53 protein-coding genes (2 of these 53 cut by a window edge) are annotated in these 55,991 nt (G+C 68.2%); 16 read left to right on the top strand and 37 right to left on the bottom strand.

The window, feature by feature from the left end:
* Positions 1 to 1,092, top strand: the 3' portion of a protein-coding gene (locus KQ307_RS04125) for a phosphoglycerate kinase (RefSeq protein ID WP_259727046.1). It extends 114 nt beyond the left edge of the window; the window shows 1,092 of its 1,206 coding nt (coding positions 115-1,206); its start codon lies off the left edge, out of view; it ends in the stop codon at positions 1,090 to 1,092.
* Between the two features lie 14 nt (positions 1,093 to 1,106).
* On the opposite strand, the gene KQ307_RS04120 is transcribed toward KQ307_RS04125, so the two are convergent.
* Complete coding sequence (locus KQ307_RS04120; protein WP_259727045.1) at positions 1,107 to 1,517, bottom strand: hypothetical protein; 411 nt, start codon at positions 1,515 to 1,517, stop codon at positions 1,107 to 1,109.
* Positions 1,518 to 1,599: 82 nt separating this feature from the next.
* Between KQ307_RS04120 and KQ307_RS04115 the strand changes: the two genes are divergently transcribed.
* A complete protein-coding gene (locus tag KQ307_RS04115) occupies positions 1,600 to 2,484 on the top strand; it encodes an NAD(P)-dependent oxidoreductase (RefSeq protein WP_259727044.1) in 885 nt (294 codons plus the stop codon).
* Here KQ307_RS04115 and KQ307_RS04110 read toward each other — a convergent pair.
* Entirely contained in the window at positions 2,474 to 3,247 is a 774-nt protein-coding gene (locus tag KQ307_RS04110) for a hypothetical protein (protein ID WP_259727043.1), read from the bottom strand. The two genes, KQ307_RS04115 and KQ307_RS04110, sit on opposite strands and share 11 nt — an antisense overlap.
* A 47-nt stretch (positions 3,248 to 3,294) precedes the next feature.
* Here KQ307_RS04110 and KQ307_RS04105 point away from each other — a divergent pair, with 47 nt between their 5' ends.
* The gene (locus KQ307_RS04105) at positions 3,295 to 4,368 is read left to right on the top strand and encodes a UDP-N-acetylglucosamine--N-acetylmuramyl-(pentapeptide) pyrophosphoryl-undecaprenol N-acetylglucosamine transferase (protein ID WP_259727042.1); all 1,074 of its coding nucleotides are present in this window, start codon (positions 3,295 to 3,297) and stop codon (positions 4,366 to 4,368) included.
* An 8-nt stretch (positions 4,369 to 4,376) separates the two neighbouring features.
* Here KQ307_RS04105 and KQ307_RS04100 read toward each other — a convergent pair whose 3' ends face one another.
* Complete coding sequence (locus KQ307_RS04100; protein ID WP_259727041.1) at positions 4,377 to 5,462, bottom strand: histidinol-phosphate transaminase; 1,086 nt, start codon at positions 5,460 to 5,462, stop codon at positions 4,377 to 4,379.
* A 43-nt stretch (positions 5,463 to 5,505) separates the two neighbouring features.
* Here KQ307_RS04100 and KQ307_RS04095 point away from each other — a divergent pair, with 43 nt between their 5' ends.
* From KQ307_RS04095 to KQ307_RS04080, 4 genes are read left to right on the top strand one after another with little or no spacing between them, the layout of a single operon-like run.
* Complete coding sequence (locus KQ307_RS04095; RefSeq protein WP_259727040.1) at positions 5,506 to 6,411, top strand: MoxR family ATPase; 906 nt, start codon at positions 5,506 to 5,508, stop codon at positions 6,409 to 6,411.
* Between the two features lie 19 nt (positions 6,412 to 6,430).
* Positions 6,431 to 7,390: a hypothetical protein gene (locus KQ307_RS04090; protein ID WP_259727039.1), complete on the top strand. Its 960-nt coding sequence runs from the start codon at positions 6,431 to 6,433 to the stop codon at positions 7,388 to 7,390.
* Positions 7,387 to 9,201, top strand: a complete 1,815-nt coding sequence (locus KQ307_RS04085; protein WP_259727038.1) for a transglutaminase domain-containing protein — start codon at positions 7,387 to 7,389, stop codon at positions 9,199 to 9,201. Before KQ307_RS04090 ends, KQ307_RS04085 begins: the two co-directional genes overlap by 4 nt.
* A gap of 27 nt (positions 9,202 to 9,228) precedes the next feature.
* On the top strand, positions 9,229 to 10,053 hold the full coding sequence (locus KQ307_RS04080) for a pentapeptide repeat-containing protein (protein WP_259727037.1): 825 nt from the start codon (positions 9,229 to 9,231) through the stop codon (positions 10,051 to 10,053).
* Between the two features lies 1 nt (position 10,054).
* On the opposite strand, the gene KQ307_RS04075 is transcribed toward KQ307_RS04080, so the two are convergent.
* The 7 genes from KQ307_RS04075 to KQ307_RS04045 all read right to left on the bottom strand — a co-directional run bounded on the left by KQ307_RS04075 (position 10,055) and on the right by KQ307_RS04045 (position 16,883).
* A complete protein-coding gene (locus tag KQ307_RS04075) occupies positions 10,055 to 12,346 on the bottom strand; it encodes a type II secretion system protein GspD (protein ID WP_259727036.1) in 2,292 nt (763 codons plus the stop codon).
* Between the two features lie 148 nt (positions 12,347 to 12,494).
* The gene (locus tag KQ307_RS04070; protein ID WP_259727035.1) at positions 12,495 to 13,217 is read right to left on the bottom strand and encodes a hypothetical protein; all 723 of its coding nucleotides are present in this window, start codon (positions 13,215 to 13,217) and stop codon (positions 12,495 to 12,497) included.
* Complete coding sequence (locus KQ307_RS04065) at positions 13,214 to 13,921, bottom strand: PilN domain-containing protein (protein ID WP_259701777.1); 708 nt, start codon at positions 13,919 to 13,921, stop codon at positions 13,214 to 13,216. Before KQ307_RS04065 ends, KQ307_RS04070 begins: the two co-directional genes overlap by 4 nt.
* On the bottom strand, positions 13,918 to 14,163 hold the full coding sequence (locus KQ307_RS04060; RefSeq protein WP_259727034.1) for a hypothetical protein: 246 nt from the start codon (positions 14,161 to 14,163) through the stop codon (positions 13,918 to 13,920). The genes KQ307_RS04065 and KQ307_RS04060 overlap by 4 nt, the downstream gene beginning before the upstream one ends.
* Positions 14,148 to 14,924, bottom strand: coding sequence for a hypothetical protein (locus KQ307_RS04055; RefSeq protein WP_259727033.1), 777 nt, complete (start codon positions 14,922 to 14,924; stop codon positions 14,148 to 14,150). Before KQ307_RS04055 ends, KQ307_RS04060 begins: the two co-directional genes overlap by 16 nt.
* Before the next feature lie 64 nt (positions 14,925 to 14,988).
* Positions 14,989 to 16,152 carry a quinone-dependent dihydroorotate dehydrogenase gene (locus KQ307_RS04050; protein WP_259701779.1) on the bottom strand — a complete coding sequence of 388 codons (1,164 nt, stop codon included), beginning with the start codon at positions 16,150 to 16,152 and terminating at the stop codon, positions 14,989 to 14,991.
* Positions 16,152 to 16,883: a ribonuclease H gene (locus KQ307_RS04045; RefSeq protein ID WP_259701780.1), complete on the bottom strand. Its 732-nt coding sequence runs from the start codon at positions 16,881 to 16,883 to the stop codon at positions 16,152 to 16,154. Before KQ307_RS04045 ends, KQ307_RS04050 begins: the two co-directional genes overlap by 1 nt.
* Positions 16,884 to 16,945: 62 nt before the next feature.
* Here KQ307_RS04045 and KQ307_RS04040 point away from each other — a divergent pair, with 62 nt between their 5' ends.
* On the top strand, positions 16,946 to 17,668 hold the full coding sequence (locus KQ307_RS04040; RefSeq protein WP_259701781.1) for a DUF3747 domain-containing protein: 723 nt from the start codon (positions 16,946 to 16,948) through the stop codon (positions 17,666 to 17,668).
* Positions 17,669 to 17,917: 249 nt separating this feature from the next.
* Here KQ307_RS04040 and rplL read toward each other — a convergent pair whose 3' ends face one another.
* From rplL to gloA, 8 genes are all read right to left on the bottom strand, one after another.
* Positions 17,918 to 18,301, bottom strand: coding sequence for a 50S ribosomal protein L7/L12 (gene rplL / locus KQ307_RS04035; RefSeq protein ID WP_259701782.1), 384 nt, complete (start codon positions 18,299 to 18,301; stop codon positions 17,918 to 17,920).
* A gap of 62 nt (positions 18,302 to 18,363) precedes the next feature.
* Positions 18,364 to 18,891, bottom strand: coding sequence for a 50S ribosomal protein L10 (gene rplJ, locus KQ307_RS04030; protein ID WP_259701783.1), 528 nt, complete (start codon positions 18,889 to 18,891; stop codon positions 18,364 to 18,366).
* A 277-nt stretch (positions 18,892 to 19,168) separates the two neighbouring features.
* Positions 19,169 to 19,876 (bottom strand): 50S ribosomal protein L1, encoded by a 708-nt coding sequence (gene rplA / locus KQ307_RS04025; protein ID WP_259701784.1) that lies wholly within the window; start codon positions 19,874 to 19,876, stop codon positions 19,169 to 19,171.
* 117 nt (positions 19,877 to 19,993) lie between these two features.
* Complete coding sequence (rplK, locus tag KQ307_RS04020) at positions 19,994 to 20,419, bottom strand: 50S ribosomal protein L11 (RefSeq protein ID WP_259701785.1); 426 nt, start codon at positions 20,417 to 20,419, stop codon at positions 19,994 to 19,996.
* A 164-nt stretch (positions 20,420 to 20,583) separates the two neighbouring features.
* Positions 20,584 to 21,243: a transcription termination/antitermination protein NusG gene (gene nusG, locus KQ307_RS04015; protein WP_259701898.1), complete on the bottom strand. Its 660-nt coding sequence runs from the start codon at positions 21,241 to 21,243 to the stop codon at positions 20,584 to 20,586.
* 44 nt (positions 21,244 to 21,287) lie between these two features.
* Positions 21,288 to 21,539: a preprotein translocase subunit SecE gene (secE, locus tag KQ307_RS04010; protein ID WP_259701786.1), complete on the bottom strand. Its 252-nt coding sequence runs from the start codon at positions 21,537 to 21,539 to the stop codon at positions 21,288 to 21,290.
* 45 nt (positions 21,540 to 21,584) lie between these two features.
* On the bottom strand, positions 21,585 to 24,446 hold the full coding sequence (locus KQ307_RS04005; RefSeq protein ID WP_259727032.1) for an ATP-dependent Clp protease ATP-binding subunit: 2,862 nt from the start codon (positions 24,444 to 24,446) through the stop codon (positions 21,585 to 21,587).
* Positions 24,433 to 24,837 (bottom strand): lactoylglutathione lyase, encoded by a 405-nt coding sequence (gene gloA / locus KQ307_RS04000; protein WP_259701788.1) that lies wholly within the window; start codon positions 24,835 to 24,837, stop codon positions 24,433 to 24,435. Before gloA ends, KQ307_RS04005 begins: the two co-directional genes overlap by 14 nt.
* A gap of 137 nt (positions 24,838 to 24,974) precedes the next feature.
* Here gloA and eno point away from each other — a divergent pair, with 137 nt between their 5' ends.
* Positions 24,975 to 26,270, top strand: coding sequence for a phosphopyruvate hydratase (gene eno / locus KQ307_RS03995; RefSeq protein ID WP_259701789.1), 1,296 nt, complete (start codon positions 24,975 to 24,977; stop codon positions 26,268 to 26,270).
* Positions 26,271 to 26,322: 52 nt separating this feature from the next.
* Here the strand turns inward: eno and KQ307_RS03990 are convergent, their stop codons facing one another.
* From KQ307_RS03990 to KQ307_RS03980, 3 genes are all read right to left on the bottom strand, one after another.
* Positions 26,323 to 26,778 (bottom strand): cupin domain-containing protein, encoded by a 456-nt coding sequence (locus KQ307_RS03990; RefSeq protein ID WP_259727031.1) that lies wholly within the window; start codon positions 26,776 to 26,778, stop codon positions 26,323 to 26,325.
* A gap of 91 nt (positions 26,779 to 26,869) precedes the next feature.
* Positions 26,870 to 29,413: an arylsulfatase gene (locus tag KQ307_RS03985; protein WP_259727030.1), complete on the bottom strand. Its 2,544-nt coding sequence runs from the start codon at positions 29,411 to 29,413 to the stop codon at positions 26,870 to 26,872.
* Positions 29,406 to 30,419 (bottom strand): formylglycine-generating enzyme family protein, encoded by a 1,014-nt coding sequence (locus KQ307_RS03980; RefSeq protein WP_311133760.1) that lies wholly within the window; start codon positions 30,417 to 30,419, stop codon positions 29,406 to 29,408. The genes KQ307_RS03985 and KQ307_RS03980 overlap by 8 nt, the downstream gene beginning before the upstream one ends.
* Positions 30,420 to 30,780: 361 nt before the next feature.
* Here KQ307_RS03980 and KQ307_RS03975 point away from each other — a divergent pair, with 361 nt between their 5' ends.
* From KQ307_RS03975 to KQ307_RS03965, 3 genes are all read left to right on the top strand, one after another.
* Complete coding sequence (locus KQ307_RS03975) at positions 30,781 to 31,299, top strand: type IV pilin-like G/H family protein (protein WP_259727029.1); 519 nt, start codon at positions 30,781 to 30,783, stop codon at positions 31,297 to 31,299.
* Positions 31,296 to 32,306 carry a helix-turn-helix domain-containing protein gene (locus tag KQ307_RS03970; protein ID WP_259727028.1) on the top strand — a complete coding sequence of 337 codons (1,011 nt, stop codon included), beginning with the start codon at positions 31,296 to 31,298 and terminating at the stop codon, positions 32,304 to 32,306. The genes KQ307_RS03975 and KQ307_RS03970 overlap by 4 nt, the downstream gene beginning before the upstream one ends.
* A 277-nt stretch (positions 32,307 to 32,583) precedes the next feature.
* Positions 32,584 to 33,597 (top strand): hypothetical protein, encoded by a 1,014-nt coding sequence (locus KQ307_RS03965; RefSeq protein WP_259727027.1) that lies wholly within the window; start codon positions 32,584 to 32,586, stop codon positions 33,595 to 33,597.
* Between the two features lie 38 nt (positions 33,598 to 33,635).
* Here the strand turns inward: KQ307_RS03965 and KQ307_RS03960 are convergent, their stop codons facing one another.
* The 5 genes from KQ307_RS03960 to argJ all read right to left on the bottom strand — a co-directional run bounded on the left by KQ307_RS03960 (position 33,636) and on the right by argJ (position 39,655).
* Positions 33,636 to 35,309: an AarF/ABC1/UbiB kinase family protein gene (locus KQ307_RS03960; protein ID WP_259727026.1), complete on the bottom strand. Its 1,674-nt coding sequence runs from the start codon at positions 35,307 to 35,309 to the stop codon at positions 33,636 to 33,638.
* A complete protein-coding gene (locus tag KQ307_RS03955) occupies positions 35,309 to 35,641 on the bottom strand; it encodes a hypothetical protein (protein ID WP_259727025.1) in 333 nt (110 codons plus the stop codon). The genes KQ307_RS03960 and KQ307_RS03955 overlap by 1 nt, the downstream gene beginning before the upstream one ends.
* Positions 35,642 to 35,675: 34 nt before the next feature.
* Entirely contained in the window at positions 35,676 to 36,185 is a 510-nt protein-coding gene (locus tag KQ307_RS03950) for a hypothetical protein (protein WP_259727024.1), read from the bottom strand.
* Positions 36,186 to 36,540: 355 nt separating this feature from the next.
* On the bottom strand, positions 36,541 to 38,295 hold the full coding sequence (locus tag KQ307_RS03945) for a SulP family inorganic anion transporter (protein WP_259727023.1): 1,755 nt from the start codon (positions 38,293 to 38,295) through the stop codon (positions 36,541 to 36,543).
* A gap of 91 nt (positions 38,296 to 38,386) precedes the next feature.
* Entirely contained in the window at positions 38,387 to 39,655 is a 1,269-nt protein-coding gene (gene argJ, locus KQ307_RS03940; RefSeq protein ID WP_259727022.1) for a bifunctional glutamate N-acetyltransferase/amino-acid acetyltransferase ArgJ, read from the bottom strand.
* Between argJ and coaE the strand changes: the two genes are divergently transcribed.
* The gene (coaE, locus tag KQ307_RS14770; RefSeq protein WP_311133759.1) at positions 39,654 to 41,117 is read left to right on the top strand and encodes a dephospho-CoA kinase; all 1,464 of its coding nucleotides are present in this window, start codon (positions 39,654 to 39,656) and stop codon (positions 41,115 to 41,117) included. The two genes, argJ and coaE, sit on opposite strands and share 2 nt — an antisense overlap.
* Here coaE and KQ307_RS03925 read toward each other — a convergent pair.
* From KQ307_RS03925 to KQ307_RS03910, 4 genes are read right to left on the bottom strand one after another with little or no spacing between them, the layout of a single operon-like run.
* A complete protein-coding gene (locus KQ307_RS03925; protein ID WP_259727021.1) occupies positions 41,106 to 41,618 on the bottom strand; it encodes a hypothetical protein in 513 nt (170 codons plus the stop codon). The two genes, coaE and KQ307_RS03925, sit on opposite strands and share 12 nt — an antisense overlap.
* Positions 41,584 to 41,994: a nucleotidyltransferase family protein gene (locus KQ307_RS03920; RefSeq protein WP_259727020.1), complete on the bottom strand. Its 411-nt coding sequence runs from the start codon at positions 41,992 to 41,994 to the stop codon at positions 41,584 to 41,586. Before KQ307_RS03920 ends, KQ307_RS03925 begins: the two co-directional genes overlap by 35 nt.
* Before the next feature lie 15 nt (positions 41,995 to 42,009).
* A complete protein-coding gene (gene gatB, locus KQ307_RS03915) occupies positions 42,010 to 43,491 on the bottom strand; it encodes an Asp-tRNA(Asn)/Glu-tRNA(Gln) amidotransferase subunit GatB (protein ID WP_259727019.1) in 1,482 nt (493 codons plus the stop codon).
* Between the two features lie 52 nt (positions 43,492 to 43,543).
* Positions 43,544 to 43,981 (bottom strand): PPC domain-containing DNA-binding protein, encoded by a 438-nt coding sequence (locus tag KQ307_RS03910; RefSeq protein WP_259727018.1) that lies wholly within the window; start codon positions 43,979 to 43,981, stop codon positions 43,544 to 43,546.
* On the opposite strand from KQ307_RS03910, the gene thiO reads away from it, so the two are divergent.
* Complete coding sequence (gene thiO, locus KQ307_RS03905) at positions 43,980 to 45,191, top strand: glycine oxidase ThiO (RefSeq protein WP_259727017.1); 1,212 nt, start codon at positions 43,980 to 43,982, stop codon at positions 45,189 to 45,191. The genes KQ307_RS03910 and thiO overlap by 2 nt on opposite strands.
* Here the strand turns inward: thiO and KQ307_RS03900 are convergent.
* The 7 genes from KQ307_RS03900 to ndk all read right to left on the bottom strand — a co-directional run bounded on the left by KQ307_RS03900 (position 45,143) and on the right by ndk (position 53,319).
* A complete protein-coding gene (locus KQ307_RS03900; RefSeq protein WP_259727016.1) occupies positions 45,143 to 47,041 on the bottom strand; it encodes an adenylate/guanylate cyclase domain-containing protein in 1,899 nt (632 codons plus the stop codon). The two genes, thiO and KQ307_RS03900, sit on opposite strands and share 49 nt — an antisense overlap.
* A gap of 13 nt (positions 47,042 to 47,054) precedes the next feature.
* Positions 47,055 to 47,720 carry a FecR family protein gene (locus KQ307_RS03895; protein WP_259727015.1) on the bottom strand — a complete coding sequence of 222 codons (666 nt, stop codon included), beginning with the start codon at positions 47,718 to 47,720 and terminating at the stop codon, positions 47,055 to 47,057.
* Between the two features lie 43 nt (positions 47,721 to 47,763).
* Positions 47,764 to 48,897 (bottom strand): FecR family protein, encoded by a 1,134-nt coding sequence (locus KQ307_RS03890; RefSeq protein WP_259727014.1) that lies wholly within the window; start codon positions 48,895 to 48,897, stop codon positions 47,764 to 47,766.
* A gap of 189 nt (positions 48,898 to 49,086) precedes the next feature.
* Positions 49,087 to 50,064 (bottom strand): FecR family protein, encoded by a 978-nt coding sequence (locus KQ307_RS03885; RefSeq protein WP_259727013.1) that lies wholly within the window; start codon positions 50,062 to 50,064, stop codon positions 49,087 to 49,089.
* Between the two features lie 198 nt (positions 50,065 to 50,262).
* A complete protein-coding gene (locus KQ307_RS03880; protein ID WP_259727012.1) occupies positions 50,263 to 52,119 on the bottom strand; it encodes an adenylate/guanylate cyclase domain-containing protein in 1,857 nt (618 codons plus the stop codon).
* Positions 52,116 to 52,823, bottom strand: a complete 708-nt coding sequence (locus KQ307_RS03875; protein ID WP_259727011.1) for a FecR family protein — start codon at positions 52,821 to 52,823, stop codon at positions 52,116 to 52,118. Before KQ307_RS03875 ends, KQ307_RS03880 begins: the two co-directional genes overlap by 4 nt.
* A 37-nt stretch (positions 52,824 to 52,860) precedes the next feature.
* Positions 52,861 to 53,319: a nucleoside-diphosphate kinase gene (ndk, locus tag KQ307_RS03870; RefSeq protein WP_259727010.1), complete on the bottom strand. Its 459-nt coding sequence runs from the start codon at positions 53,317 to 53,319 to the stop codon at positions 52,861 to 52,863.
* A gap of 112 nt (positions 53,320 to 53,431) precedes the next feature.
* Between ndk and KQ307_RS03865 the strand changes: the two genes are divergently transcribed.
* Both KQ307_RS03865 and speA read left to right on the top strand, forming a co-directional pair.
* Positions 53,432 to 55,558: an FUSC family protein gene (locus KQ307_RS03865; protein ID WP_259727009.1), complete on the top strand. Its 2,127-nt coding sequence runs from the start codon at positions 53,432 to 53,434 to the stop codon at positions 55,556 to 55,558.
* 85 nt (positions 55,559 to 55,643) lie between these two features.
* Positions 55,644 to 55,991 carry the 5' end (the start) of a biosynthetic arginine decarboxylase gene (speA, locus tag KQ307_RS03860; RefSeq protein ID WP_259727008.1) on the top strand. It continues 1,605 nt past the right edge of the window, so only the first 348 of its 1,953 coding nucleotides appear in the window; the start codon lies at positions 55,644 to 55,646; the stop codon falls past the right edge of the window.

Genomic DNA, 55,991 nt, shown 5'->3' with positions numbered 1-55,991 from the left:
ACCCGCATCCGTGCCGCCCTGCCCACCATCACCTATCTGACCGGCCATGGCGCCAGGGTGATCCTGGCGGCCCATTACGGCAGGCCCAAGGGCCAGGTGAACGAGGGCATGCGGCTCACCCAGGTGGCGGCTCGGCTGAGCGAACTGCTCGGGGTGCCGGTGGAGAAATCCGACAGCTGCATCGGCCCCGATGCCGAGGCGAAGGTGGCCGCCCTGGCCGATGGCGGTGTGGTGCTGCTGGAGAACGTGCGCTTCTTCGCGGAGGAGGAGCAGAACGATCCCGGCTTCGCCCAGAAGCTGGCGGCCCTGGCCGAGGTGTACGTGAATGACGCCTTCGGTGCCGCCCACCGCGCCCACGCTTCCACCGAAGGGGTGACGAAATTTCTCAGCCCGAGCGTGGCCGGCCACCTGATGGAGAAGGAACTGCAGTACCTGCAGGGCGCCATCGATGAGCCGAAGCGTCCCCTGGCGGCGATCGTGGGCGGCTCCAAGGTGAGCAGCAAGATCGGCGTGCTCGAAGCCCTGATCGACAAGTGCGACAAGGTGCTGATCGGCGGCGGCATGATTTTCACCTTCTACAAGGCCCGCGGCCTCGCGGTGGGCAAGAGCCTGGTGGAAGAAGACAAGCTCCCGCTGGCCAGGGAGCTGGAAGCCAAGGCGGCCGCCAAGGGGGTGCAGCTGCTGCTGCCCACCGATGTGGTGCTGGCCGACAACTTCTCCCCCGACGCCAACAGCCAGATCACCGCGATCGATGCCATCCCCGACGGCTGGATGGGCCTCGATATCGGCCCCGACTCGATCAAGGCGTTCGAAGCGGCCCTGGCCGACTGCAAGACCGTGATCTGGAACGGCCCGATGGGCGTGTTCGAGTTTGACAAGTTCGCCGCCGGCACCGATGCGATCGCCCATACCCTCGCCGGCCTGACCGCCACCGGCACCTGCACGATCATCGGCGGCGGAGACTCCGTCGCCGCGGTGGAGAAGGTGGGTGTGGCCGAGCAGATGAGCCACATCTCCACCGGCGGTGGCGCCAGCCTGGAGTTGCTGGAAGGCAAGGTGCTGCCTGGCGTCGCCGCCCTCAACGACGCCTGAGCCGCTGCAGCGGCTCAGAGGCTCTTGTTGCGAGCTCCCCAGCGACCGCCCGGCATCGACAGCCCGAGACGCTGATAGGCGGTTCGCAGCTCCTCCCGGTTGCGTTCCATCAGCTCACGGCGGGTGTTCGACTCCTCCTGCCGGCAGGCACTGAGTTCCTGAAGATCCCTGGCGCCGCTGAGGCAGCGCTCGCCCTTCTGGAGGATGGCGATCTGGGCGGGATAGCTCTTCAGTCCGATGCTGCGACGGGCACTGAACAGTTCCTGCTTCTGGCTGTCGGTGAGTTTCTGGAGCTGCTCCATGCGCCGACCAGCTTCCGGTGATTTCTGGGGGATGGGTGCCGTCTGGGCCTGGCCGGCTCCCACCTGCAGGGCGAAGGCCAGGGCGGCAGTGGCGGGCGGCAGCAACCAACGCTGCAGTGTCATCGATCGTGTCATCGGATTCCCTGTGAACACTCCCATGCTGGCCTTAACACCCGTCTGAGTCCTGACTGGCTCCGCCCCACCCATGACCAGATCCTCACGGCCCGCTGTGTCCTTCATCGGCCTTGGGGCGCTCGGCGCTCCGATCGCCATGAATCTGCTGGCGGCCGGCTTCCCGCTCACCGTTCACAACCGGAGTCGGCAGCGGGAGCAACCTCTGGTGGCGGCTGGTGCGACAGCGGTGGCCAGTCCGGCGGAGGCGGGGGCAGCCGCCGAGTGGCTTTGCCTCTGTGTCAGCGACGGACCGGACGTGGAGGCCGTGCTGTTCGGCGCGGGGACGGCATCCGCCTCGGCGGGACTGCGGCCCGGGTCGGTGGTGATCGACTTCTCGACGATCGATCCCGGCATCAGCCGCTCCCTGGCGCGGCGCCTGGAGCACCAGGGTGTTGCTTACCTCGATGCCCCGGTCACCGGTGGCACCGAGGGCGCCAGGGCCGGCACCCTCTCGGTGCTGGTGGGCGGCGGCGCGACCGACCTGGAGCGGGTTCGCCCCCTGCTGGAGGTGGTGGGCGGTTGCATCACCCACCTGGGGCCGGTTGGGGCAGGACAGCAGGCCAAAGCCGTCAACCAGGTGCTGGTGGCCGGCAGCTATGCCGCCGTGGCCGAGGCGATGGCACTGGGGCAAAGGCTGGGGCTGCCGATGGCGGCGGTGCGCCGGGCCCTCGCCAGCGGAGCTGCCGGCTCCTGGGCCCTGGAGCACCGCGCCGAGGCCATGCTTGCGGGATCCTTTCCGCTCGGCTTCAAGCTCGCCCTGCACCGCAAGGATCTGGCCATCGCCCTGGCGGCCGCTGCCGCTGAGGGGCTGGCACTGCCGATCACGGCCCAGGTGGCGGCGATCGAGGACAGCCTGATCGCCGCGGGGCACGGCGGCGAGGATGTGGCCGCCCTGGCTCGCTGGTTCAGGGGATGAGGGCCGCTTTGTCGGCCACCACCCGCACCCGTTTGGTGGTGCTCACGATGCCTTGCGGGTGCACCAGCAGCACCGCCCAGGTCTGGCTGCCGGGTTGAAAGGGGGCCTGAACGGTTTTGAACACCCCGCCGCCGCCCAGGGCCGCCAGTTCCAGGTCAGGGCTCTGGGATTGGTTGATCTGGGCGGTGGTGATCGCGGCGATTCCTCCCGCCGCCACCGCACCGTCGAGGGGATCATCCAGCACCACGTCCACGTCGTAGCGCTGGCCGGTGAGCACGGCGTCCGGGATCAGCACGCTGATCGGCAGATCGGTGGAACCGCTGCGCAGGGTGCTCGTTTCCTGGATCACTTCCTCGCCGGTCAGGCGGCCCTCGCCGCTGGTCAGGGCCAGCAGCTGTTCGGCCTCGAGCCGGTAGCGATAGGGCCCCTCCTGGCGGCTGCCGCTGACCTTGATCTGAACCGTGCTGCGGCCATCCTTGAGCGGGCTTCCCGGACTCACCTGCCAGCGGGCATCTGGAAAGCGGGAGCGCAGGGCGCCGTAGCGGGCCTCCAGCTGGACCGGGTCGAGCCCGGGGCCGGCCTTCAGCAGGCCTGACAAACTGCTCGACGACCCACTGTTGAGGGCGGTTTCGAGGCTCAGGAGCAGCGCCGCGCTCGGGGCTGCGGCCCAGCTCGCCGGAGTGAAGCTCAGCGCTGTTGCCGCCAGCACGGCAGGCAGGCTGGAGCGGAGCAGCGACATCAAAGCGGCCGGACGGGCTCTCATAAGTTAGGCGCTCTCTGGTTGGGCGCCCGGCGCGTCAGAAACGGCCCATGACCCGGCTCCTGATCGCCGCCAGCGGCACCGGCGGACATCTCTTTCCGGCCCTGGCGGTGGCTGAGGCCCTGCCGCCCGACTGGTCGGTGCAATGGCTGGGGGTGCCCGACCGGCTGGAGCGCGAGCTGGTGCCGGCCCGATACCCCCTGCACACGATTCGCGCCGGTGGGTTGCAGGGCCGGGGTGTGCGCAAGCTGCTGCAGCTGATCCAGCTGGTGGCCGCCACCGGCAAGGTGCGCCGGCTGATCCAGCGCGAGGCCATCGAAGTGGTGTTCAGCACCGGCGGTTACATCGCCGGCCCCACCATCCTGGCGGCCCGCTGGTGCGATGTTCCAGTCGTGCTGCATGAGTCCAATGCCATCCCCGGGCGCGTCACCCGGCTGCTCGGGCGCCTCTGCAGCCGGGTGGCGGTGGGCCTGCCTGCCGCGGCGGTGCTGCTGCCCCGTTGTCGCCCACTGCTTTGCGGCACCCCGGTGCGCCGTGCCTTTCTGGAGGCGGCGCCTTTGCCTGACTGGGTGCCCAGGGGGGAGGGCCCGCTGCTGCTGGTGATGGGCGGCAGCCAGGGTGCCGTCGGCCTGAACCGGATGGTGCGTCCCCTGGTGCCCAGGCTGCTGGCGGCGGGCTGCCGGGTGGTGCATCTCACCGGATCGAACGATCCCGAGGCTGGGGCGGTTTCGTCTCCCGGCTATGTCGAGCGACCGTTCAGTGATGAACTGGCGGGCCTGCTGCAGCACACCGACCTGGCGATCAGCCGTGCCGGGGCCGGCAGCCTCAGTGAACTGGCCGTGAGCGGCACACCGGCGGTGCTGGTGCCTTTCCCGCAGGCGGCCGACCGGCACCAGGACGCCAACGCCGCCGCTGCGGCCGAACTCGGCGCGGCGGTGGTGGTGACCCAGCAGGGCCCTGCTGATCCAACCCTGGCGGACACCCTCTGGCAGTTGCTCGGTGTTCGGCTGGGGGGGGGCGTCGCGGCGGTCAATCCCCTGCTGGCCCTGCAGGCGGGGATGGGACGACTGGCGGTCCGGGACGCGGACCAGCGGCTGGTCCAGCTCCTGCAGCAGCTGGCCTGAGCGGCCACCTACCGGACCGCCTCGGTGCGCAGGGCCCGCAGAATGCGCTGATTGCCCCGCCGGTCCTGGAGGCCGATCCGCAGCCACTGCTCACCGAGCCCCTCAAAGGAGCGGCAATCGCGCAGCAGAACCCGCTGGTGGCGCTCCAGCCGTTCGCGCAGGGCAACCAGGGAGCCTTCGCCGCGCACCAGCAGGAAGTTGGCCGCCGAAGGCAACGGCGTCAGGCCGGGCAGCCCCTCCAGCTGGCGATGGAACCAGGGCCCCTCGCTCGCCACCCAGCGCTGCACCCGCTTCTGCCAGCGTCGATCCACCACCACCACCTCACCCACGGCGGCGGCCAGGCCGTTCACCGGCCAGGGATCGCGCCAGGCCGCCCAGCGGCTCAGCCGCTCCGGCGCCGCCAGGGCATAGCCCAGGCGCAGGCCGGCGATCGCGAACAACTTGGTGAGGCTGCGGATCACCACCAGCTGGGGATGTCCAGCCAGCAGCGGAATCAGCGACTGGTCCTCACCGCCGGGCACGAGAGGCAGGAAGGCCTCATCGACGATCACCAGCGCGAAGCGCTCCAGCAGCGGCTCGAGCTGGGCGCGGCTCCAGAGCTGGCCGGTGGGGTTGTGGGGATTGGTGATCCAGAGCACGCCGCCGGCAGTGGTGGCGGCAGCGGTGTCGGGGAATTCCCCGCCCAACGGCAGCGGCAGGGGTTGCCAGTCGCCGCTCCAGCAGGCCAGGGCGCGGCGATAGTCGGCGAAGCCGGGGGTCGGCAGCAGGCTCAGGCCGGCCGCAGCCGCATCCCGCGCCGCCCAGGTGAACAGCTCGGCGGCCCCATTGCCCGGCAGCACAGCGGCCGGATCCAGGCCATGACAGGCCGCGATCGTCGTTCGCAGCCCGGTGTAGTCGCGATCGGGGTAGTCCCGCAGGGGGGAGGGACAGCCGGCCCGGGCGCCAAGGACACTGCCCAGCCGCCGCCGCACCGAGGCCGGCGGGCCGAACGGCACCAGGGAAGCGCTGGCGTCGAGCAGCTGGTCGGGGCGGCAACCCAGCCGCCGGGCGGTGGCCACCAGGTTGCCGCCATGCCGGTGGTCGCCCCCTGTCATGGTCTGAATTCCTCCCTTAGGGTCGGCTGAAGTGTTTCCAACAGTGGACCAGCGAGCCTTGCCGCAGCGGGTGGTGGAGCATATCGGCCGGGTTCTGCTGGGCAAGGACCGTCAGATCCGCCTGGCGGTGGCCTGCCTGCTGGCCCGGGGCCATCTGCTGATCGAGGATCTGCCCGGCATGGGCAAGACCACCCTGGCCGAGGCGCTGGCCCGCAGTTTCGGGCTCGGCTTCAAGCGGGTGCACTTCACCAGTGACCTGCTGCCGGCCGACCTCACCGGCATCGGCGTGCTGCAGCCGGCCAGCGGCAGCTTCCGGTTCCAGCCCGGCCCGCTGTTCAGCCAGGTGCTGCTGGCTGATGAGATCAACCGGGCCAGCCCCCGCACCCAGAGCGCCCTGCTCGAAGCGATGGCCAGTGGCCGGGTCAGTGTCGATGGCGTCAGCCACGAGCTGCCCCGGCCGTTCTGCGTGATCGCCACCCAGAATGGCCAGGATCAGTCGGGCACCGCCCCCCTGCCGGAATCCCAGCTGGATCGCTTCCTGATGCGGATCAGCCTCGGCTTTCCGGCCCGTGCCGCCGAGCTGGCCCTGCTGGCCGGCCAGGGGCTGGGCAGCGAGGCGCTGGAACCCCTGCTCAACCCCGCCGATCTTGAGGAGCTGCAACGGCGCTCAGCGGCGCAACGGGCCGAACCGGCGCTGATCGCCTACGTGCTCGACCTGGTGCAGCTGAGCCGCCAGGCTGGATTCAATGGTGCACCGCTTTCGCCGCGGGCTGCCCAGGCCCTGCTGGCCGCTGCCCGGGCCTGGTCGCTGCTGGAGGGCCGGGAGTATGTGATCCCCGCCGATGTGCAGGCCGTGCTGGCCGCGGTCTGCGATCACCGCCTCGATGGCGGTGAACCGGGCTCATCCAGCAGCCGCCAGCTTCAGGCCGGAGTGGATGGTCTTCGCTGAACGGTCAGGGAGGCGGTGGTTGCCAGGGGGTGGCGGCCGCCGTCTGTTCCGCCCCCAGCAGGGGACGCGGCTCCGCCTGAATGGCTGGAACCTCTACATCCTCCCCACCGGCTTCGGTTTCCTGTGGCTCACCGGGGCGGGGGTGCTGCAGCTGGTGGGCATTCAGCAGCAGAGCAACGGGCCGCTGTTCATGTCCTTCCTGCTGCTGGGACTGTTCGTGCTGGCCCTTCACCTCACCGCCGGCAACCTGCAGGGACTGGAGCTGGCCTGTGGCGAGCCGGCGGCTGGCTTCGCCGGTGATCCCCTGCCCTACCCCCTCCAGATCCGCAGTCGCTTCCGCCGGTACCAGGTGGAGCTGAGTTTTGAACCCGCGTCCCGCTCCTGGGGAGCGCTGCAGGGGCGGGGTGAGGCCAGGGGGCTGGTGATCGAGCCAGGGGATCAGTGGCTGGCGATCGCCTGGCCCGCCAGCCGCCGTGGACTGCAGCGCCCCGGCACCCTGCGGGTCCGTTCCACGGCGCCGCTGGGGTTGTTCCGTTGCTGGTCACTCTGGCAACCGGAGGTGGCGCAGCTGGTCTACCCGGCCCAGCGCCCCGGGCCGGTGCTGGAGCGCAGTTCCGCTCCGCTCGGCCCCGAGGCGGAGGCGGCCGGTCCCGGCCTGACCAGCGGTGCGGGCGACTGGTGCGACCTGCGGCCCCACCGGGCCGAAGAGGGAGTGGCGCGCCTGGCCTGGAAGACCTTGGCGCGGGGGCGTGGGGCCCACAACAAGGTGTTCGACGCGCCGGCGCCCCAGGCCTGCTGGCTCAGCCCGCAGCCCGGGCTGGCCAGGGAGCAGGCCCTCGAGCACCTCTGCGAGCGTCTCTGCCGGTTCAGTGCCGCCGGGCTGCCCTTCGGACTGGCCGTGGGGGAGCAGACGATCGCGCCGGGGCTGGGACCGCGCCACCGCGACCGCTGCCTGGCCGTGCTGGCCCTGCTGCCATGAGGCGGGTGCGGCGGCTGCACTGGCTTGGACTGGGGCTGCTGGGGCTGCAGCTGCCGGGCCTTGACACGGCCCTGCCGCTCAGCTGGGGGGCGATCGCCCTGGTGGTGCTGGGCGCCCTGAAGCTGCGGGAAGCTCGCCGCGCCGCCGAGCTGCGCCGGATGAGTCTGCTGCTGCTGGTGGCCACGGGGGTGATGGCGGCCCTGTTGCCCGGCCTGGGTCCAAGCCTGCTGCAAGTGCTCACCACCCTGGTGGCCCTCGCCGCGCTGCTGGCCCAGGAGCTCGGCGATGGCCTGCTGCCACGGCAGTTGCTCGGCAGGAGTTTCCGGTTGCTGGCCGCGGCGCTGCCCCTGGTGCTGGTGCTGTTCCTGTTGCTGCCGCGGCTGGGTCCGGTGTTCAGCGTGCCGCTCAACCAGGCGGCCCGCACGGGGCTCAGTGACCGGATCGAGCCCGGCTCGATCGCCAGCCTGGTGGCGATCGACGCGCCGGCCGTGCGGATCGGCTTCGAGGCGGGCCAGCCACCGGCCGAGCCGGAGCGTTACTGGCGGGTGCTGGTGCTGAACCGCTTCGATGGCCGTCGCTGGGAGCGGGACGCCCCCGACCCCCCGTTCCGCGGTACCCGCCCGCCGCTGGCCGCCAGCCGCGACGAGCTGTGGCTGGCGGAACCCTCCAGGTTGCCGCTGCTGCCCTGGAGTGGCCGGGGGCAGCCGCTCCAGTCGGAGCTCTCCGTCGGCAGCGCCGGTGAACTGATCAATGACCGGCCGCCAGGCGAGCGGCGGGGCTATGCCCTGGGCGCCACCGACCGAACCAGCGACTGGCAGACGGCGCCGCTCTCGGCGGGGGCGGTGGCGGCGGCGACGGCTTTCCCCACGGGAGCCAATCCGCGCCTGGAGGGCCTCGGCGCTGGCTGGGCCTCCGGCCAGTCGCCGGAGCGGCGGCTGGAGACGGCGCGGCAGTGGTTCCTGAGTCAGGCGTTTCGCTACACCCTCCAGCCCGGCTCCCTGTCCAGCCAGGCCCCGCTCGATGCCTTCCTGTTCGACACCCAGGAAGGCTTCTGTGAGCACTACGCAGCCGCCTTCACCGCCCTGATGCGGGCGGCGGGGGTGCCGGCCCGGGTGGTGGCCGGCTACCAGGGGGGGCGCTGGGTGCCGCAACTGGGCGGCGGTGGCTACCTCGATGTGCGGCAGAGCGATGCCCATGCCTGGAGCGAGGTGTGGCTGGCGGGGGTCGGCTGGCAGCGGGTGGACCCGACCGGCTGGGTGGCACCGGCCCGGATCAATCCGGGCCTGCCAGGCAGCACGGAGCGTCGCGCGGCCGAGACCGGTCCGCTCGTCTGGCTGCAGCAGCAGTGGCGCGGCCTCGACCTGCGCTGGACCGGCTGGGTTCTCGGCTTCAACCGTCAGGCCCAGGCGGCCCTGCTGGAGCGGTTGCTCGGTGCCCGCCGCGACTGGCTGGGGCTGCTGCTGCTGGCGGCGGTGGCGTTCTGCCTGGCGGTCACGTTGCCCCTGCTGCGCTGGGGCCAGAACCGTGGTGGCGTCGACCCTTTGCGCCGCGAGCTGGAGCGTGGCCTGGTGCGGCTGCGGCGGCTGGGCTTCGAACCGACAGCCGGCGAGGATCTGGGCGGGTTCTGTGCGCGGGTGGCGGCTGATCGGCCTGAGCTGCGCACCCCGTTGCGTCGCTTCGCCAACCTCTACCTGGCCCAGCGCTTCGGCCCGCCGGGCTCAGCCGCTGAGCAACGGGCTGCCCGGCGCCTCCTGGGGCGATTGCTGCCCCGGGGGCTGGCGGCGCGCCCCGATCAGCCGGAAACTGGTTAGACAACCTTCCTGCCGCCGCCTTCGGCCGTGATCCCAGCCACCGCTCCCCCTGCCCGACTCCCGTTGCCGGGCCTGATCGGGCTGGCCTCGCTGGTGTTGCTGCTGCCGGCGGCGGCGCTGGCGGCCGACAGCCAGGCCCTGATCCGTCTGTTGAGCACGAAGCGCTGCGAGCAGTGCCGCCTGGCCGATGCCGATCTGGTGCAGGCCGATCTGCGGGATGCCGAGCTGAATGGCGCCCAGCTCCAGCGCGCCAACCTCAGCGGCGCCCGCCTCGATGGCGCCCGGCTGGCCGGCGCCGATCTGAGCTTCACCAGCCTGCAGGGGGCCTCCCTGCGAGGGGCCGATCTGCGGGGTGCCCGCATGCTGGGCACCGATCTGCGCGACGCCGACCTGGGCGGGGCCCTGCTCGATGCCAGCGCGCTCGCCAGCAGCCACTGGCAGGGCGCCCGGGGCATCGACCCGGCCCAGCAGAGCTATGCCACCCTCCACAACGCCGGTGTGGACGCCGCCACGCGGGGCCGCTTCCCGGAAGCGGAGCAGTTCTTCAGTGCGGCGATCGGCCGGCAACCGGAGGCGGCGATCAGCTGGGTGGCGCGGGGCATCAGCCGCAGTGAGCAGGGCAACACGGCGGCGGCGGCCCAGGACTTCACCTATGCCGCTGGCCTCTACGCCCAGGAGGGTCAGATCGACACGAGCAAGCAGCTGAAGGAGGCGGCCCTCCAGCTCGATGCCACCCCCGACAAGGGGAAAGGCGGCAACGGGCTGGGTCCCCAGATCCTCAGCGGCACGATGGGAGTGCTGCAGTTCCTGGCACCTCTGGCGATCAAGGCCTTCGTGCCGCTGGCGTTCTGAGCTACCGGGGGTTGCTCACGAACTGACGCATCTCGCGGCTGGAGGGCTGGAACCCGTAGCCGAAGGTTCCGCCGTCGTCGTCGCGGATGATCCGCGGGGTGACCATGATCACCAGCTCCCGTTTCTGGCGCTGGTTGCTCGAGGCCCGGAAGAACTGGCCCACCAGGGGCAGATCGCCAAGGATCGGCCACTTCGAAACCTCCGCCACGTCGAAGTCGGAGATCACGCCGGTGAGGATCAGGGTCTGGCCCTCCCGCACCCGCAGGGCGCCGGTGTCAAGGCGCCGCACGCTGAGGATGCTGATTTCCGAGGTGCAGGAGGGAGGGCCCGGCACCGTGTCGGTGACGGCGGACACCGACGGGGAGAGCGAGAAGGTGACGAAGCCGTTGTCATCGATTTTCTCCACCCGCGCGCCGAGCGTCAGCCCGGCTGTGGAGAGCTCAAGTTCACACTGGGTGCTGCCGCTTACCGAATCGGTGGTTACCGTTACATTTGTGATCACGTTAGTGCCGACACGGACGGCCGCTTCGTTGGCTTGGCTGCGGCCGATCGGAGAGTCGATCGTGTACTCATCCAGGCCGCCGGTTCTGCCTGAAGCGGAGGCACCACCTCCGGAGGCTCTCAGGCGGGAAGGGTTCTCCTGAAGGATCAGGGTGGGGCTGGCCAGCAACTTGGTGTTGCGGGAAATGATCTGGGCCTGGACGAAGTCAAAGAAGGCATCCTTGGGGTAGTTAAGACCAGGATTGCGGCGGAAACCATCCACCAGGGAGTTGCCCAGCGTGGTTCCCCCATTCACAGCGGCGGCTCCGGAAGCGACGAGTCCAGGAAGATTCGTCCCTTCGGTTGTGATCGTGCCGCCTGTTGTGCCTGATGGGGGAGTGAGGTTGACATTGAGGTCGCTGGGAACCCCCCGCCGAAAGTCATTCGCAGTAGGCGGCAGCTGAGAACCGAACGCACCCAGCAGTTGGCCATTGTCGTTGACGATGAAGTTGTTGCCCCAGCGGAAGGCGAAGCTGTTGGCAATGTCCTGGCTGTTCTCCAGGTTCACATCCAGCAATCGCACCGAAAGTGCCACCTGGCGCTGGCGCAGATCCAGTTGTTTGAGATAGTTTTCGGCGATCAGTACGATCGAGGAGTCGCCCACCAGGGTGATCGTGCCCAGGCGGGAGTCGGTGGTGCCGATCAGACCAAGCAGTGGCCCCTGGCCGGCTCCAAAGGAGTTGATCTCCGTGGTTGTGGCGGTTGTGGCGGTGGAATTGGCCGTGTTGTTGGCGGGTGTGCCGGTGGACGACACCTCACTTGAGGTGGAGGTGGTGGTGTAGGTCTTGTTGATCGTGGCGCCAAGGCTGGCGAGATAATCGGCAGCGGAATTGGCCGAAACCTGATTGAGCCGATACACCTTCGAGAGCTGGGTGCCGAAGGTTTTGCTCAGCACTTTCGGACCGGCAATGATCAGATTCCCCTCCAACTTGCCCTGCAGGCCGGCGGCCAGCAGGATCGAGTTCACGGCCCTGGCATAGCCCTCATTCCGGAAGGCGATCGATATCAGCCTCTGGGCGCCACTTGGTGGGCTCAGCGCTCCTGGTGAAGGAGTATTTGTCAATGTGTCATCCACATACACGAAGCCGTACCCTCCCAACTGGGCCACGGCCATCAGGGCATCTCGGGCGGGAGCATTCCGGAGAGTCATCGTGACGCTCGGGCCCCGCACGTTCACATAACTGGGGTTGCGCAGCACCATGCTTCCCACCGCCATGTCCCCCAGCGGTGGCGCGGCGGCCCGGGGCTGCAGCGGCGGCACGAAGGCGGCCTGGGGCACCCGGCCAGGGGTGTTCAGGTCGAGCTGGCCGGTCTGGAAGGACGACTGGGGGACGGCGGGAAAACTGAGGATCAGATTGCGGCCATCGGCGCTCACAACGGGCCGGTTCACCGGGCCGTTCGCCACCGGCGTGACCTGAATCACGAAGCGATCGCCCACCCCTTCCAGGCTGATCGTCTTGAAGCCGGCCTCCGGCAGGGCCAGTTGCTGGGGCCCCCGCCGCAGGCCACTCGGCCTGGGCAGGATCAGCTGGCCTTCCCAGCCGGCGCTGTTGGTGAACTGCTGCAGCTGGGGACCCGGGCCGGTGCCCTCGATCACCACCTCCACCGCATCGGGCAGCCGCCGCACCTTGAGCTCCAGTGCTCCTTCACCCGGCAGAGTTTGCACCGGAATCGGTTGGATGGCCTGGGCCAGGGCGGCGGGTCCGTCGAGCATCCCCGCCAGGGGCAGCGTGGCAGCCAGCGCAAGCGGCAACGAAACAGCCCGGCGCAGAGCCGCAGCCAGTGGCGCAGGCGGATGGCACCCCGTTGGCTTCTGGTTCACGCGATGCAGCATCGGAGCTTTGCTGGGACGTTATCGCTCTGCAGTGCCCTCAACCAGAGGGGGATCCGGTGGATTCAGCTCAGCTGGCGGGTTTGGCGGCAGGGGGTGCTGGCTCCTTGCTGTAGAGGGACAGGTTCAGCTTCAGCTCGGTGAGTGGTGGCGGCGCGTCCGCCTTGACCTCCTCGGTGGTGAGGGTCAGGTCGCTCTGCACCACCAGCAGGCCGAGCCGCTCCAGTCGACGAACAAAATTGAGCAGGTTCGGAAACCGGCCCCGGGCACTGAGCAGGGTGGTGGATTTCTTTAGGCCCTGCGCTTCCAGCGGGTCCGGCGGTGGCGGCGGCGGCTGCCCTTCCGCCGGGGTGGCCGCAGGTGGTGGTGTGGAGGGATTGGCGCCCTTGGCATCAGCTGCCTGCGCTGCCGCCGCTGCCGCCGCTGCGTCGGGTTCGAACAGGTTGAGCTGGACGCCGGTTGCGCTCGCCTCCCGGTTGAGCTGGGCCAGCACGGTGCCGATCCCGCCGCTGCCGGCGATCAGCTGGAGCAGGCCCGTCTGCTGGACCTTCACCTTCTCGGCCGCCGTGATCTGCTGCAACTGCTGCTGACGCAGCAGGGGAAGCCGCTGCTCCATCGCCCGCAGCTCGTCGAGGCGGATCTGGTCCTGGCGGATCTTGCTCCAGGGCTGCCAGACGCCTCCGACAACCACCAGCCCCGCCAGCAAAAGGCCTGCCCCGATCGGCAGCCCCAGCAACAACGCCGTGCGGGCCTGCTCCGAAGGCGGTTTGACACCCTCCTGAAGGTTCGTCATGGCAGCAGGCCCTCCCGCTGGAGCAGCTGCAGGCGCAGGGCCATGCCATCCGCCCCCAGCCTCTGCAGCAGCCGAAGCTGGGCTTGGCCGGTGAGTGGCTCCCGGAAGGCGGCGGTGAGCTCGAAGTTGACCAGCGATGCTGGACCCGGCTGCGTACCGGATTCGGGGGCGGTCCGTTCGGCGCGACCCAGTTTGACCCTGGCGGGATCCAGCAACGGTGAGGTTTTCAACCGCAACACCAGGGCATTGATGCGCTCGAAGGCGCCCGGGTCGCTGCTGCGGCCCTTGAGCTCCAGGTCGTCCTTGTTCACCTTCAGCGCGGTCAGCTGCAGCCCGGTGGAGGTCCGCCCGGCCAGGTCGCTCATCAGGGCGGTGCCGGAGCGCACCGCCACCAGGCCCTCGGCCAGCTGCTGGTTGGCCTTGCGGCTGGTTTCGATCGCGGCACGCTCCACAGCGAGCTGCTTCTCCAGGGTCTCCACCTGGGTCTGCACCGGGGCCAGGCGCTCCAGTTCATTGCTCAGCATCTGCTGTTGCCAGCGGAGTAGCAGCGCCATTCCCAGCGCCGCTGTCACCAGGCCGGCCGCCACCGCGGCACCGATCAGCAGCAGGCGGCGTGGATCGGCGGGACGGGGTGGGTCGGCCGGCAGGCCAAGCTCAAGGCGCCGCTCCCTGAGCAGATCAACGGGGGTGAGAGTGGTGGTCATCGAGGCAGCTCCCTGGCGCCCGAGCTCGCCTGGCCTGGCTCCGCTCGATTCAGGCCGCTCAGGCGCAGCAGCGAGGAACCGTCCAGATCGGTGGGGCTGAGCGGATCATCGGCACCCGGGTCCCAGGGCAGCCAGTCCAGTTCGATCGGATCGACGATCTCGACCTTCCAGTCGCCCGCTGCCGCCAGGGAATCGGCCAGGTCGTCGAGCCCACTGCCGGAGCTGATCAGCAGCAGCCGCACCTGGCTGACGCCGGGTCCCGCTGGCGCCAGTAGTGGATGCATTGGTGCAGGCCAGCGATCAGGTCGGCCTGCATCGCCGGCAGGTGGCGGCTGAACTCGGGAATGCCGTGGCGGATCAGGGTCAGCTCTGCCCCGCCGCTTCGCCACTCGAGCAGGGCGATCAGCTGATCGGTGGGGGCATCGGCCACCAAGGGCTCGATCGCCCGCAGATCCGCCACCTGGGCGGGTTCGAGCCGCTCCAGATGCAGCTCGGCGATCGAAAACACCTCGATCCAGGCCAGAACCAGCGAGCGCGGTGCCGTGACCAGCAGGGAAGTGAGCGGCAGCTGGGGATCGAAGCCGATCAGGGGGGTGAGGCTGAGGTAGGCCTGGTTGAGGGGGTAGCCCATGGCGAGGTCGGGATCGATCTGGCGCAGGGCCTGCTCGGGCTCCTCAGGCCAGGCATCGAACGGCCACTGCACCACCCGGATCCCGGCGGCCGAGCGCGGCAGGCTGGCGACCACGTGGGCCCCCTGCAGGCCCAGCTCGAGGCTCAGGTCGCCGATCAGGTCGCCGAGGGCGGCTTTCTGGAGCGGCAGGCCGTCGACGCAGGCCCCCCGCGGCAGCGGCACCCGGCGCAGCCGGTTTGAGCCCGCCTGAAAAGCCTGGCCCGGCAAGCCCAGCAGGGTGAAGGCGTCGTCGTCGAGGACCAGAAGGATGCGGGGAGGGAAAATCCTCGCCAGCAGCGGATCCAGTCGTTCCCGTAACCCGGCAAGAACCAATGATTCTGCGCGCAATCCTGGGCGGCAGCCTATCGGCAGGGGAGAGGCTTCGCATCCCCTTCGCCTAGACCCAGGGCAGCCCGCTGCCCACCGCCTCGCTGATCGAGCGGCAGCCGTGGTGATCGAGCTGCTGCTGCAGGCCCTCCAGAATCGCCGGCACCAGGGCCGGCCCCGCATAGATCCAGGCGGTGTAGATCTGAATCAGGCAGGCTCCGGCCGTGATCCGCTCCCAGGCCGCCTGGGGGGAGTCGATGCCGCCGACGCCGATCAGGGGCAGGGCGGGGCCGGCGGTGGCCCGCAGCCGCCGCAGCACCTCCTGGGCCCGCGCCCGCAGTGGCGCGCCACTCAGCCCGCCGGCCTCCTCCGCCAGGGTGCGACCGGTCTGTACCAGGCGCCGGTTCTCCAGTCCCAGTCGGTCCAGGCTGGTGTTCACCGCGATCACACCGGCCAGTCCCTCCTGGTAGGCCAGGCGGGCGATCGTGTCGATCGCGTCGTCCTCAAGGTCGGGGGCGATCTTCACCAGCAGCGGTGGGCAGGCCGGCAGCCGCCGCAACCGCTCCACCAGCCGCCGCAGCTGCGAGGCATCCTGCAGCTCCCGCAGCCCCGGGGTGTTGGGGGAGCTCACGTTGATCACCGCATAGTCCGCCAGGGGCGTCAGCAGTTCCAGCGAGGAGGCGTAGTCATCCGGTGCCAGATCCAGGGAGGTGAGCTTCGATTTGCCGAAGTTGAGGCCCAGCACGGCCGGCCGCTGACCGGGCGGCTCCAGGGCCTGGCGTTCCAGGGTTCGCTTCAGCGCTTCGGCGCCGTTGTTGTTGAAGCCCATCCGGTTCAGTGCCGCCCGCTCCGCCGCCAGCCGGAACAGGCGTGGCTTCGGGTTGCCCGGCTGGGGGTGCCAGGTCACCGTGCCCAGTTCGGCGAAGCCGAAGCCGAACAGGTGCCACAACCCCGCCGCCACGCCGTTCTTGTCGAAACCGGCCGCGAGGCCGAGCGGATTGGCGAATCGGCATCCGAACAGGGTCTGCTCCAGGCGATGGTCGCGGCGTTGCAGTTCTGCCCCGAGTCCAGCCAGGCTGCCGGAGATCAGTGGCCAGTGGCGACGCGTCGACGCCGCCCCGAGGGCCGCCAGGGTGAGCCGGCTGAGCTGTTCCGCATCTGCCCCCTCGTCCTGGCAGAGCAAGGGCGCCACCCAGCGCTGGTAGAGGGAGCCGGTGGTGGGGGGAGTTGCCATCAGATCCGCTCCAGCCGCCAGCGGTCCTCACCGGCGGGGCTCACCCGCCAGTCACGCCAGCTCCAGGCCTCCTGCTTCTCTTCCAGTCGGGCCAGGGGCAGCTCCACCAGCTGGGCCAGCTCGGCCGGTCGGAGCGTGTACCCCCCGGTCGCCAGGCGATCGGCCAGCTCCAGCCGGCTGAGCAGCCGGCTCAGGCCTGGCGGCGCCGGATCCTTCAGGGCTCGATCCCCAGACGGTTTGGCCTCCGCCAGGTGTTTGGTCTCCGCCAGCGGTGGGCGCGATCCCTTGGAGTAAGCCACCGCAATCGCGTCGCAGCGTTCGTTGTCGGGATCGCCGCTGTGGCCGCGCACATGTTCGAGGGGGACAGCCGGGAGCCGGGCCCGGTCCAGCGCTTCCCAGAGGTCGCGGTTCAGGACCGGCGCACCCGAGGCGGTGCGCCAGCCCTTGCGCTTCCAGCCCGCCATCCACTTGCCCAGTCCATCGATCAGGTAGCGGCTGTCGGTGCGGATCGTCAGGTCGGGGTGGAGGGGGAGATCCCTGAGCTCCTCGAGCACGGCCAGGGCGGCGGTGAGTTCCATGCGGTTGTTGGTGGTGTTCGCCGCTGCCCCGCCCAGTTCCCGCACGGTGCCGTCTTCGAAGCGCAACAGCGCTCCCCAGCCGCCTGGACCGGGGTTGCCGCTGCAGGCCCCATCGGTGGCTGCAGCCACCACCCGTGGCGGGTCATTGGCCACTGGGTGGGGCGGCGAAGGTCGGGTAGAACGTGTTGCCGGAGCCGGGTCGTTGAATCACCACCATGAAGCGAACTTACCTTGCCCTGGTTGGACTGGGCATCGGCGCCCTGACCCTTCAGGGTCTGCCCTGGCCCGTCGCCAGCGCCCAAGGGCTGTTCAGCAGCCAGCCCCTCGATGGCTCCCGCTTCGTGATCCTGGGCAAGCCCGTGGGGCTCGCCGACTGGTCTCTGCTGGTGCTGGAGCAGATCCGCAGCCGGCCGCTCTGCTGGGAGCGCCGGCCGGATGGCCTGATCGATGCGAGCTTGAACCGGTTCGATTTCACCGGGATCTGCAGCCGCTACATCGACAGCAATGGCTTCTCGATCCGGGCAGGGGATCAGGATCTGGGCAGCTCCTACCGCCTGCGGTTGCGTCAGGTGGGTCAGGAGGTGCAGCTGCAGGCCATGAGCCCCACCCAGACCGCCACGGTGCTGGTCGGTCGGGGCACGCTGGGGCGGCGTGATCGGGATGGCTTCGTGGCGATCACCCTGGAGCCCGACTGGCAACTCAGCCGGCGGGTGTTCGGCCGCCAGACCCTCAACCACGTGTATTTCGCCACGGCCACCCCGATCACCCAGCTGATCGCCCGGGCTGGCCGCAGCGACCCCTCCGAGTTCCGGTCCGGCCGCGGCAACCCGCAACGGCTGGAGTCCATGGGCCGCTCCAGGCTGTCATCGGGGCGAGCTGAGCGGGCCATCCCCGGGGCCGGGCCGGTGGCCCTCCCGGTGGTGCCGTTCCGGGAGTAGGGCCCTGTTGTAGCGGTGGGGACAGTTGAACCAGCGACCCCCGCCACGGGCGCTCGCCGCTGGATCCCATACATTGCATTCGTGTGAGGGGTGCGGAACCCACTTTCAGGGTCGAAACAAGGACAGACTCCCGAAAGCGTTCCACCTCTAAAGCCCTGCCTTCGGCGGGGCTTTTTTTTGGCTCGATGGCGCCCGAGCATGAAAAAGCCGGCCCCCGGGGGCCGGCAGGAGGCTAGTGGCCGAGCGGGATCACTTGATCGTGACCTTGCCGCCCACTTCTTCCACGGCCTTCTTGATCGCTTCAGCTTCGTCTTTGGAGACGGCTTCCTTGATCGCCTTGGGTGCGGCCTCCACAAGGGCCTTGGCTTCGCCCAGGCCAAGGCCGGTGACTTCGCGCACGGCCTTGAGCACCTTGATCTTCGAAGCAGCGTCGAAGCCATCGAGGATGGCGTCGAATTCAGTCTGCTCTTCGACAGGCTCGGCGGCGGCGGCAGGAGCTGCCATCATCACGGCGCCGGCGGAAGCGGCGGCTGAGACGCCGAAGGCCTCTTCGATCTGCTTGACGAGCTCGGAAGCCTCAAGCAGCGAGAGGGTTTTCAGGGATTCGAGAATGGTGTCGGTCTTTGTCGTCATGGTTGAGAATCAGCAACAGATCGGGAGATGGGAAACAGAAAATCGGCGCCGTACGGCAGAGCTCAGCTGCCTTCGCCTTCGGCGTGCTGCTTGAGCGCCCGGGCGAGACCGGAAGGAACTTCGTTGATGCCAACCGCCAGCTGGGTGGCCACGGCATTGATCGCACCGGCGATCTGAGCCATGAGCACCTCCTTGGAGGGAAGCTCACCGATGGCCTTGACATCGGCCTGGGAAAGGAGTTTGCCCTCGAAGAGGCCCCCTTTCACATCCGATTTCTTGGTGTCCTTCTGGAAGGACTGCACGGCCTTGACAGCGCCACCGACATCGCCCCTGATCAGGACGAAGGCATTGGTGCCGGTGAGCAGGGGGTCGAGTTCCGACCAGGCACTGTTGCCATCAATGGCCAGGCGCATCAAGGTGTTCTTGGTCACCTTGCAGATGCCGTTGCTGGCCTGCAGACGGGTCCGCAGGTCAGACATCTCCTTGATGGACAGACCCTTGTAATCAAGGACCAGCGCCATTTCAGTTCCGTTGAGGAGCCCCTTGAGCTCTTCGACGATCTGTTGCTTGCTCTCCAGGGAGCGGCCCATAGGAGTGATACGAATCGAGGGAACAAGCCGAACACGCGGCCTCGACAATTCGCCTGACTCGCTCCGCATGGGAACCTGCCAGGCAAACCCGGGGCCGGCGGAGCCGACTGGGTTTCGAGGTCGCCTGACGATTCGCAGCCCTGGCATGACCCGGGGGAACAAAACTTCCGCGTGCACCTCGGCAGGACTTATGACCGCGAACGGATCACCTGCTGTCTTGGGTCGGGCGCGTGCCCTCTGGCCGAAGCCAGTTTTTCACCATACACCGCAGCAGGAATCAGCCGTCCTGCTTGATGTCCTGGAGGGCGGTGAAATCAACGTCGATGCCGGGCCCCATCGTGGAGCTGAGGGTGAGGCTGCGCCAGTAGCGGCCTTTGGCACCACTGGGCTTCTGGCGATCGATCGTTTCCTGCAGTGCCTTGAGGTTCGCCAGCAGCGCCTCGACCGTGAAGCTGGCCTTGCCGAAGCGAACGTGGACGATGCCGGTGCGGTCGGCGCGAAATTCCAGTTTGCCCGCCTTGAACTCACGGATGGCGCCGGCCAGATCAACGGTGACGGTGCCGGCCTTGGGGTTCGGCATCAGCCCCCGGGGGCCGAGGACCCGTCCCAGCTTGGCCACCTTTGGCATCATGTCAGGGGTGGCGATCAGCAGGTCGAAGTCCATCTGGCCGCCGGCGATCGCGTCCACCAGATCTTCGTCACCGGCCAGATCAGCCCCGGCGGCGGTGGCTTCGGCCACCTTCTCGCCACGGGCGATCACGGCGATGCGGATGGTCTGGCCGGTGCCGTTCGGCAGTGCGACGGTGGTGCGCAGCTGCTGGTCGGTGTACTTCGGATCGATGCCGAGGCGCACATGGGCCTCGATCGTTTCATCGAACTTGGCCGTTGCTGTGTCCTTGACCAGCTGCAGCGCTTCGAGCGGTGCGTAGGCGCGGTCTTCGACTTTCTCGACGAGGGCGGTGAAGCGCTTGGAGGGTTTTGTCATGGTTCGAATGGGGTGCGAGCGACGGGACGGCGGGCCGCGAGGCGGCTCTGGGTCCTGGGTCTCCCCCGAATGGGTGGATGGGTGGAAGGGGTGGGCGAACCGGAATCGGGCCGGCGATCAATCGTTGACGGCGACGCCCATGTTGCGGGCGGTGCCTTCAATGATGCGCGTGGCCGATTCCAGGCTGGTGCAGTTGAGGTCGGGGAGTTTCGTTCTGGCGATCTCCTCGAGCTGGGCGCGGCTGATCGCGCCCACGCTGCCCTTGCTGGACGTGGCGGCACCCTTTTCGATTCCGGCTGCCTTGGAGATCAGCACGGAAGCGGGCGGGGTCTTGGTGATGAAGGTGAAGCTGCGGTCTTCGAAGACCGAAATCTCCACCGGAATCACATAGCCGGCCTTCTCCTGGGTGCGGGCGTTGTATTCCTTGCAGAACGCCATGATGTTCACCCCGTGCTGGCCGAGGGCAGGACCCACGGGCGGCGCTGGGTTGGCTTTGCCGGCATTGAGGGCCAGCTTGATCACGGCTACGACTTTCTTGGCCATCGGCTGGTCTGGGGAGCGGAACTCCCTGGCGGGAGTGGGGACGGAGCTCCCGGGACGGGAGCGATGCGGATCGCCTCACCCGGCGGGGGAGGCGTGGCGGCGGCCCCGCCTGGTGAGGCGGTTCCACCCAGGGCCGCCCTCCGCAGGGAGGCGGCCACAGCGGATCAGTTCTGCTTGCTGATCTGGGAGAACTCGAGTTCCACCGGGGTTTCCCGACCAAAGATCGACAGCAGGGCCTTGAGCTTGCTGCGTTCTCCGGACACCTCGATCACTTCGCCCTGGAAGTCCTTGAATGGACCGGCGGTGACCAGGATCTGATCGCCTTCGGTGATGTCGACCTTGACGACGGGTTTCTTCTCGGCAGCCCGCTTGAAGATCCTCTCGACCTCCTGGCGGGAGAGCGGGCGGGGTTTGATATGGCCCCGGGCACGACCGGTGGCGCGCCGCTCCTCGGCCCCGACGAAGTTGATCACGTTGGGGGTGCTGCGCACCGCCATCATCGTGTCTTCATCGAGCACCATCCGCACCAGGACGTAGCCAGGGAAAACCTTCTCTTCAGTGGATTGGCGGCTGCCGTCTTTCTTGAGCTTGATGGCGGGGGTCTGGGGGATCTCGATCTCGACGATGCGGCTGTCGACCCCGAGGGTGATGGCGCGCTGCTCCAGGGTGGCTTTCACCTTCTTCTCACAGCTGGAGGCCACCTGCACCGCATACCAGCGGGCGGTCTGGGGACGGCTTTCTCCCTCCGCCCCGGCGGCGGGCAGAACGGCGCCCTCGACAGCGGCTGGGGTGCTGTCGGCAGTGAGGAGATCGACTTCGGACACGGGCTGGCTGGCGGGACGGCTGGGGAAGGAGGTGGGCGGGAGGCTCAACGGAACACCTGGGTGGAACCCCAGCTGTAGAAGCGATCCACTGCGGCGATGGCGGCGGCGGAAAGGGTGACCATCAGGATCACCGCCACCGACTCGCTGAACAGCTGCTGGCGGCTGGGCCACACCACCTTGCGGAGCTCCTCGATCAGCGCAGGAACGAAGCCGGCCGGACCGCTGGCCGGAGCTGGGGGAAGCGGCTCGGCGGTCTGGGGGTCTTCGGGGCTGGAGGAGCGGCTGGTGGAGTCCAAGGGTGTCGACCGACCGGTCGACGCGCGTACCGGCAAACAATCATCCTACCGGACGTCCTGGCGACTTTCGCCCAGGGGACTGAACAGCAGCGGACCAGCCGGATCGGCCGCCAGGCTCACCTTCACCCCCCAGGCGCCGGCGAAGTGGTCTTCGAGCAACTCGGTGGCGAGTGGATTCTCGATCTGGCGGCGCAGCACCCGGCGCAGGGGCCGCGCCCCGTATTCCGGTTCGTAGCCAAGGGAGGCCAGACGGTCGATCACCGCTTCATCGACCTGCAGCTCCAGCCGCTGCTCCGCGAGCAGGCTGGTCAGCTCCGCCAGTTGCAGGCGCACGATCCGCTGCAGATCGGTGGCGGCCAGGGGGCGGAAACGAATCAGCTCATCGATGCGGTTGAGGAACTCGGGGCGGAACTGGGCGGCCAGGGCTGCTTCCACGGCGGCATCCAGACCGGCATCCAGCTGCGCTTCGCGCTCAGCCGATGGCTCCTCCTCCTGGCCGCGGCGGGCCCGCTCCAGGATCGCGCGGCTGGCCAGGTTGCTGGTCATCACCACCACGGTGTTGCGGAAGTCGACGGTGCGGCCCTGGGAATCGGTGAGCCGCCCGTCGTCGAGCACCTGCAGCAGCAGGTTGAACACCTCCGGGTGGGCCTTCTCCACTTCATCGAGCAGCAGCACGGCATAGGGCCGGCGCCGCACCGCCTCGGTGAGCTGGCCGCCCTCCTCGTAGCCCACGTAGCCGGGCGGAGCCCCCAGCAGGCGGGCCACGGCGTTGCGCTCCATGAATTCGCTCATGTCGAGGCGCACCAGGGCCTCCTCTTCATCGAAGAGCGCCGCCGCCAGCGCCTTGGCCAGCTCGGTCTTGCCGACGCCGGTGGGGCCGAGAAAGAGGAAGGAGCCCACCGGCCGGCGCGGATCCTGCATGCCGGCGCGGGCGCGGCGGATCGCCGCCGCCACCGCCGCCACCGCCTCGGGCTGGCCGATCACCCGTTCCCCCAGCCTCGCCTCCAGCTCCAGCAGCTTCTGGCGTTCGCCGGCCAGCAGCCGCTGCATCGGGATGCCGGTCCAGCGGGCCACCACATCGGCGATGTCGCCCTCCTCCACCTGCTCCCGCAGCAGGGACAGGCCGCTCTGCTGGTCGGCCTTGAGATCGGCTTCGAGGCTGGCCCGGCGCTGCTGAAGTCCATGGAGCTGGTCGTACTGGAGGCGGGCGGCCTCTTCGAGGTCACCGTCGCGCTCGGCCTCGGCGATGGCGTGGCGCAGGTCGTCGTCCCGCTGCTGCAGCTCATGCAGTTCGGCCAGCTGCTCCCGCTCCCCCTGCCAGCGCTGTTGCAGCTCCTGCAGGTGGGCCAGGGCCTGGCGGCGGTCGTCCTGGCGCTGCAACCGCTCGGCCAGCGGTGCGGCTTCGGCCGCCAGCAGGGCCAGCTCGACGCGGCGCAGCTCGGCTTCGGCCTCCTCCACCACCCGGGGCTTGGAGGTGACCTCCATGCGCAGCTGGGCGGCGGCCTCGTCGATCAGGTCGATCGCCTTGTCGGGCAGGCAACGGTCGGCGATGTAGCGGTCGGCCAGTCGGGTGGCCGCCACCATGGCGCCATCGGTGATCGTGACGCCGTGATGCAGCTCGTAGCGCTCCTTGAGGCCCCGCAGGATCTCCAGGCTCACCTCAAGATTGGGCTCCCGGATCACCACCTGCTGGAAGCGGCGGTTGAGGGCGGGATCCTTCTCCACCGTGCGGCGGTAGTCCTCGGGGGTGGTGGCACCGATGCAGCGCAATTCGCCGCGGGCCAGCACGGGTTTGAGAATGCTGCCGGCATCGGCGCTGGAGCGGTCGGAGCTCACCACGGTGTGCAGCTCATCGATGAACAGCACCACGCCGGCGCCGGCCCCGCTGGCGTCGCTGGCACTCACCTCGGCCAGCACGCTGCGCAGCCGTTCCTCGAACTGGCCGCGGAACTTGGCGCCGGCGATCAGGGCGCCGAGATCGAGGCCGATCAGGCGGATGCCCTTGAGTGACTCCGGCACTTCGCCGGCCACGATCCGCTGGGCCAGCAGCTCGGCGATCGCCGTTTTGCCGACGCCCGGTTCGCCGATCAGCACCGGATTGTTCTTGCCACGCCGGGAGAGTACCTGGATCAGGCGGCGGATTTCGGTGTCGCGGCCGATCACCGGATCGAGCAGTCCGGCGCGGGCGGCGGCGGTGAGGTCGCGGCCGTATTGCTCCAGGGCGGGTGGCTCGGCCGTCAGGGTCAGGCCCTCGGCCTCCGCTGGGGCTGGGCTGCCCTGGGGGGGTGGGGTCTGGTTGGCCGGGGGCTGGTTGGCTGGGACCTGGATGGGGGCAAAACGGCCGGGGCTGGGCGGGCGGGCCTCGATCGGCGGCGCGGCGGTGGGTGAATCGATCCAGGCATCGGTGGCGACCGCGGCGGGGGCGGGCCGCAACTGCCGCAGCAGCCGTTCTTCGCTCAGGCCCTGGTCGTTGAGCAGGGCGGCGCCGATGCGGGGCTCCTCCAGCAGGGCCAGCAGCAGATGGGGGATGTCGATCAGGCGGGAGCCCCAGTTGGCACGGCGCCGGTCGGCGGCCTCCAGCAGGTCTTCGAGGGCATCGCCGATGAACAGCTCAGCGGCAACGGCGGACGGCTGCTCGGCGCAGAAGCCCTCCAGCTGATCCAGCAGCCTGTCCCCGTCGGTGGCCAGGGGCTCCACCCAGCCGCTGTAGCGCGGATCCTGGAACAGCACCTGGATCAGATGTTCCACATCGAGCTGGCCATGGCGCCAGCGGCGGGCCTGGTCCTGGCCGGCGAGCAGCAGTTCCCAGGCGGCCTCGCTGAATCGATCGGGCTCGCTGGTGAGGCTGCCGAGGCCCACCGATCCTTCGCCCCGGGGATTGGTGTCGAGGCTTTCAGGCAGTGGCATCCGGCCTCCTGCCCAGCTGGATCAGTTCGATCCTGTAGCCGTCGGGATCCTCCACAAAGGCGATCACGGTGCTGCCGTGTTTCATCGGGCCCGGCTGCCGCACCACCCGGCCGCCCTTGCCGGCGATGGCGTCGCAGGTGGTGGTGATGTCCTCCACCCCGAGGGCGATGTGTCCGTAGCCGGTGCCGATCTCATAGGAGCTGGTGTCCCAGTTGTGGGTCAGCTCGATCACACTGTTGTGGCTCTCCTCCCCGTAGCCCACGAAGGCCAGGGTGAAGCGACCCTCGGGATAGTCCCGCCGGCGCAGCAGGGTCATGCCCAGCACCTCGGTGTAGAAGGCCAGCGATCGCTCCAGATCGCCCACCCGGACCATGGTGTGAAGCAGCCGCATCGCTCAGGATTGGTTGGCTCAGCCATTCTGACCGGCTCAGGATCAGGTCTGGGTTGTCAGACCGTGCCCACAGGTACAAAAAGGGTGATCGAAAAGCCCCATAAGATCCCTGCAGCATTGATGCCCAGGCTCCATTCGTGATCGACTCCCTCGACCTGGTGATTGATTCGATCGTGGCCCGGGAGGTGCTCGACTCCCGCGGCACCCCCACCGTGGAAGCGGAAGTGCGGCTGGAAGGCGGCGCCCAGGGCCTCGCGATCGTGCCCAGCGGCGCCAGCACAGGAGCCCATGAAGCCCATGAGCTGCGCGATGGCGGCAGCCGTTACTTCGGCAAGGGAGTTCAGCAGGCGGTCAGCAACATCGAGGACAAGATCGCTCCGGCCCTCTGTGGGCTCAGCGCCCTCGACCAGGGCACCGTCGATGCGGCGATGGCCGACCTTGATGGCAGCGACAACAAATCGGCCCTGGGGGCCAACGCGATCCTGGCGGTGAGCCTGGCCGTGGCGCGGGCCGCGGCCGATGGCGTCGGTCTGCCCCTCTACCGCTACCTGGGCGGGCCGATGGCCACGCTGCTGCCGGTGCCGCTGATGAATGTGATCAACGGCGGCGCCCATGCCGCCAACAACATGGATTTCCAGGAATTCATGCTGGTGCCCCACGGGGCGCCCAGCTTCCGGGAGGCGCTGCGCATGGGCGCCGAGGTGTTCCACACGCTCAAGGGCCTGCTGAGTGCCCAGGGGCTCTCCACGGCGGTGGGCGATGAGGGCGGCTTCGCGCCGGATCTGGAGAGCAACGACGCCGCCGGCGCCCTGCTGGTGCAGGCGATCGAGAAGGCGGGCTACAAACCGGGCGAGCAGATCTCCCTGGCGCTCGACGTGGCCAGCACGGAGTTCTACAAGAACGGGTTCTATGCCTTCGGCGGCGGCAGTTACAGCGCCGCTGCGATGGTGGATCAGCTCGAAGCGCTGGTGAGCCGCTACCCGATCGTCTCGATCGAGGATGGCCTCGCCGAAGACGACTGGGAGGGCTGGGCCCTGCTCACCCAGCGGCTGGGCAGCCGCGTGCAACTGGTGGGCGACGACCTGTTCGTGACCAACACCACCCGCCTGCAGCGGGGCATTGAAGAAGGCATCGCCAATTCGATCCTGATCAAGGTGAACCAGATCGGTTCGCTCACCGAAACCCTGCAGGCGATCGATCTGGCTGGCCGCGCCGGCTACACCAGCGTGATCAGCCACCGCAGCGGCGAAACCGAAGACACCACCATCGCCGACCTCTCCGTGGCCACCCGGGCCGGCCAGATCAAGACCGGTTCACTCAGCCGCAGTGAGCGGGTGGCGAAATACAACCGGCTGCTGCGCATTGAAGACGAACTCGGCAGCCAGGCGATCTATGCCGGCGCCGAGGAGCGGGGGCCACGGGGGAAGAGCTGAGTTCTGCGGTCTCCAGGCAGCACCCTTTCCTGAACAGCTTCCGGTTGGTCGATCAGGCGGACGGACATGCATTGGGGGAGCGGCCAGGAAAGCTGATGTCGAGCACGAGGGCGCCTTCATCGGTGCGGAAGGGGCCATGCACCTCACCGGGCGGCCGGCTGGCGTAGTGCCCTGGCTCCAGCCAAAGGGCGAAGGCCGCGTCGAAAAGGCGGCCGCTGACGATCATGATCTCCTCGGGGAAGGGGTGGGCCTTGCCCCCGAAGGTGGTGGTGTCGGCGCCGGGCAGGAAGCGGGTGAGGCGGGTGATTTCGCCTGTGGCCGCATCCTGGCTGAGAATCAGCTCCTGCACCTGGCCTTCCAGACCATCGAGCCAGCGCCAGTGGTGCGCCTGATCGGCCGCCAGCGGATTCCAGTAGGGGATGGTGGTTTTGCCCATGGCTTGCTGCTCTGGTGCGCGCTGATCATCGTCGCCGTTCGAGATCACCGGCACCGGCATCGGCACCGGCATCCTCAGCTGCGGCAGCTTCCTGGTTGCATCCTTCAGGCGGCGGTGAATCGCTGTGTCTGCAGGACCCAGCGATTCACCGCCGCTTCCCTGATCACTCACTGACGGCCTTGGTGCGCAGTGCCGCCTCCAGGCTCCTGATCTCCTCCGGAGACAGCTTGGGCCGATCGAGTTTGAGGGTGAGCTTGTTGAGCGTGCCGGTGAAGCGGAACGGTGGCTGGTAGTCGGCGTCGTTGACGCCGGTGAGGGTGTCGGAGCCCACGTCAAAGCTCTCGTCCCACTGCAGGATCATCGGCAGGGTCTTGGCCATGGTCTTGGTGGCCACCACCTTGCCGTCCACCTTGAGGGTGCCGGTGCCGGGGCGACCGACGCCGCTGAAGTCGTTGAAGGCCAGGGTGCCGGGCCCCTTGCCGTCGTAGACGAAATCGAATTCAACCTTGTGCTTGCCGGGGGACAGCGGTTCGGTGCCCTCCCACTTGAGGCGCTCCAGATCCACCATGTTCCACAGCCACACGGGCTTGCTGTTCTTCAGGTAGAAGCCGTAGCCGCCGAAGCGGCCACCGGAGGTGAGCAGCATGCCCTCGGCGCCGCCGGCCGGCACCTCGATGTCGGCCGTCACGGTGTAGGAGGTGTTCAGCAACATGGGGGAAGCGCCCTGGGGCAGGCCCACCATCGGCTGGGTGTAGACGAAGGTGCTGCGGCCGGCGGTGATGTTGGGCCGGGGCGCCACGAGGCGCGCCGCCACCGAGGCATCGAGCGGGAACACCTGGTACATCTTCGCTTCGGCAATGAAGGCTTCCTTCATCTCCTTCAGCTTCTGGGGATTCCGGGCCGCCAGGTCGGTGGTCTGGCTGAAATCCTCGTTGAGGTTGTAGAGCTGCAGCGTCTGGTTGTTGAGCGGGTCCGGGTTGGCCGGGCCGAAGGCGTCCCACGGCGCCCTGTTCACCTTGGTGCTCAACAACCAGCCCTTGTCGTAGAGGGCCCACTGGCCCATCATCTCGAAGTACTGCCGCTCGTGCCTTGAGGGCACCTTTGCATTCCTGCGATCGAAGGTGTAAACGAAGCTCGTACCCTCGATCGGCTTCTGGGGGATCCCATCCACCAGCTCGGGCGCTTTCAGGCCGGCCGCCTCCAGGATCGTCGGCACCACATCGATCACGTGAACGAACTGCTCGCGCAGGGCGCCCTTGTCCTTGATCCGCGCCGGCCAGCTCACCACCATGTTCTGGTTGACGCCACCCAGCCTGGAGGCGTTCTGCTTGAACCAGCTGAACGGGGTGTCGAAGGCCCAGCTCCAACCCGCTGACATGTGGTTGTAGGTGAACTCGGTGCCCCACACATCGAAGAACTTCATCTGCACCTCAACGGGAAGTTTGTTGAGGCCGTTGAAGAAGGCCACCTCGTTGGGGGTGCCCATCGGACCGCCTTCGGCGCTGGTGCCGTTGTCACCGTTGATGTAGATGATCAGGGTGTTGTCGAGCTTGCCGAGGTCATCGAACTGCTGGATCACCCGGCCGATCTCATAATCGCTGTAGGCGGCATAGGCGGCGAACACCTCCACCTGGCGGATGAACAGTTTCTGAGCATCTGGGCTCAGTTGGTCCCAGGGGGTGATCAGATCGGCGGGCCAGGGATCGAGCTTCGCATCGGCAGGAATCACGCCGAGCTTCTTCTGGTTGGCGAAGATACGTTCCCTCAGCTTCTCGTAGCCATCATCAAACAGATGCATGGCGTGGATCCGCTCCACCCACTCCTTGGTGGGGTGGTGGGGCGCATGGGTGGCGCCGGGGGCGTACTTGATGAACAGCGGCTTGGCGGGGTTGATCTGATGCATCCGCGTCATGTAGTCGATGGCGTCATCGGCCATCTCTGTCACCAGGTTCCAACTGCCGGGGGCCTTGCCTTCGAAGGGATAGATCTGGGTGGTGTTGCGGAAGAGGTTCGGCTGCCACTGGTTGGCATCCCCACCCACGAAGCCGTAGAAGTATTCGAAGCCCAGGCCGGTGGGCCACTGATCGAAGGGACCGCTCTGGCTGGCCTGGAAGGCGGGCACGTTGTGGTCCTTGCCGAACCAGGCGGTGGAGTAGCCGTTGTCCTTGAGCAGCCGACCGATCGTGGCCTTGTCGCGCTCGATGATGCTGTTGTAGCCGGGGAAGCCCGTCGACTGCTCCGAGATCACCCCGAAACCGGCCGAGTGGTGGTTGCGGCCGGTGATCAGGGCGGCGCGGGTGGGTGAGCACAGCGCCGTGGAGAACATGCGGTTGTAGCGAAGCCCCGCCTTGGCGACCCGGTCCATCGCCGGTGTGGGGATCACCCCGCCGAAGGTGCCGGGCACGCCGAAACCGGCGTCGTCGGTGATGATCAGCAGCACATTTGGGGCGCTCTGGGGCGGCGTGATCCGCGGCGCCCACCAGGGTTTGGACTGCAACGCGCCGTCATTGATCACACCGCCGAAGGGGGGAGCGGGGGCCGGCAGTTGGTTGCCGGCGAGCGTGGTGGTGGCGTTGGGGGATCCCGGCGTGCCGGTGATCCGCTGGGCCAGGGCCGGAACACCGCCCAGCTGCCAGCCCACCAGCAGCACCGCCAGCGTCAGCAGAGCGAAGCGGGTGATCGTGGCGCGGACGGAACGTTTAGCCATGGGTGGGGGAGAGCGGTGAAGCGAGTCGGAAGCCGATGTGGGACGTGCCGGTGTCGGGGCTTTCGGCCTCCCGGGCGGCCGGGCGGTAGCGGCTGCAGAAGTTGGGGGCACAGAGGAAGGAGCCGCCCTTGATCACGTGCTTGGCCACCCCGGGCTCCCGCGGGTCCAGGCTGGCGGCAGGGTCGACCAGCACCGGGTCGTCCTGGCCGGCCAGGAGGTCGTGGCCAGGCCGGTACCAGTCCGCCGTCCACTCCCAGACATTGCCGGTCATGTCGCGCAGCCCGTAGCCATTGGGGGGGAAGCGGCCCACCGGTGCGGTGCCGGCGTAGCCGTCTTCAGCCGTGTTGCGGACGGGAAACTCCCCCTGCCAGGTGTTGGCCAGGCCGGGCCGCCAGGTGTCGCCCCAGCTGAAGGCCCGATCCCGCAGTCCGCCGCGCGCGGCGAACTCCCACTGGGCCTCGCTGGGAAGGCTGGCGCCGGCCCAGGCCGCGTAGGCCTCGGCATCCGCCAGCGACACATGCACCACCGGATGGTCCAGCCGTGCGTCGATCGAGCTGCCGGGGCCCTCGGGATGGCGCCAATCGGCCCCCGGTACCCATTGCCACCAGCTGAGCTCCTGCGGGGGTTCGGCGGCGGAGGGGGGCCGGAACACCACCGAGCCGGGCCGACGCTCAGCGGCCGAGAGATCCGGGAACTGCTCCTGCGGCAGGGGCTGCTCCGCCTGGGTCCGGTAGCCGGTGGCGGCCACGAAGGCCGAGAACTGACGATTGGTGACCTCCTCAAGCCCCATGCAGAAGGGCTCCAGCCGCACAGGCGCTCCCGCCTCCTCCGGCAGCCGCCCCGCTGCTCCGATCCGATAGCGTCCGCCGGGGATCGGCGCCATCGACGGCGGGCAGGAGTCCGCCGCCTGGGCAGGGGTGGACCCCAGCAGCACCGCCCCCATCCCCAGAGCCAGGATCAGCAGGGTGGCCAGCACCGGAAACTCCCAGGCTTCAGGACGATGCACAAGCAAGGATTCGAGAAAGCACGGATTCGCTGGGCCCTGCGGATGGCTCACGGATCGCATTTTGAGGGCGTGAATGAGCGGTTCAGGGTCGCATCGATCACCTTCGACACACTCGTTGGCAGAGCGGATTGGCACAGCGCGCCGGCGCCGCCATCGGGCGCCCGGCGGCCATTGAATGCAGGACGGCAAGTCTGTCGCCTCGGCGCAAAAGTGCGGCGCGGATCTTGTCATGAACGGCGAGGAACGTGGCACGCTGGCCCGTCCGAAGATCGGACACAGTCCTGAGGGCACCGGAGGTCGAGTCCCACGGCTGCGTTCCCGACCCTGCCGCGTCCATCGCTCCCCACTCCCACCCATGCCCATGTCCTGCCCCCGCCACACCGGCCCAGTGCTGCTGGCCTGCCTGGTCCTCGGCCTCGCGGCGATCTGTCCCGTTGCCGGGGCGCAGCCCCAGGCGAATCCTGATCAGAAGGCCGCGCTGAGAGCCGTGGCCAAAATGATGGAAGGCCAGCGCACCTATTACCAGAAGAACGGGGCTTTCCGGGCCACAGTCTCCAACATCCAGCAAGATTTCGGTATCACCCTGCCGGTCTCCTTCGACTACGCCGTTCGCACCACCACAGAGGCCGCCTACAGCTACGTGATTCCAGCGCAGGGGGCGAAGGTGAGTCTTCTCAATGCCTATGTAGGAGCCGCCTTCCTCACCCCCAGCCAGACCCCGAAAATCACCACGATCCTCTGCATGAACAATCAGCCGGGCCAGATCCGTCCCGCCGATCCTCAGCTTGTGCTCGGAACCCTGGTGGCCAATCCCAGCGGCAGGATCGTGCAGTGCGGCGATGGCTCGATCGAGGTGAGGGCCTCGGTCGTCAACGAATGACGGCCACGCCTCCGCTGACGCTGCTGGAGTCGCGGGCGGTGGAGGTGAACGACCCCGACGCCCTGCTCGGTCGGGTGGCCCGGAATTTCCCCCTCAACGCCTTCCTGGAGGGTCCCCAGTGCGGCGGCTTCTTCCATCGCAGCGGCGTGATCCACGTCGGCGACGTGGCCGTGTCCTGCAGCCGCCACTCCCCCCTGGAGATCGGCTTCGATGACGGTGACCTCGCCACCCTGATCCTGCCGCTGGCGGGGGAGGCCCAGGTGGGAACGGATGGACAGACGCTGCGGCTGCAGGGGGGGGGCGATGGCCGCCTACCTGCCCGGTGCCGCCTTCACGGCCAGCACCGGAACCTTCGAGGAAGTGATGATCTGCCTGGATCGCCGGAGGCTCGCCGCAACGGCCTCCAGCTTCGCGGGCTCCGGCAGGGATCCCGGCCGCCATTGGCCCCGCTTCGAATGCCCCCTGCTGGTCGATGGCAGCCAGGCGAACCAGCAGGCCGATCTCCTCCGCCATCTGCACCTGGCGCTGCGGATGGTGGACGCCCCGCTGCTGGGCTCGGTGGGCGGAATCGCGGCCCCCCAGCTCGAGGATCTGCTCTATCGGCTGGTGGCAGCGCTGGTGTGCCCGGAAGCGGTCAGGGGAATGAGTGGTTCTCTGACCGACCCGCGTCAGGATCACCCCTCGACGACCTCCTGGAGTGGATCCAGGCTCACCTGCACACCCCGATCACCCCCACCGAGCTCAGTCGGCGCAGTGCCTATTCCCGGCGCAATCTGCAGTATCTGTTCCAGCAACGGCTCGGCTGCAGCCCCATGCAGTGGGTGAAGCGGCAGCGACTGGATGCCGTGCAGCGTGATCTGCAGCGGGCCCAGCCCGGGGAAACCGTGGCCGCCATCGCCCGCCGCCATGGCTTCGTGCAGTTGTCCTCCTTCGCCGCCAGCTTCTTGCGCCGCTACGGCATCGCCCCCTCGGTGCTGCTGCGCCGTTCAAGGACCGGCGCCGACTGAGCCGACCGGCACCCCACCTATCCATGGTGGAGCGCTTCGCTATCGATTGGCCTCCCTCCGCCGCTGAAGGCACCTCGGCCGACAATCCCACTCCGTCTTGGACTCCGGTTTCTCTCAGCTTCGTCATGGAATTGCGGCTTTGCGGAGTCACACCCGATGAGATCACCGCTCCAGCTTTCTGCAGAGATTGGTTCCTTGTGAGATGCTCTGGGAATCTGTTTCCAGGTTTCCGAAGGTTGCTGGAAACAGGTCAATTTCTTCCTTTGCCCTTAATTCGTTGGCCAGGCGTCTCCGCACCCTTCCGGTTGGTCATTCTCCGTTGCTGATCCTGGGGATCGGTGCGGGCCTGTTGGGCGGTCTCCTGGGTCTGGCCATCGATCCGACTGCGGCGCGGGCCGCTGAACCGGCTGAGCCTGCCCCTGCTGAGGCCAGCAGCATGGAAGCGTCGCCATCGCCCTGGGCCGCCACCGTGGAGCTCTATGGATTTGCGCCGCTGCGCACGTTCGGGAGCACCACAGTGCGGGGCTTCAACACCGACTTTGACCTCGACCTCGGCCAGGTGCTCAGGCCCCTGACGGGAGCGGCCACCATCCGCGGCAGCGTGGAGCATGGCCGCCTCGGCCTGCTCACCGACATCAGCTACGTCTCCGTTGCGGGACAGGAAGGCAAGCTCCAGGAGATCAGGACGCGGTCTATCGAAGGCCCCCTCGGCAAACGCAGCCTCACCCTCACCCCCGATGGCCAGGGCAGCGTGGACGCTGGAATCGCCAACATCCAGGGCATCTACGACCTGGCCCTGCGCTATCGCTTCGGTGACCGTGAAGCAGCTGTGGCACGGCCGGGCAGTTTCACCCTCATCCCCTATGCCGGGATGAGGGTCGTCAACATGCAGTACGACCTGGCTCTGCAGGCTCAGGGCCCCGGCCGGACCCTGACGTTTCGAGGGCCGAATCTGGAGGGTTCCCGGACGCTGCAGGGCCTGAATCTGCGGGGGCAGCATTCCTTCGACAGCACCGTTGTTCAGCCCTTGCTGGGCACCCAGGCGATGGTGTTTCTCTCCCCCCGTCTGAGGCTGTTCGCCCGCGCCGACATCGGTGGCTTCGGATTGAACAATGCCGATGATTACTCCTGGAACGCCCAGGCCGGCCTCGGCTACGCGATCGGCAACTCCGCCCAGCTCAACCTGTCCTGGCGCTATCTGCACCTGGGCGGCACCAATGGTGCCAACCCCGAAAACGCCTTCAACGTCAATGAGAATGGAATCGAAGCTGGCGTGAAGTTCTTTTTCTGAGCGCTCCGGTGCTGGGGGGCTTCCGCCGGAATCGGCGGTCAGCCGCCCGCCACCGGCAGCTTTTCGATCCGGCCATCCCGGCGCAGTTTGCCCTGCAGCTTCAGCCAGCTGAACCCCACCGGCAGGCCCAGCACCAGCGGCACGGCGGTGAGGGCGGGGCGTGCGCTGGCGGCCAGCAGGGCGGCGGCGATCGCCAGACCACCGAGCAGGAAGGACTGGCCGGTGGATTGCTGGGCGAGGGCCAGCCGCCGCAGCAGGCGGTCGGTTTCTCCGGCCCGGATCTGCACCTGCAGGTCGCCCTGCTCGATCCTGGCCAGGTTGTCTTCCAGGCGCCTCGGCAAACCCAGGGCGCGGCTGCCCACCTCGGCGGCCTGGCGGCCGAGTTCGTTGATGAAGTCGTTGGGGCCGTTACCGCTGGCGGTCATCAGGGGCAGCAGGTAGGGGCGGGCAATCGCCACCAGGCTAAAGCCGGGATCGAGGCCCCGGCCGACACCCTCGAAGGTGGAGAGGGCCCGCATCACGAAGATCAGCTCCGAGGGCAGGCGGAACGGCTGGCCGTACACCAGGTCGTAGAGGTCACCGGAGAGCTTCTCCAGCACGTTGGAGGAGAACGGTGGGGTCAGGGCATCGTTGAGCATCACCCGCACCAGTCGGCGCACCGGCCCGGTGTCGATGCCGGCGGCGATCACGCCGGCCCCCTGCAGCTCAAGCACCAGCGCGGCGGGGTCCCGGGCCGCTGCCGCCCGCACCATCCGACCGAGGCGGCTGCGCAGGCGCTGGGAGATCTGCCCCATCATCCCGAAGTCGTAGTAGATCAGGGCGCCATCGGCGGCCACCGCCAGGTTGCCGGGGTGGGGATCGGCATGGAAGAAGCCGAAGCGCACCAGTTGCTGGAGATAACTGGCCGCCCCTTTCTCGGCCACCGCCGCCGGATCGATGCCGGCCGCCACCAGGGCGGGGCGGTCGGTGATCTTGATGCCCGGCAGGTAATCCAGGCAGAGCACCCGCCGACTGCTCAGTTCCCAGACCACCGCCGGCACCCGGATGCCGGCATCCTCGAGAAATTGCTGACGGAAGCGGGCCGCATGCTCGGCTTCGAGACGGAAATCAAGTTCCCGCAGCAGCACCCGCCGGCATTCCTGGGCGATCGGTACCCATTCACGGCCCTGGCCCCAGCGCGGGTGGCGCTGCAGCAAGGCGGCCACCTGCTGCAGCACCTCCAGGTCGAGGCGGAACAGGCGCTCCAGGCCGGGCCGCTGGATCTTGAAGACCACCTGGCGGCCACTGCGCAAGCTGGCGCGGTGCACCTGGGCGAGGCTGGCCGAACCGAGCGGCCGCTCCTCGAGGTCCACGATCTCGGCGCAACGCTCGCCGAGCTCCTCCTCCAGGAGGTTTTCAACGACGCTGAACGGAAAGGCCGGCACCTTGTCCTGAAGGCTGGCCAGCTCCTCCACATACCCGGCCGGCAGCACATCGGGGCGGGCCGAGAGCAACTGCCCCAGCTTGATGAAGGCCGAGCCCAGGCTGATCAGTTCAGCGGTGAGCCAGCGGGCCCGCAACCGCTGCCGGAGGCTGCGGTGCTCCGGGTTGATCCCACCGCGGTAGCTCCAGGCCTGGCCGTCGATCCAGAGACCGAAGGCCAGCAGCAGCACCGCTCTCCAGATCCGCAGCGACCGCCTCAACCCCTGCCAATGCGCCCAGAGTCGCCCCATCAGGCGTGGTCCTCGAGGCGGCGGGAAAGGGCCGCCACCGTGGCCCTCAGGGCATCGATCCGCTCCTGGGCCTGCCTGGGGCGGGCCGTGGCGGAACCGGTGGCCCCTGGGACGGCTGGCCCAGGGGAGCTGGCGCTGGATGCGGCGTCGGTTTCCAGACGCTCCGCTTCCTGCTCCACCTCCTGCCAGAACAGTTCCCATTCGTTGCGGAGCCGCTCCGGCGCCTCCTGGGCCAGCACGGTCAGCCCGGCCAGGGAATCGGCCAGACCGCTGCCAAGCCTCGCCTGAAAGCGGTTCAGGGCCGCCTGAATCAAGGATTGGGGCGCACTCATCTCCAGGCCTGCCGGTTGGCCAAACTGTGGCAGATCAGGGCAACGACGTGGGCGGCGGTGGGGCCAGGGGAGCTGGGGCCTGCGCCGGTGGCTGTGGCTCCGGTAGTCCGGGTTCGGCTGGAGCGGCTTCCGGCGGGAGAAGCGGCTCGAAGGGTGGCTCTTCCGCTGCCGCCGGCCTGGTGGCGGCCTCCTCTGCGGCCTGGCGGTCCTTCAGCTCCTGGCGACGCCGCTTCGCTTCCTCCTGCTTCTGGTTGGCTTCGAACTCGAGGCGATCGAGATCGCCCCGGATCTCGGTGCGATCAGTGCCGAAGCGCATCCGCAGGCTCTCCAGACTGGTGCCCGGGAACGGCTTCACCCCGAAGTCCAGTCCCAGCGGCTGCGCCGCGTCGCCGCCACGGCTGAGCAGCCGATCGGTGATCGCGTAGCCAAGCCCGAAACAGAGGCCGGCCAGCAGGGGAACCAGCCAGCGGCGTCGCGGCGGCAGTGGAGCTTCAGCCGCCGGCTGGCGGCGACGCGGGGGGCGCTGGGCACCGGCGGAGGGCATGGCGGCAACGGGCGCGATCTGCCCCCATCCTCCCCTCAGCTGCCCACCGGCGTGGCGGGGCGTTCAGGTGGTGTAGTCGGCGTTGATGCGCACGTACTGGTCGGAGAGATCACAGCCCCAGGCCAGACCAGGCTTCAGCTGCTTCGCTCTGCTTGCTGCTCTCCTGCTGAATCAGATCCAGGCTGGACAGCAAAGCTCTGGTCCAGCTTGACCGCCTCAGCACCCAGGAGGCCCAGCGCTTCGGCGAGGAAGCGAGACTCAAGGCCGGATCGACGGGATCGGGGCCGGGCTCCGGCCGCTGTCTCTGGTATGGGAGCCGGATGCAACTGCCTTCACCTCAAGCTCTGCATCAGGCTCAACCGACGGACCCAGCGGCGCCTCTCGAAGCCTGGTCCTGGAAGGCGGCGATCGCCGTCGGCAGGGTGGGATAAAAGTGCTCGGCGCCGATCCTCTCCGCCACGCCGGCTCTGACGAGCTGAAGGTAGAGGTCCTGCTTGACCCGGGCCATGGCGAAGACGATGTGCCGCCCAGCCAGCTCCTGCTGCAACTCCTGCAAAACATCGGCAGCGGTGATGTCGACCTCCACGATCGCCTCCGCATTGAGCACGAACCAGTCGACGGCAACGGTTTCGGCATCGATCGCCAGCAGGGCGCGGCGGCGGAAGTCCTCGGCATTGGCGAAGCAAAGCGGCGCGTCATAGCGGTAGAGCACCAGCCCGGGGATCGTGCTGGTGCCCTCCCAGTCCTCGACGTCGTGGAGGCCGGCCAGGTTGGGCGGGTTACCCAGTACCGCGTCATGGGGGCGCACCAGGCGGGCAAACAGATCGATCACCGACAGCGCCACCGCCAGCGCCACGCCCATCAGGAGGTCGGTGAGCAACACACCCGCGAAGGTGACCAGCGCCAGGCGGAACTCACTGAGCTTGAAGCGCCGCAGGCGCTGGAACTCCGAGATATCGATCAGGCGCAGAGCGGCATAGATGACGATTGCGCCCAGGGCCGCCTTCGGGAACAGGGCCAGCAGCGGCCGCAAAAAGAGCACAACCAGCGACACCGCCACGAAAGCCACCAGCGAAAACAGCTGGGAGCGGCTGCCAAGCGCCTCGCCGATGGCCGTGCGGCTGCCGCTGCTGCTGACCGGGAAGCCCTGCATCAGACCGTTGCCCAGATTCACCGCCCCCAGAGCCAGCAGCTCCTGGTTGGCATCGATGCGGTAACCGCCTCGGGCCGCGAAGGCTCGGGCCGTCAGCACGTTGTCGGAGTAGCCCACCAGGGCGATGCCCACAGCAGCAGATAAAAGGAATCTGAGCTTCTGAGGCGCAACGCCCTCCGGCAGGTGAAAGCTGGGCAGCCCGGCCGGAATATCCCCGATCACTGCGACGCCGCGTTGATCGAGGTGCAGCACCGAAACCACCGCCACAGCCAGCAGCACCGCCAGCAGCGGTCCGGGGGCCATGGGGAAAAGGCGCTGCACCAGCAGCAGAAAAACCAGCACCCCGATCGCCAGCACCAACGTGGGCCCATGGATCTCACCGCTGCGGCCGGCCAGCTCGCGCAGCTGGTCCAGCAGCGACTCGGCCTGAAGATCCACTCCGCTGATCTTGCCGATCTGGCCACTGATCATGATCACGGCCACCCCGGCCATGTAGCCCACCAGGATCGGCTTGGAGAGCAGATCGGCCAGGAAGCCCAACCGGCTCCAGGCCCCCAGCAGGCAGGCCAGACCGACGAACAGGGCCAGCAGGCTGGCAAGGCTGGCGTAGGCCAGGGGATCACCCCCGGCCAGCGGCGCGATCGCCACCGCCGTCATCACGGCCGTGGTGGATTCGGGCCCCACCGAAAGCTGGGGGGAGGAACCGAGCAGGGCATAGAGCAACATCGGCGGCAGGATCGCCCACAGCCCAGCGACCGGCGCCACACCGGCCAGTTCCGCATAGGCCATGCACTGCGGCACCAGATAGGCCGCCACGGTTACTCCCGCCAGCAGGTCCCCCCTGAGCCAGGCGTGTTGATAGGCGCGCATCTGCCGCAAACCGGGCAGGATCGATATCAGAGAGATCGCTCGTACCAAGGCCTGTTCAATCAGCAGCAGCAGCCCGGCAGCCGCCACCGACTGGACGATTCGTGACTGGAGCGTTGCACGGAAGCCAGCGCAACCCTGAGCCGATCGGTGCTGCTGTCACCGCTTGGCACACCGGCGTTCAGGTGGTGTAGTCGGCGTTGATGCGCACGTATTGATCGGAGAGATCACAGCCCCAGGCCAGACCCTTGCCGGGACCGTCGCCCACCACCAGGCGGATGGTCACGGTGTCGCCACTGAGATAGGCGCCGGCGGCGCGCTCAGCCATGAAACGGGAAGCGGCCGGGCGGTCGAAGGGCAGGGGCTGACCTGCGGCCATCAGCTGGTGCTCCCCCAGCCAGAGGGCCACCGCCTCGGGGTCGAACTCCACCCCGGCGCGGCCAGCCGCGGCCACGATCCGGCCCCAGTTGGGGTCACGGCCGTGGACCGCGCACTTCACCAGCGACGACCCGCAGATGGTGCGGGCGATGGCGCGGGCGCCGGTGTCATCCGTCGCCCCCTCCACCCGCGCTTCGATCAGGCAGGTGGCCCCCTCGCCGTCGCGGGCAATCGCCCTGGCCAGGTGCTGCGACACCGCCGTCAGGCCGCCCTCCAGCGCGTCGAAGTGCTCCGGGCTCAAGGGCTCGCCGGCTGCAAAGGCCAGGAACGTGTCGTTGGTGCTGGTGTCGCCGTCGATCGTGATCGCATTGAAGGAACGATCCACCGCCCGCCGCACCATCCCTTGCCACAGCTCCGCCGGCACACCGGCATCGCAACTGAGGTAACCCAGCATCGTGGCCATGGTGGGGTGAATCATCCCGGAGCCCTTGGCCATGCCGCCGAGGCGCACACGCCGGCCGCCCAGGTCGGCCTCCAGGGCGATCTGCTTGTCGATCAGATCGGTGGTGAGGATGGCCGTGGCGGCGGCGGCGCCCCCCTCGGGGCTCAGGGCATCCACCAGGGGATCGAGGCCCGCCAGCAGGATCTGCATAGGGATCGGCACGCCGATCACGCCGGTGGAGCAGATCAGCACCTCCTCAGCCGCCAGACCCAGGAGATCGGCGGTGGCCTGGGTGGCACGCAGGCTGTCGATCAGGCCCAGATCACCCGTGCAGGCATTGGCCTGGCCGGAATTGGTGAGCACCGCCCGGGCGCGGCCGCCGCTGGCCGCCAGGCGCTCGGCGCAGAGATCCACGCAGGCGGCCCGCACGCGGTTGGTGGTGAAGCTGCCCGCGCAGACGGCCCCTGCCGGGGCCAGCAGCAGCGAGAGATCAGGCTTGCCGGAGGCCTTGAGGCCAGCGGTGCTGCCGGCCGCCAGAAAGCCGGTGGGAGCGGTGAGGCCACCGGGGATCGGGTGCCAGGGAAGGGACACGGCGGCAGGATGACTCACACCATCCTGCCGAGCCGCCATGGCGGAGCCAACCACGCCCGAATCGCCGTCTCCGAGGGAAGTGGAGGCCCTCTGCTGCGAGCTGGCCGGCGTGCACTTCCCCTGGGACACCACCCGCTCCCTTGAGCTGGCCCTGCTCAAGACCTTCTGCGTCCCCTCGATATCCGCCCTGCTGGAGCGCACAGGTGAATTCACCCACAGACCGCGCAAGCGCTACGACGACACCGGCCTGATGGTGGCGGAGCTGTTGCGCTGGGGCCCCCGCAGCCCGGAGGGGCAGGCGGTGATCACCCGGATGAACCGGATCCATGGCGCTTATGCGATCAGCAACCGTGATTTCCTCTACGTGCTCTCCACCTTCGTGGCTGAACCGATCCGCTGGTTGGCCCGCTACGGCTGGAGGGCCCTGAGCACTCGGGAGCAGACGTGCTTATTCCTCTTCTGGCGCCAGGTGGGCGAGGCGATGGGAATTCAGGCCATCCCTGACAACCTGGCAGCGCTGATGGCGTTTAACCACAGTTTCGAGCTTGAGGCTTTCCAGAGCGCCCCCAGCAACCGGCGGATCGCCGAATCCACCCTGGCGATGCTCCTGGACGACTGGCCTGCTCCCCTGCGTCCGGCACTACGCGGGGTACTGCTGGCGCTGGTGAGCCGCGACGTCTGCGGCAGCCTGGGGTGGACCAGCAGCCCCGACTGGCTGCAGCAGCTGGTGCTGGGCGGCCTGCGCCTACGCAGCCGCCTGGCCCGCCGTTGGCCGCGGGGGCAGGGCAACACCCGCTTTTACTCCGAACGCCCAACCCCCAGCTATGGCGGCCGCTTCACTCTGGAGCAACTGGGGCCTCCAGCCATGCTGGAGCGGCTGAATCGGCCCCGCTGGCAGGGCGGCCAGCGGCGGATCGGCCTGACCGGCGGCATTGCCAGCGGCAAGAGCAGCGTGGGCCGCTGGCTCGCCGAACGGCATGGGCTCCCGGTGCTGGATGCGGACACCTGCGCCCGGGACGCCCTGGCGCCCGGCAGCACGGGGGAGCAATCAGTGCTGGAGCGCTACGGCGCGCGGGTGCGAGCGCCTGCAGGAAGCATCGATCGCGCCGCCCTCGGGCGGATCGTGTTCAGCGACCCAGCCGAGCGGGCCTGGCTGGAGCAGCTGGTGCATCCGCTGGTGCGGAAGAGGTTCGAGCTGGAGCTGAAGCGGCTAGCGGCCGCACCGGTGGTGGTGCTGATGATCCCCCTGCTGTTCGAAGCCGGCCTCGAGGGAATGTGCAGTGAGATCTGGCTGGTGGACTGCGACGCCCAGCAGCAACTGGAACGGCTCCGCCGCCGCGACGGCTTCGATCACGTCGAGGCCGAGGCCCGCCTCGCGGCCCAATGGCCCATGGGCGAGAAGCGCAACCGTTCCGATGTTCTGATCGACAACCGGGGAAGCGAGGAGGCACTGGCCGATCAGGTGGAGCAGGCTCTGCGCTCTGCTCCTTCAGTCGGCTGAGGCCCGCTCCGCCAACGCCGCGGCCCAGTCTTCGAAAGCCTTCAGGTCGGCCTCCAGCCTGCTCCAAACCTCAGGAAGCGCCTTGATCAGGGCGGTGATGGGTTCAGGGCGCAGCTCATCGGCGTAGAGGTTGCGCACCAGATGCCGGAAGCGCAGATACTCCTGCAGCGACGTTTGGGTGCTTTCGCGAAGCACCGCCGGACGCTGATCGGTGGCCATCGCCATCCGCTCCAGCAGCCGACGATGCCAGCCGTCCCCCTGGCGTGGCGTGCCGCCATTGAGTGAGCGGCTCACCAGCAGCAACACGCGCTCGATCCCGGTGTAGAAGCTGTGTAGCCGCAACGCTGCTGCCTCCACAGGCTCGGGGCCTTCCCCCAGTCGAGGCAGGCTGCGGGCCAGGGACGCCACCAGGTTCTCCAGCCGCTGACGCTCGCGGCGCAGGTCGTCGCGGAGCTCACGCAGATCCTCAGGCTGCATCGCCGCCGTTGCAACCCGATGCAAGGAGTCCTTGGGCAACCCGTGCGCCTGCCATCAAGGTTCGGCCGTGGCGCAGCAACCGCTCGGCGAGCTCAGGAGAAAGGTCTTCCAGGCGCTTGAGATCAACCGGCAGCGGCCCAGCCGCCTCGGCCAGAGCGATGGCCTTCAGCAGCTGATCAGCGGGCAGACCCTGCACGAGCAGATCGAGATCGGAATGCTCCTTGAATCCAGAGCCCAACAAGGACCCATGCACCCAGAGCCCGCTGAGCTGGGGCCAGTGCTCACGAAAAACCTGCGCGGAGCGCTCAGCCTGGCTGAGGCCTGCCTGGCGCCGCTGCTCCAGCACCTGGCGATCGGCCGCGAAGCGCTGCAGCCAGTAGGTCTCGGCGTGGAGCGTCATGGGCCAAGTCTGCCTTCAGCCCTTGAGCTTCGCCACCAGGATTGAGTTGGCCAGCTTCGGATCGGCCCGGCCACCGGTGCGCTTCATCAGCTGCCCCACGAAAAAGCCCTGCAGCTTGGTCTTGCCACCCCGGAACGCTTCCACTTCGGCTGGATGGGCGGCCAGCAACGCCTCCACCTCCGCGCTGATCGCGGCGGGATCGCTGATCATGCCCAGGCCGCGCTCAGCCACGATCCCCTTGGCGGAACCGCCCTTCTCCAGCAGCTCCGGCAGGATCTCCTTGGCGATCTTGCCGCTGATCGTGTCGTCGTCGATCAGACCCACCAGCTCCGAAAGCTCCTCGGGTTTCAGGGGCAGATCGGTGATTGAGAGCTTGCCGGCATTGAGATAGGCGGCGATGTCGCCGGTGACCCAGTTGGCGACGCCCTTGGGATCGCCACCGGCTGCCACGGCCGCCTCGAAGTATTCAGCCATGGCCCGCTCATCGGTGAGCACCCGGGCGTCGTAGATCGAGAGCCCGAGCTGCTCGGCGTAGCGATGACGCTTGGCCGCCGGCAGCTCGGGCAGTTCAGCGCGCCAGCTTTCCCGCCGAGCCGGCGTGACCTCGATCGGGCCCAGATCCGGCTCCGGGAAGTAGCGGTAGTCGCTGCTGCCCTCCTTGGAGCGCATGCTTTTGGTGAGTTGCTTGCTCTCATCCCAGAGGCGCGTTTCCTGCCGGATCGGCTCACCGGCCTCGATCGCCTTGATCTGGCGGGCGATCTCATGATCACAGGCCCTCTGGATCGCCGAGAAGGAGTTCATGTTCTTGATCTCCACCTTCACGCCGAACGGTTCATCCGGGCCCCGCCGCACCGAGATGTTCACATCACAGCGCAATGATCCCTCCTGCATGTTGCCGTCGCTCACGCCCAGATAGCGCATGATCCGACGGATCTCGGAGGCGTATTCGGCCGCCTCTCTGCCTGTGCGCAGATCGGGCTTGCTGACGATCTCGGCCAGGGCCACCCCGGCGCGGTTGTAATCCACCAGGGAGTGGGTGCTGCCCGCCAGGCGATCGCTGCCGGCGTGCACCAGCTTGCCGGCGTCTTCTTCCATGTGCAGCCGCTCGATGCCGATCGTCTTGAGGTAGGTGTCCTTGCCCTTCTCAGCCACCTCCACTTCGATCCAGCCGTTCTCGGCGATCGGCTGGTCGAACTGGGAGATCTGGTAGTTCTTGGGCAGGTCGGGATAGAAATACTGCTTGCGGTCGAACTTGCTGTGCTCAGCCACTTGCAGGTTGAGCGCCAGGGCCGCCTTCACCGCATACTCCAGCACCTTCTCGTTGAGCACCGGCAGGGTGCCGGGCAGTCCCAGCACCACCGGATCGATGTGGGTGTTGGGGTCGTCGCCGAAGTTGGTGGAGGCGGCGGTGAAGATCTTGCTGGCGGTGCCCAGCTGCACATGGGTTTCCAGGCCGATCACCGCCTCCCAGGCCCCTTGTCCGTTCACCGCCGCCATTCCTTCTGCCTGCTTGCACGTGCTGGGAATCGATCCTATGCAGCCGCCCGGCTCACGGTGCCGGGGCCTCGAAGCAGAGCTCGCGGCAGCCGCTGCGGGGATCGAGCACCCGCCTGAACCGCACCCCCACCGGCAGCAGCAGGGCGATCTCGGCGGTGGTGCGGATGCCGTTGCCGGCGAGCAGGTGGCCGCCCCGGCAGTGGCCTCGGGCATCGGCGGCGCTGAGGTGGAGATGCACCCCGTCGGGTCCAAGGCTTCCCTGCAGGCTGAGCAGCTCCCAGGGCCCCGGCAACAGCAGCGCCTCGCTGGCTCCCGCCGGCCGCAGGCTGAGCTGATCGAGGCTGCCGATCGCTGAGGCCACCCAGGCGGCGTCGATCTGTCGCTCGGCCACCAGGGTCTCGAGGGCACCGCGCAGGTCGCAACCCGGGCTCAGCCGCAGGTTGAGCAGGCTGATCTCCCCGGGATGAGCTGTTGGATAGCTTGAAATCATGGATGCCCTTGCAGCCGATTCCCTGACCGCTCCATTCTCGGCAGAGTCGTTCGATTCAGGTGCGGCTGCCGTGCTGATCCTCGGCGGCGGTCTGATCGGGCTGGCGATCGCCCATCAGCTGGCCCGCCGTGGCCAGTCGGTGCTGGTGCTGAGTCGGCGGCGCAGTGAGGCGGCCGGGTTCGTGGCGGCGGGAATGCTGGCTCCCCATGCCGAAGGGCTGAGTGGCCCGCTGCTGGATCTGGGCCAACGCAGCCTCGGCTCGATTCCCGGCTGGGTGGCCCAGATCGAGGCCGACAGCGGCCTGTCCTGCGGCTTTCGCCCCTGCGGCATCGTGGTTCCCTTCCGCTCCGCCGCTGAGCGGGACGCCTACCCCACCGCCCGCTTCGGCCTGGCCCTCGATGCCGCCGATCTGCGGCACGAGATCGGCGGCATCGGTGCGGCCTGGCAGGCCGGTCTGTTGTTTGATCAGGACGGCCAGATCGACAACCGCCGTCAGTTGATGCGCGCCCTTGAAACGGCCTGCGTTGCCCTGGGCGTGGGGTTTCAGGAGGGCAGCGAGGTGCTGGAACTGCTGGCGCCGGCCGGGCGGCTCGAAGCGATCCGCCTGCGCCGGACGGAGGGTGAGGTGGTGACCCTGCCGTGCAACCGGGCCGTGCTGGCCTGCGGCGCCTGGAGCGCCCGGTTGCTGCCGGGCCTGCCCGTCCAGCCGATCAAGGGTCAGATGCTCTCGCTGCAGGCACCCCGCCAGGCGCTGAAACGGGTGCTGTTCGGGCCTGGCACTTACCTGGTGCCGCGCGAAGACGGTCTGCTCGTGGTGGGCGCCACCAGTGAGCCGGACGCCGGCTTTGCGGCCGGGCTGACGCCCCAGGGCCAGAGCCAGCTGGAGCAAGGCCTTGTCAGCCTCCTGCCGGAGGCGGCCCACTGGCCGCCGATGGAGCGTTGGTGGGGATTCCGGCCCGGCACCCCCGATGGCCTGCCCCTGCTCGGCCCAGCGGAGATCGCCGGCCTCTGGCTGGCCACGGGTCACTACCGCAACGGGGTGCTGCTCGCCGCGATCAGCGCCAGCCTGATCGCGAACCTGATCGAGCCGGGCGCTTCCGGCGATGCGGCGCTGCTCGCCCCGTTCGATGCCAGACGCTTTGGCCGCCCGGCGGCCGGCGATCAGCTGGGCAGGGCAACGGGGCTCGGCTCGGCGTCAGCCACGGTGTAAACCGGGATCATGCCCATGCCTTTCACCTGCTGAGGTTCGAGCGCACGGACCGGCAGCTCCTGCTCCACCAGCTCCGCCGTGCCGGCATCGATCACGATCGGCACATCCAGCAGCCGCGTGAGCCCCTCCAGCCGGCTGGCCAGGTTCACCTTGTCGCCGATCACGGTGAAATCAAGGCGGCGGGGGCTGCCGATCTGGCCGACGATCACCGAGCCGCTGGCCAGGCCGATGCCACTGCTGAATGGCTCGATGCCCTCGGCCAGCCACTGGGCGTTGAGCTCCTCCAGCCGGGTCCGCATCGCTTCGGCGCAGCGCAGCGCCGCCAGGGCCTCCTGCCGGGGCCCACGCCCGATCGGTGAACCGAACACGGCCATCACGGCATCGCCGATGAACTTGTCGACGGTGCCGCCGTGGGCGCTGATCACCTCGACCATGCCGCCGAGATAGTCGTTCAACTGGCGCACATGCAATTCAATCTGGCCTTCGGCGCTGCGTTTCTGGGTGAGCTGGGTGAACCCCTTCAGGTCGCTGAACAGCACGGTGACGGGCAGCAGTTTTCCCCGCAGGATGCCCTCGGCCGCATCGGGATCCGAGAGGATCTCGGCCACCACGCTGGGGGCCACATAGCGCTCGAAAGTGCGTCGCAGCCTCCTCTTCTCCTTCTCCTCCCGCAGGTAGGCGTCGCCGCCGTAAAGCAGGCCCAGCAGCACCAGGCCGCTGGCCGGGGCGAGCAGCGGCAGCCAGCGATCCAGCTGGCGCAGCACCACGAAGCCCGCCACCAGTTGAAGGACCAGCACGCTGATCACCAGCCCCAGCCGCCACGGCAGGCCCGACAGCCGCAGCCCAAGAGCCGCCACCAGCAGCAACGGTGCCATCGCCAGCAGGCCCCTGGCCGGTGCCGCTGCCGGCCAGGGGCCCAGGCCATCTCCCTGGAGGGAATTGGCCGTGGCGGTGGCCAGCATCTCCAGGCCCGAGATCCGGCCGAAGGGGGTTGGATTGCCCGCCTCGCCCTGGGACACCACAGGCCCCATCAGCACCAAAGCATCCTTCAGCATTCCCCGGCTGGAATGGCGCTGCCAGCGAGCCGGATCGAGCACCTCCCAGGCGGAGATCCTCTGGAAGCTGCCTTCCGGCCCGTAGAAGTTCAGGGCCATGGCGGGGTCGTTCTGGCGGCTGGGGCGTCCCAGCAACCGCAGGGCTGTGCCAGCCAGAGAGGGGAAGGGGTCCACGCCGTTGTCGGGCAGGAGGCCGCGGCCATAGGCATCGGGGTGGCGGGCCGGCTGGCCGGCTTCCCTCGGCAGAGTATTGGTGAGACCAAGCGATCCTTCACCGGTCAGGGCGGGCAGGATCGGATCCGGACGGATCAAGGTGAGGCCGCTGCCGACTTCGCCGTCCTGGGGCTCGAGCATCTCCGCCGCCAGGGCCACATGGCCCCGCAGGGGCTCCAGGGTTTTCGCCAGGGCCGCGTCATCGGCGGGTCCTTTGCTGCTTGGTCCCGCGAAGGTGACGTTGATCGCCACCACGGCCGCGCCGGCCTCCCGCAGCCGGGTGGCCAGCAATCCATAGGCGGCGCGGGGCCAGGGCAGGGTGTCGATTCCACGGGCCCAGGCTGGAATCTGCTCAGAGTTCAGATCGGCGAACCAGCTTCCCTGCTGGAGCGTGGCGTCATCAATGGCCACCAGCACCACCTGGCGGGGCGCTGGCCTGGGGCCCCGCAACACCACGAGCTGGTCTTCAAGGCCACGCTCCCATTCCTGCCACCGCGTCGGCGGCCAGCCGCTCAGCACACCGACGGCGATCACCACCGCGGCTGAGGCCAGGGCCGTGAGGCGCGAGCGCTCGATCAGCACAGCTCAGCCCCCATCAGAAGAAGCGGGGCAGATTCAGGAGAGGGATCAGCGGTGATCCACCGGGCAGGGAAGGCAGTGAGACCCCCGGCAGGTTGGAGCGCAAATAGCCCTCCAGGCTGCCGATCGCGGGCAGGGGCGCTGTGAAGCCAAGGAAGAGCGGACCCTTCAGGATGGCGGAGTAATCGCCGCTGCTGAGCTTGAGCAAGGTGAGCACCACGCCTGTGGCGGAAAGACGCAACCGTTCACCGCCGTTGACGGTGGTGCTGGGTTGGCCGGATGGTTCCCCCCCCTCGGTCAGGGGTTCCACCTCCACCGAACCCTCCAGGACGGTCAGCTCCGAGCCACCCTCGTCATCCACCCGCAGCACATAGTTCGTGCCCCGCACGCTCAGCCGCGAGGAGCGGGTGCAGCCGCTCTGCCTGCCTGAGACGAGCACTTCACCCTTGCGGAGCAGGAAACAACCGCTGCCGAGCCGCAGCTGGGAGTAGCGATTGAGCCGCCCGGCCGCACCGGACGCGAAGCTGAGCTGGCCGCGGCTGTTCTCCGTGCTGATCTCCTGCGGACTGACGGCCTGCTGGTTCAGTCTGGCCTGGCGGGCATCGATGAACAGCTCATTGCCATCCAGGATCTCCTTCACCGTGGCCGTTTCGGCTGGGGTGGCCGCGGAGACCGGTGCCACCAGGTGGAGTGAGGCGACCAGGATCAGCAGCAGCCCGATGCGTTCAGGATTCCGCCGGGCCAGGCAATGAAACACCTTTGAAGGTCTCGGTGATGTAACGATACAGCGCCTCGAATTCGGGCATCGTGGTGGTGAACCCAACAAACAGCGGGCCATTCAGAATGGCTTTGTAGTCGTCAGGGCCGAGCTTGACGCTGGAGAGAATCTTGCCATCCGCAGAAAATCTGAATTGGTAACCGGCCTTGATCTCAACCGGCGGAGGCGCAACCGCGGTTGCTTGGTCGTTCTTCAAGGTCAGGCAGACGATCACCTCTTTGTCAGTGTTGGTTTTGGGTTGCGACCAGACACAACCGATCGATGTGGCCTTTTGTGAAGCGAAAACAATGCGCTGGTGGATGGGTGATCCCCACCAGAGCTTGGTCAGTGATTCCGGCGTGTAGAGCCCTCCCTCGGCCGGACAACCCAGTACTTCGCCCAGCACAGACCAGCCGGAGGGAAGCCTGACGGCGGCAAAGGGAGAGCTCACCCCGGCGTTGCCGCCGTGGAAGCAACCGCCGGATTGCCGCATCGCCTTGATCAGGGAATCCCCATAGTTATTGATCTCTTCTTGAACAGCCGCCGGCAGGGGTTGAAATCTTGGTGTGCCGAGTTGCTGGCGCTGATTGTTGAGTTGTTCGAGAAGCTTGGTGAGCAGCTGGGATTGTTCGGCTGGCTGAAGAGAATCAATGTAGGAATCGGCGACCACGGTGCCTTCCAGAACGATCACATCGGTGCTGCCATCCTCATTGGCGAGGACGATGTAATTCGTGCCGCGCGAGCTCAATCGCAGTGATTTTGTGCACCCACTCTGCTTGCCGGAGACCAGCACCTGACCCTTGGCGAGCAGGAAACAGCTCTTGCCGAGGCGTAACTGGGTGAACCGGTTGATGCGGGCGGCGGCTCCGGACCTGAACAGCAGCTGGCCCCGGCTGTTCAGGGTGGTGATCTCCTGCGGAGTAAGGGCGGTTTGATTCACCCTGGCCTGGCGGGCATCGATGAACAGCTCGTTTCCATCAAGAATCTCCTTCACCGTGGCTGCCTCTGCAGCTACGGCCGAAGGTGCCATGGCCAGCATTCCGGCCAATACCGGCAGAGCGAGTGAAGGCAGAATGCTCGCGGGGTGGGCCAGCAACGCCAAGGGCCGAATCAGCGGCAAGGGGGCAGTCTGGGAAACTGATTATCCAGAGCTTACTGGATCTCATTAGGGTGATCCTCACTCCCGTTGCGGCCCGTTCCGCCAGCGTCGGTCGGTTCGGCGTGAATCCGTTCCATCAGGTTGGTCAGAATCACTTCTGTGGATCGGCAGGGGATCCCGCTCGAGTGATTGTTAAGGCTGGTCGCGCAGATGGCGATTGAGAGCATCCTGCTCCAGCAAGGTCGAGACGAAGCCCAGAAAAAAAGGACCTCTGAGAATGGTGTCGTAGTCGGCCGCCCGCAGTTCGGCGGACGAGAGAAACGACCCTGTGTCTGAGAATCTGAATCTGTGGCCAGCGTTGATGATCAACGGTGCGGCAGCCACAGCAGTCTGGCCATCATTTCTCATCGTCAAGCAGACCATCGCCTCGGTGTCGTGCTTGCTCATGGCTTTTGACCAGACACAGCCGATGGCGGTGGCCTTTCGGGACTCATAGACAATCCGCTTGTGGGTGGGGGACTCCTGCAGCATCCGCGCGACAATTGCCGGGTCCCAGACTCCTGGTACGGTCGGACACCCCAGCACCTCCCCGACGACGGACCAGCCCCTGGGAAGACGGACGAAATCAAAGGGTGAAGCGACCCCATTGCTGCCACCGTGGAAGCAGCCACCGGTTCGTTTCATCGCATTGATCAGCAGAAGGCCGTAGGGCTCGATCGCAGCCTGAACAACAGCGGGAACGGATGGGAACGCCGCTTTGCCGAGTTGCATACGCCGTTGATTGATTTCGAACAGCAGTTGACTGAGCAAGACGGGCAGGTCGTTCGATGGCTGCTCGAATGGCGCCGCGTGCTGTAGGGGCTCGGCTTCCACCTTCCCCTCCAGCACGATCACATCGGTACTGCCATCCGCGTTGGCGGTGATGATGAAAGTGGTGCCGCGTGAACTCAGCCGCAGTGATTTGGTGCAGCCACTCTGTTTGCCGGAGACCAGCACCTGACCTTTGGCGAGCAGGAAGCAGTTTCTGCCGAGCCGCAACTGGGTGAATCGATTCAGACGGGCCGTCGCACCCGATCGAAAGGTGAGGTGAGCGCGACTGTTCCTTGTGTTGAGCTGCTGGGGCGACAGGGCCGTTTGATTGATCTCGGCCTGGCGGGCATCGATGAACACCTCCCTGCCATCAAGGATCTCCACCACCCTGGCTTTCTCGGCAGCCAGCAGCGGCGTTGGCTGGATGGGCCACACCAGGCCGAGGAAGGTCAGCAGCCACCATGCAGATGCCGTCCTGGCTGGACGTCCGGCAACGGAACCAGATGACGGGGAGATGGGTGAGCCCACAGCAAGGCGATCAGGCAGGTCTGGACACACTCATGGAGATTCTGAGGGCTCCGGTGGGGCTGGATCCCGCAGCCCCAGCAGGGCCAGCACCTCCAGAGGCTCCCGCCCGCCCTTGAGCTGGTGGGGCCCCAGCGGCTTGACCTCCAACTCCCCGGGCAGCAGGGCCGCCAACTCAGCGCTGATCAGAATCGGATGCTGCGGGTAGCGGCGGGTGAGACGCTCCAGGCGATTGGCCACGTTCACGCTGGTCCCCACCACGGTGAACTCCAGCCGCTGAGTAGCCCCGAGATTGCCGGCGATCACCTCCCCCACATGCAGGCCGATGCCATGGCGCAATGGCTCCTGGCCAGCTGCGATCAGTTCCCGGTTGAGCTGCTCAAGCCCCCGCTGCATCGTCAGGGCCGCCCGTACCGCAGCGCGTGCCTCCTGGCGGTCACCCCTGCTGCGGGGCACCCCGAATTCCGCCATCACCGCATCACCGATGAACTTGTCGAGCAGGCCCTCTTCAGCCAGCACCGCGGCAGCCATCGCCTCGAAGTAGCGGTTGAGCAGAGCGAAGAGCTGGTCGGGGGCGAGGCTGGTGCTCAGGCTGGTGAAGTCCACCAGGTCGCTGAACAGCACGACGCATCGAGCCCGGCTGCCGACCAACTGGGTCCAGATCGGCCCCGGATTGCGCAGGATGTCGCTCAACAGGGTTGGGGAAACGCGGCGGGCAAGCACCTTGTGAAGGTAGGCCCGTTCACGGCTCTCCCCAAGGGACTGAGCCAAGGACCGCCCGCCGCCGCCGATCAGCACCGCCAGCAGCAAGGCGGCCAGGGGCAGCCGCAGCAGGGCGCCCAGCCAGAGCCCCCAGCCGCTCAGCAGGGCCAGGCTCGCCAGAACCATGATCACCAGCAGGGTGCGACCCGCCGTGGCACCACGGCCCAGACCCCAGGCCGCGCCGACCCCCCAGAGCAGGAACAGCAGGGCCTCGCCCCAGCCAGGCAGCCGCCAGAGGCCTTCCGCCTGGATCGCATTGGCCAGGGCCACAGCCTGCACCTCGGTGCCGCTCTGGGGACCGAAGGGGGTCTCCTGAAGGTCGCCCAGATTTGGGGCCGTGACGCCGATCAACACGGTGCGGCCGCTCCAGAAACCAGCCGGGGTGGCGAGGATCTTCCAGGCCGGCACCTGGCGCAGCGTGCCCGCCGGGCCGTGGTAATTGAGCCCCATCGCTGCGGCTGGTACGGGCGCCCTGGCGGCCACGAAGGCCATCGGGCTCGGATGGGGACGTGGAAAGCCGGCCAGATTTCTCTCGATCCAGTCCTGGCCTGGTACGGCCTCCGCTACCCCCTGGGGTGTCTGCAGCAGGGTGGTGAGACCAGGGGTAGCCAGGGATGGGAGCGGCAGAAGCAGCCGCACCAGCTCCACGCCCTGCTGCTCGCTCAGTCCGTAGCGGGCGGCCAGGTGGACCCGTGAGCGCCAGGGGACCAGCGTGGCGAGGAAGGACTGGTCGTCCGCGGGGCCGAAGCGGCTGGGCTGGTTGAATTCGATGTTGAACAGCACCCGTGCCGCCCCCCGCTCCAGCACGCTGGCGGCGAGCTGGGCCTGCAGGGCCCGCGGCCAGGGCCAGGGGCCCATCTGGCGCCAGAGCGGCGAGAGCCGCCGCTCGTCGGAGCCGATCAATTCGCTCAGCTCCAGGGATTCGGCATCGATCGCCAGGATCACCGGATCAACGGGGGCCGCTCGGGCACCACGCAGGTGAAAGAACAGCATCTGGATCTGGCTGTCGAGCAGGTTCAAGGCCTGCCCCGCAGGGGTGGCGGGCAGCCGGTCGAGGCCGGCCAGCAGGGGGGTCGCCAGGCCGAGCCACCACAGCCGCCTCCAGCGGCAGGGGCCCGGCCCGATCAAGGCGTCAGGCCGAGTTCGCGCTCGATCACAGGGAGTGTCTCCATCGGGGCCTCGAAACCGTTGAGCAGGATGCTCCGTTGTCGGCGCTGGCGCACCTCCTCGGCGCTGAGGCGACGGGGACCGACCCAGCCGTCCGGAGTGGCACGCAGGATGTCTCCACTGGAGAGGCTGAACACGGTCCCGGAGCTGGTGGTCACCTCCACAGTGCCCTCCCAGCTGAGAAAACGCACCTCCTCGGGCTGGTCTTCGATGAACACCGTGGTCCCCTGAATCGAAGCGGTGCCCACCCGGGTGCGGATCCGCAGCGGCCGGTGGCGAGATGCCCCAGGCTGGATCCAGGCGATGATCTGACCACCCAGCAGGTTCAGCCCATCCGGATCGAGCTGGAGCAGGGCATTGCCGCCGAGGCGAAAGGCTCGGCCATCGGCCAGCAGCACCTGCAAGCGGCCCGGTTTCTCGGTGCGCAGCTGGGAGAGCGGAGCAATCACCTGACCAGTGCGGGCCTTCAGCTCAGTGGCACCTGGGGGGCGGATGAACGCCGGGTGGGAGGGCACATCGAGCACCCGGGGAACCCGCAGCTCGGCGGCCGCCGGGGTGATCGCAAAGGCGACGGCTCCGGTCGTGGCGGCAGCAAGCCTGGCCAGACGACCGCTTGGCGGGCTCAGGGTGGAAACACAGGTGGAAAAGGCGGAAGCAGGGATCATGGCTGGTGGCCCCGGACCTGCCTCCAACCATGGCCGCTCAGGGCTCCAGGCGCCACACCTGATCGGCCGGCGTCCAGTCGCTCAGTTCTTCGGGGCTGAACCAGAGGCCGATCTCGAAGACGGCGGTTTCGGGTGCATCGGAGCCGTGGATCACGTTGCGGCCGATGTTCACGGCCAGATCGCCGCGGATCGTGCCGGGCTCGGCCTCCAGGGGCTTGGTGGCGCCGATCAGCTTGCGGGCACTGGCGATCACGCCATCGCCTTCCCACACCATCGCCACCACCGGACCGCTGGTGATGAACTCCACCAGGCCGGCGAAGAAGGGCCGCTCGCGGTGCACGCCGTAGTGGCTTTCAGCCAGCTCCCGGCTGGGCACCAGTTGCTTGAGGCCCACCAGCTTGAAGCCCTTGCGCTCGAAGCGGCCGAGGATCTCGCCCACCAGCCCGCGCTGCACCCCATCGGGCTTGATCGCGAGGAAGGTGCGTTCGGTGGCCATGGCAAAAGAAGACTGCTGATCCAGCCATCGTCCGCGCTGGGCCTGCCGCTTGGCAAGCAAGCCCTGGCATGACAACCGCCATACGATCGGGTCTGCGGCCGGAACTGCGTTGATGCCAGCAGCGCCAGCATTACCCGCTACCTGGCTGGCGGCGCCGAGGATCGGGCCCAACCTCCGCCTCGGCCTGCGCACCACCGTGGCCAGCGTGCTGCCTCTGCTGGCGGCCGCGCTGCTGCATGAGCCCGCCCTGATCTGGATGGCTTTGGGTGGGCTCTACGTGAACATGGCCGACACGGGCGGTGCCTACCGCACCAGGGCAACGGCGATGGCCTGCGCTTCCCTGCTGGGCGCCGTGGCGCTCGGCGGGGGGATCGGCCTGGCCACCTGGCCCTGGCTGTGCGTGCCGGCCATGTTCGCCGTCGGGCTGGGCTGCGGTCTGCTCTCGCTCTACGGAAATGCCGGTGCCCTGATCGGTCTGGTGACCGCCTGGTGCTTCCTGATCGGCATCAATGTGGCCGGTCCCGATCCAGCCAAGGCCCTGTCCTTCTCCCTGCTCTACCTGGCCGGAGGGGCCTGGGCCACCCTGCTGGCGGTGGCCATCTGGCCGCTGCGGCCTTACCGGCCTGTCCGGCTCGCGAGCGCTGAACTGCTGGGGGCGATCGCTGAGTTCTGCAGCCAGGCCTGCCCGGGGAGCGGCGGGAGTCCAGCCGCTGAGGACCAGCTCTTCCAGGGCAAACTCCGGGTCCGCGCCGCCCTCGCCACCGCCCGGGCGACCCTGGCGGATACCCGCAGCGGCCGCCTCGGGGACAGCCCGGCCGATGGGGCCTTCACCCGCCTGATCGAGTCCGCCGACGCGCTGTTCGTGACCAGCGCGGCGATGGGCAACCTGCTGGCGGGGGTACCGGGGCGGGAGGCCCCCCAGCTCCGGCCCCGGATCAATGGGCTCAATCGGCACGGTGTCGCGGCGCTGCGTCAGTTGGAACAGGCGCTGCTGGGGCGCGCCGGCTTGCCCCCGTGCCAGGAACTTGTGATCGAGGCCCGACGGATCGCTGCCACGATCGATCGGTTCCCTGCACCAATCGCCGCGCTCCAGCAGGCCCAGCTCAGCCAGGTCCACTGGATCACCACCCTCGCCCAGGTCGGCGAAGCCATTCCTGCGGCAGCGCTCAACCGCAGATCGACTCAGCTGCGCCGCCCCAATGACGCAGTGCAGGTTGCGGTGGCCCAGGGCTGGAGAACTCTTGGCGCGAACCTCACGCTCGACTCGAGCGTGTTCCGCCACGGTCTGCGCTTCGGGGTCGCCTCGGCCGCTGCGGTGAGCATCTATACCCTGTTCGCGCTGCCGATCGGCTACTGGATCACGTTGACCGTGTCGGTGATCCTGCGGCCCTCGGCGGGTGAGAGCCTCACGCGCACCAGCCAGCGGGTGCTGGGCACGGTGCTGGGCGGGATCCTGGCGATCGTGTTGGCCACCCTCTTCCCCCATCCCCTCGCGATCGTGCTGCTGCTGGTGCCGCTCACGCTGGTGATGATGGCGATTCTGCCGGTGAACTACGGGCTGTTCGTCTTCTTCCTCACCCCCTGGATCGTTCTCTACAAGGACATCGCCCAACCCGGCGACTGGAGCCTGGCCCTGTGGCGGATCGCCAACACCCTGATCGGCGCCGTCCTGGCCCTGGCCGCCATCCACCTGATCCTGCCCCGCTGGGAACGGGAGCAACTGCCGGCCCGCCTGGCGGAGAGCCTGCGCTGCCAGGCCCGGTTCGTTTCGGAGGTGCTGGATCGGGTTCTGGAGGGCCCGCCAACCAGCGCTGGGCCGCCCAGCACTCCTGTCGCCGTGCGCCTGGCGATGGGGAACGCCCAGGTCTCGATCCAGCGCTATCTCAGCGAGAAGACTTCGCACCGGCCGATGGCGCTGCCTCTGATGGCGTTTCTGCTGCACAGCCAGCGTCTGATCGATGCCCTCCTGGTGCTTGGGAGTGGTGGTCGCCCGGCCGCTGGCAGCCCGGCAGCGCTCAGCCTCCGGCCGCTGCGGGACCAGATGCTGACCACGCTCACGGCCCTCGCCTCGGCTCTGGATCGCGGAGAGCAGACGGGGCCGCTGCCGGATCTGCGCCGGCCGGAGCTGGCCGACGACCTGCTCCAGCAGCAGCAGCTGGAGCGCCTGGTTGAACCGATCATCGGGCTCCGCAACGCCACGGAAGCCTGGAGCGCCGGCATCGCCCCCCCTGGCTGCTGATCAGGACAGCAGGCCCTGGATCCAGTGCGGCAGCGGCTTCCCGCCTAGATTTCCGTCCAAAGGTTTCGCCGCAACCCAGGCTTCGATGGTGCTCGCCGACCCGACCCGCCCGCCGGGCGCGCTCCCCGGTGCTTCCGCCCCCTGGAGCGTGGCCGACAGCACGCGGCTGTACGGCCTGGAGGGGTGGGGCGAGCCCTATTTCAGCGCCAACGGTCGTGGTCACGTGATGGTGCAGCCCCGTGGTGATCGCGGTGGCTCCCTCGATCTGGTCGACCTGGTGGAGGGCCTGCAGAGCCGCGACCTCTCCCTGCCGCTGCTGATCCGCTTCGACGACATCCTCGAGGACCGGCTGGAGCGGCTCCATGCCGCCTTCGAGCGGGCGATCGCCCAGTACGGCTACGCCGGCCGCTATCAGGGGGTGTTCCCGGTGAAG

Origin of the sequence: Synechococcus sp. CS-1326 (assembly GCF_025128115.1) — a bacterium.
GTDB lineage: Bacteria > Cyanobacteriota > Cyanobacteriia > PCC-6307 > Cyanobiaceae > Regnicoccus.
The sequence above is the reverse complement of the archived record's forward strand: the minus strand, read 5'-3'. Positions and strand labels throughout refer to the sequence as shown.

Coding starts and splice junctions, on each gene's coding strand:
- KQ307_RS04120 (WP_259727045.1), bottom strand. CDS start 1,517: ATGACACTGCAGCGTTGGTTGCTGCCGCCCGCCACTGCCGCCCTGGCC.
- KQ307_RS04115 (WP_259727044.1), top strand. CDS start 1,600: ATGACCAGATCCTCACGGCCCGCTGTGTCCTTCATCGGCCTTGGGGCG.
- KQ307_RS04110 (WP_259727043.1), bottom strand. CDS start 3,247: ATGAGAGCCCGTCCGGCCGCTTTGATGTCGCTGCTCCGCTCCAGCCTG.
- KQ307_RS04105 (WP_259727042.1), top strand. CDS start 3,295: ATGACCCGGCTCCTGATCGCCGCCAGCGGCACCGGCGGACATCTCTTT.
- KQ307_RS04100 (WP_259727041.1), bottom strand. CDS start 5,462: ATGACAGGGGGCGACCACCGGCATGGCGGCAACCTGGTGGCCACCGCC.
- KQ307_RS04085 (WP_259727038.1), top strand. CDS start 7,387: ATGAGGCGGGTGCGGCGGCTGCACTGGCTTGGACTGGGGCTGCTGGGG.
- KQ307_RS04070 (WP_259727035.1), bottom strand. CDS start 13,217: ATGACGAACCTTCAGGAGGGTGTCAAACCGCCTTCGGAGCAGGCCCGC.
- KQ307_RS04065 (WP_259701777.1), bottom strand. CDS start 13,921: ATGACCACCACTCTCACCCCCGTTGATCTGCTCAGGGAGCGGCGCCTT.
- KQ307_RS04050 (WP_259701779.1), bottom strand. CDS start 16,152: ATGGCAACTCCCCCCACCACCGGCTCCCTCTACCAGCGCTGGGTGGCG.
- KQ307_RS04040 (WP_259701781.1), top strand. CDS start 16,946: ATGAAGCGAACTTACCTTGCCCTGGTTGGACTGGGCATCGGCGCCCTG.
- rplL (WP_259701782.1), bottom strand. CDS start 18,301: ATGACGACAAAGACCGACACCATTCTCGAATCCCTGAAAACCCTCTCG.
- rplJ (WP_259701783.1), bottom strand. CDS start 18,891: ATGGGCCGCTCCCTGGAGAGCAAGCAACAGATCGTCGAAGAGCTCAAG.
- rplA (WP_259701784.1), bottom strand. CDS start 19,876: ATGACAAAACCCTCCAAGCGCTTCACCGCCCTCGTCGAGAAAGTCGAA.
- rplK (WP_259701785.1), bottom strand. CDS start 20,419: ATGGCCAAGAAAGTCGTAGCCGTGATCAAGCTGGCCCTCAATGCCGGC.
- KQ307_RS04005 (WP_259727032.1), bottom strand. CDS start 24,446: ATGCCACTGCCTGAAAGCCTCGACACCAATCCCCGGGGCGAAGGATCG.
- gloA (WP_259701788.1), bottom strand. CDS start 24,837: ATGCGGCTGCTTCACACCATGGTCCGGGTGGGCGATCTGGAGCGATCG.
- KQ307_RS03990 (WP_259727031.1), bottom strand. CDS start 26,778: ATGCCGGTGCCGATGCCGGTGCCGGTGATCTCGAACGGCGACGATGAT.
- KQ307_RS03985 (WP_259727030.1), bottom strand. CDS start 29,413: ATGGCTAAACGTTCCGTCCGCGCCACGATCACCCGCTTCGCTCTGCTG.
- KQ307_RS03975 (WP_259727029.1), top strand. CDS start 30,781: ATGTCCTGCCCCCGCCACACCGGCCCAGTGCTGCTGGCCTGCCTGGTC.
- KQ307_RS03970 (WP_259727028.1), top strand. CDS start 31,296: ATGACGGCCACGCCTCCGCTGACGCTGCTGGAGTCGCGGGCGGTGGAG.
- KQ307_RS03960 (WP_259727026.1), bottom strand. CDS start 35,309: ATGGGGCGACTCTGGGCGCATTGGCAGGGGTTGAGGCGGTCGCTGCGG.
- KQ307_RS03955 (WP_259727025.1), bottom strand. CDS start 35,641: ATGAGTGCGCCCCAATCCTTGATTCAGGCGGCCCTGAACCGCTTTCAG.
- KQ307_RS03950 (WP_259727024.1), bottom strand. CDS start 36,185: ATGCCCTCCGCCGGTGCCCAGCGCCCCCCGCGTCGCCGCCAGCCGGCG.
- coaE (WP_311133759.1), top strand. CDS start 39,654: ATGGCGGAGCCAACCACGCCCGAATCGCCGTCTCCGAGGGAAGTGGAG.
- argJ (WP_259727022.1), bottom strand. CDS start 39,655: ATGGCGGCTCGGCAGGATGGTGTGAGTCATCCTGCCGCCGTGTCCCTT.
- KQ307_RS03920 (WP_259727020.1), bottom strand. CDS start 41,994: ATGACGCTCCACGCCGAGACCTACTGGCTGCAGCGCTTCGCGGCCGAT.
- gatB (WP_259727019.1), bottom strand. CDS start 43,491: ATGGCGGCGGTGAACGGACAAGGGGCCTGGGAGGCGGTGATCGGCCTG.
- thiO (WP_259727017.1), top strand. CDS start 43,980: ATGGATGCCCTTGCAGCCGATTCCCTGACCGCTCCATTCTCGGCAGAG.
- KQ307_RS03910 (WP_259727018.1), bottom strand. CDS start 43,981: ATGATTTCAAGCTATCCAACAGCTCATCCCGGGGAGATCAGCCTGCTC.
- KQ307_RS03875 (WP_259727011.1), bottom strand. CDS start 52,823: ATGATCCCTGCTTCCGCCTTTTCCACCTGTGTTTCCACCCTGAGCCCG.
- ndk (WP_259727010.1), bottom strand. CDS start 53,319: ATGGCCACCGAACGCACCTTCCTCGCGATCAAGCCCGATGGGGTGCAG.
- KQ307_RS03865 (WP_259727009.1), top strand. CDS start 53,432: ATGCCAGCAGCGCCAGCATTACCCGCTACCTGGCTGGCGGCGCCGAGG.